55 protein-coding genes, 2 tRNA genes and 1 other RNA gene (2 of these 58 cut by a window edge) are annotated in these 54135 nt (G+C 67.3%); 28 read left to right on the forward strand and 30 right to left on the reverse strand.

All coding sequences use genetic code 11. The features are described from left to right. Both AC07PU_RS05650 and dnaX read right to left on the reverse strand, forming a co-directional pair. On the reverse strand, positions 1-305 hold the 5' portion of the coding sequence (locus tag AC07PU_RS05650) for a YbaB/EbfC family nucleoid-associated protein (protein ID WP_007836669.1). It extends 28 nt beyond the left edge of the window; the window shows 305 of its 333 coding nt (coding positions 1-305); it begins with the start codon at positions 303-305; the stop codon falls past the left edge of the window. 124 nt (positions 306-429) lie between these two features. After that, complete coding sequence (gene dnaX, locus AC07PU_RS05655) at positions 430-2295, reverse strand: DNA polymerase III subunit gamma/tau (protein WP_495315975.1); 1866 nt, start codon at positions 2293-2295, stop codon at positions 430-432. A 118-nt stretch (positions 2296-2413) separates the two neighbouring features. Between dnaX and ffs the strand changes: the two genes are divergently transcribed. Next, positions 2414-2510: signal recognition particle sRNA small type (gene ffs, locus AC07PU_RS05660), an RNA gene on the forward strand. 77 nt (positions 2511-2587) lie between these two features. On the opposite strand, the gene AC07PU_RS05665 is transcribed toward ffs, so the two are convergent. The 3 genes from AC07PU_RS05665 to AC07PU_RS05675 are packed head-to-tail and all read right to left on the reverse strand — an operon-like array spanning position 2588 to position 9671. Continuing rightward, a complete protein-coding gene (locus AC07PU_RS05665) occupies positions 2588-3829 on the reverse strand; it encodes a TIGR03862 family flavoprotein (RefSeq protein WP_495315977.1) in 1242 nt (413 codons plus the stop codon). Next, complete coding sequence (locus tag AC07PU_RS05670) at positions 3826-7089, reverse strand: UvrD-helicase domain-containing protein (protein ID WP_495315979.1); 3264 nt, start codon at positions 7087-7089, stop codon at positions 3826-3828. Before AC07PU_RS05670 ends, AC07PU_RS05665 begins: the two co-directional genes overlap by 4 nt. Then, entirely contained in the window at positions 7086-9671 is a 2586-nt protein-coding gene (locus tag AC07PU_RS05675) for a PD-(D/E)XK nuclease family protein (protein WP_495315981.1), read from the reverse strand. The genes AC07PU_RS05670 and AC07PU_RS05675 overlap by 4 nt, the downstream gene beginning before the upstream one ends. Positions 9672-9828: 157 nt before the next feature. Here AC07PU_RS05675 and trxA point away from each other — a divergent pair, with 157 nt between their 5' ends. Together trxA and rho are read left to right on the forward strand one after the other, a co-directional pair. Continuing rightward, complete coding sequence (trxA, locus tag AC07PU_RS05680; protein ID WP_057594218.1) at positions 9829-10161, forward strand: thioredoxin TrxA; 333 nt, start codon at positions 9829-9831, stop codon at positions 10159-10161. 188 nt (positions 10162-10349) lie between these two features. Then, a complete protein-coding gene (gene rho, locus AC07PU_RS05685; protein WP_057594219.1) occupies positions 10350-11615 on the forward strand; it encodes a transcription termination factor Rho in 1266 nt (421 codons plus the stop codon). Positions 11616-11682: 67 nt separating this feature from the next. Here the strand turns inward: rho and AC07PU_RS05690 are convergent, their stop codons facing one another. Then, positions 11683-12750 carry an oxidoreductase gene (locus AC07PU_RS05690; protein ID WP_495315984.1) on the reverse strand — a complete coding sequence of 356 codons (1068 nt, stop codon included), beginning with the start codon at positions 12748-12750 and terminating at the stop codon, positions 11683-11685. Positions 12751-12885: 135 nt separating this feature from the next. Here AC07PU_RS05690 and AC07PU_RS05695 point away from each other — a divergent pair, with 135 nt between their 5' ends. From AC07PU_RS05695 to AC07PU_RS05705, 3 genes are all read left to right on the forward strand, one after another. After that, entirely contained in the window at positions 12886-13158 is a 273-nt protein-coding gene (locus AC07PU_RS05695) for a type B 50S ribosomal protein L31 (RefSeq protein ID WP_093341315.1), read from the forward strand. A gap of 93 nt (positions 13159-13251) precedes the next feature. Continuing rightward, on the forward strand, positions 13252-15015 hold the full coding sequence (locus AC07PU_RS05700) for a hypothetical protein (protein WP_431512530.1): 1764 nt from the start codon (positions 13252-13254) through the stop codon (positions 15013-15015). Then, the gene (locus AC07PU_RS05705; RefSeq protein WP_398498959.1) at positions 15012-16358 is read left to right on the forward strand and encodes an MATE family efflux transporter; all 1347 of its coding nucleotides are present in this window, start codon (positions 15012-15014) and stop codon (positions 16356-16358) included. Before AC07PU_RS05700 ends, AC07PU_RS05705 begins: the two co-directional genes overlap by 4 nt. Before the next feature lie 22 nt (positions 16359-16380). Here AC07PU_RS05705 and phoR read toward each other — a convergent pair whose 3' ends face one another. From phoR to pstS, 7 genes are read right to left on the reverse strand one after another with little or no spacing between them, the layout of a single operon-like run. Next, entirely contained in the window at positions 16381-17727 is a 1347-nt protein-coding gene (gene phoR, locus AC07PU_RS05710; RefSeq protein ID WP_495315987.1) for a phosphate regulon sensor histidine kinase PhoR, read from the reverse strand. Between the two features lie 44 nt (positions 17728-17771). After that, the gene (gene phoB, locus AC07PU_RS05715) at positions 17772-18464 is read right to left on the reverse strand and encodes a phosphate regulon transcriptional regulator PhoB (RefSeq protein WP_057594225.1); all 693 of its coding nucleotides are present in this window, start codon (positions 18462-18464) and stop codon (positions 17772-17774) included. A 38-nt stretch (positions 18465-18502) separates the two neighbouring features. Continuing rightward, positions 18503-19204 carry a phosphate signaling complex protein PhoU gene (phoU, locus tag AC07PU_RS05720; protein WP_093341308.1) on the reverse strand — a complete coding sequence of 234 codons (702 nt, stop codon included), beginning with the start codon at positions 19202-19204 and terminating at the stop codon, positions 18503-18505. A 30-nt stretch (positions 19205-19234) separates the two neighbouring features. Further along, positions 19235-20023, reverse strand: coding sequence for a phosphate ABC transporter ATP-binding protein PstB (gene pstB / locus AC07PU_RS05725; RefSeq protein ID WP_093341306.1), 789 nt, complete (start codon positions 20021-20023; stop codon positions 19235-19237). A 52-nt stretch (positions 20024-20075) separates the two neighbouring features. Continuing rightward, the gene (pstA, locus tag AC07PU_RS05730; protein WP_093341305.1) at positions 20076-20960 is read right to left on the reverse strand and encodes a phosphate ABC transporter permease PstA; all 885 of its coding nucleotides are present in this window, start codon (positions 20958-20960) and stop codon (positions 20076-20078) included. Continuing rightward, positions 20957-22036 (reverse strand): phosphate ABC transporter permease subunit PstC, encoded by a 1080-nt coding sequence (pstC, locus tag AC07PU_RS05735; protein WP_093341303.1) that lies wholly within the window; start codon positions 22034-22036, stop codon positions 20957-20959. Before pstC ends, pstA begins: the two co-directional genes overlap by 4 nt. 45 nt (positions 22037-22081) lie before the next feature. Then, the gene (gene pstS / locus AC07PU_RS05740; RefSeq protein ID WP_490876975.1) at positions 22082-23116 is read right to left on the reverse strand and encodes a phosphate ABC transporter substrate-binding protein PstS; all 1035 of its coding nucleotides are present in this window, start codon (positions 23114-23116) and stop codon (positions 22082-22084) included. A 250-nt stretch (positions 23117-23366) separates the two neighbouring features. Between pstS and AC07PU_RS05745 the strand changes: the two genes are divergently transcribed. The 3 genes from AC07PU_RS05745 to AC07PU_RS05755 are packed head-to-tail and all read left to right on the forward strand — an operon-like array spanning position 23367 to position 25483. Next, positions 23367-24887 (forward strand): Ppx/GppA phosphatase family protein, encoded by a 1521-nt coding sequence (locus AC07PU_RS05745; RefSeq protein ID WP_296789170.1) that lies wholly within the window; start codon positions 23367-23369, stop codon positions 24885-24887. Between the two features lie 20 nt (positions 24888-24907). Beyond that, the gene (locus tag AC07PU_RS05750) at positions 24908-25042 is read left to right on the forward strand and encodes a hypothetical protein (protein ID WP_495315995.1); all 135 of its coding nucleotides are present in this window, start codon (positions 24908-24910) and stop codon (positions 25040-25042) included. 48 nt (positions 25043-25090) lie between these two features. Beyond that, positions 25091-25483, forward strand: coding sequence for a nuclear transport factor 2 family protein (locus AC07PU_RS05755; RefSeq protein WP_495315997.1), 393 nt, complete (start codon positions 25091-25093; stop codon positions 25481-25483). 21 nt (positions 25484-25504) lie between these two features. Here AC07PU_RS05755 and AC07PU_RS05760 read toward each other — a convergent pair whose 3' ends face one another. From AC07PU_RS05760 to AC07PU_RS05770, 3 genes are all read right to left on the reverse strand, one after another. Then, entirely contained in the window at positions 25505-25966 is a 462-nt protein-coding gene (locus AC07PU_RS05760) for a SixA phosphatase family protein (RefSeq protein ID WP_057594239.1), read from the reverse strand. 25 nt (positions 25967-25991) lie between these two features. Next, positions 25992-28133 (reverse strand): polyphosphate kinase 1, encoded by a 2142-nt coding sequence (gene ppk1, locus AC07PU_RS05765; protein WP_093341297.1) that lies wholly within the window; start codon positions 28131-28133, stop codon positions 25992-25994. Between the two features lie 185 nt (positions 28134-28318). Then, positions 28319-29215 carry a GNAT family N-acetyltransferase gene (locus tag AC07PU_RS05770; protein WP_093341295.1) on the reverse strand — a complete coding sequence of 299 codons (897 nt, stop codon included), beginning with the start codon at positions 29213-29215 and terminating at the stop codon, positions 28319-28321. Positions 29216-29397: 182 nt separating this feature from the next. On the opposite strand from AC07PU_RS05770, the gene AC07PU_RS05775 reads away from it, so the two are divergent. The 9 genes from AC07PU_RS05775 (at position 29398) to AC07PU_RS05815 (ending at position 33647) form a co-directional block, all read left to right on the forward strand. Then, entirely contained in the window at positions 29398-31095 is a 1698-nt protein-coding gene (locus AC07PU_RS05775) for an FAD-dependent oxidoreductase (protein ID WP_495316001.1), read from the forward strand. Positions 31096-31135: 40 nt separating this feature from the next. Continuing rightward, positions 31136-31399 carry a UBP-type zinc finger domain-containing protein gene (locus AC07PU_RS05780; RefSeq protein WP_495316003.1) on the forward strand — a complete coding sequence of 88 codons (264 nt, stop codon included), beginning with the start codon at positions 31136-31138 and terminating at the stop codon, positions 31397-31399. Between the two features lie 115 nt (positions 31400-31514). Next, positions 31515-32222 carry a glutathione binding-like protein gene (locus AC07PU_RS05785; protein ID WP_495316005.1) on the forward strand — a complete coding sequence of 236 codons (708 nt, stop codon included), beginning with the start codon at positions 31515-31517 and terminating at the stop codon, positions 32220-32222. A gap of 36 nt (positions 32223-32258) precedes the next feature. Further along, positions 32259-32335, forward strand: a tRNA-Pro gene (locus AC07PU_RS05790). 41 nt (positions 32336-32376) lie between these two features. Further along, positions 32377-32453 (forward strand) — tRNA-Arg (locus tag AC07PU_RS05795). Between the two features lie 131 nt (positions 32454-32584). After that, positions 32585-32758, forward strand: a complete 174-nt coding sequence (locus tag AC07PU_RS05800; RefSeq protein WP_495316007.1) for a hypothetical protein — start codon at positions 32585-32587, stop codon at positions 32756-32758. 11 nt (positions 32759-32769) lie between these two features. Further along, complete coding sequence (locus AC07PU_RS05805) at positions 32770-32892, forward strand: hypothetical protein (protein ID WP_495316009.1); 123 nt, start codon at positions 32770-32772, stop codon at positions 32890-32892. 72 nt (positions 32893-32964) lie between these two features. Then, positions 32965-33177, forward strand: a complete 213-nt coding sequence (locus tag AC07PU_RS05810; RefSeq protein WP_495316011.1) for a hypothetical protein — start codon at positions 32965-32967, stop codon at positions 33175-33177. Positions 33178-33197: 20 nt separating this feature from the next. Beyond that, positions 33198-33647 (forward strand): tyrosine-type recombinase/integrase, encoded by a 450-nt coding sequence (locus AC07PU_RS05815; protein WP_495316013.1) that lies wholly within the window; start codon positions 33198-33200, stop codon positions 33645-33647. A gap of 175 nt (positions 33648-33822) precedes the next feature. On the opposite strand, the gene AC07PU_RS05820 is transcribed toward AC07PU_RS05815, so the two are convergent. Then, positions 33823-35007, reverse strand: a complete 1185-nt coding sequence (locus AC07PU_RS05820; RefSeq protein ID WP_495316015.1) for a DUF1353 domain-containing protein — start codon at positions 35005-35007, stop codon at positions 33823-33825. Positions 35008-35317: 310 nt separating this feature from the next. Beyond that, positions 35318-35584: a hypothetical protein gene (locus AC07PU_RS05825; RefSeq protein ID WP_495316017.1), complete on the reverse strand. Its 267-nt coding sequence runs from the start codon at positions 35582-35584 to the stop codon at positions 35318-35320. A 489-nt stretch (positions 35585-36073) separates the two neighbouring features. On the opposite strand from AC07PU_RS05825, the gene AC07PU_RS05830 reads away from it, so the two are divergent. Further along, on the forward strand, positions 36074-36364 hold the full coding sequence (locus AC07PU_RS05830) for a hypothetical protein (RefSeq protein ID WP_495316019.1): 291 nt from the start codon (positions 36074-36076) through the stop codon (positions 36362-36364). Here the strand turns inward: AC07PU_RS05830 and AC07PU_RS05835 are convergent. Both AC07PU_RS05835 and AC07PU_RS05840 read right to left on the reverse strand, forming a co-directional pair. Beyond that, the gene (locus AC07PU_RS05835; RefSeq protein ID WP_495316020.1) at positions 36336-36878 is read right to left on the reverse strand and encodes a hypothetical protein; all 543 of its coding nucleotides are present in this window, start codon (positions 36876-36878) and stop codon (positions 36336-36338) included. The two genes, AC07PU_RS05830 and AC07PU_RS05835, sit on opposite strands and share 29 nt — an antisense overlap. Beyond that, on the reverse strand, positions 36871-37062 hold the full coding sequence (locus AC07PU_RS05840) for a hypothetical protein (RefSeq protein WP_495316022.1): 192 nt from the start codon (positions 37060-37062) through the stop codon (positions 36871-36873). Before AC07PU_RS05840 ends, AC07PU_RS05835 begins: the two co-directional genes overlap by 8 nt. 77 nt (positions 37063-37139) lie before the next feature. On the opposite strand from AC07PU_RS05840, the gene AC07PU_RS05845 reads away from it, so the two are divergent. Continuing rightward, positions 37140-37799, forward strand: coding sequence for a hypothetical protein (locus tag AC07PU_RS05845; protein ID WP_495316024.1), 660 nt, complete (start codon positions 37140-37142; stop codon positions 37797-37799). 455 nt (positions 37800-38254) lie between these two features. Here AC07PU_RS05845 and AC07PU_RS05850 read toward each other — a convergent pair whose 3' ends face one another. Beyond that, positions 38255-38419: a hypothetical protein gene (locus tag AC07PU_RS05850; RefSeq protein ID WP_495316026.1), complete on the reverse strand. Its 165-nt coding sequence runs from the start codon at positions 38417-38419 to the stop codon at positions 38255-38257. Between the two features lie 159 nt (positions 38420-38578). Between AC07PU_RS05850 and AC07PU_RS05855 the strand changes: the two genes are divergently transcribed. Together AC07PU_RS05855 and AC07PU_RS05860 are read left to right on the forward strand one after the other, a co-directional pair. Beyond that, positions 38579-38932, forward strand: coding sequence for a hypothetical protein (locus AC07PU_RS05855; protein WP_495316029.1), 354 nt, complete (start codon positions 38579-38581; stop codon positions 38930-38932). Positions 38933-38986: 54 nt separating this feature from the next. Continuing rightward, positions 38987-39532: a hypothetical protein gene (locus AC07PU_RS05860; RefSeq protein ID WP_495316031.1), complete on the forward strand. Its 546-nt coding sequence runs from the start codon at positions 38987-38989 to the stop codon at positions 39530-39532. A gap of 13 nt (positions 39533-39545) precedes the next feature. On the opposite strand, the gene AC07PU_RS05865 is transcribed toward AC07PU_RS05860, so the two are convergent. Further along, positions 39546-39686 (reverse strand): hypothetical protein, encoded by a 141-nt coding sequence (locus AC07PU_RS05865; protein WP_495316033.1) that lies wholly within the window; start codon positions 39684-39686, stop codon positions 39546-39548. On the opposite strand from AC07PU_RS05865, the gene AC07PU_RS05870 reads away from it, so the two are divergent. After that, positions 39673-39957, forward strand: a complete 285-nt coding sequence (locus AC07PU_RS05870) for a DUF2303 family protein (protein ID WP_495316035.1) — start codon at positions 39673-39675, stop codon at positions 39955-39957. The two genes, AC07PU_RS05865 and AC07PU_RS05870, sit on opposite strands and share 14 nt — an antisense overlap. Positions 39958-40082: 125 nt before the next feature. Here AC07PU_RS05870 and AC07PU_RS05875 read toward each other — a convergent pair whose 3' ends face one another. After that, entirely contained in the window at positions 40083-40721 is a 639-nt protein-coding gene (locus tag AC07PU_RS05875; RefSeq protein ID WP_495316037.1) for a hypothetical protein, read from the reverse strand. A gap of 95 nt (positions 40722-40816) precedes the next feature. On the opposite strand from AC07PU_RS05875, the gene AC07PU_RS05880 reads away from it, so the two are divergent. Then, on the forward strand, positions 40817-41263 hold the full coding sequence (locus tag AC07PU_RS05880) for a hypothetical protein (RefSeq protein ID WP_495316039.1): 447 nt from the start codon (positions 40817-40819) through the stop codon (positions 41261-41263). Between the two features lie 2 nt (positions 41264-41265). Here AC07PU_RS05880 and AC07PU_RS05885 read toward each other — a convergent pair whose 3' ends face one another. Continuing rightward, a complete protein-coding gene (locus AC07PU_RS05885) occupies positions 41266-41508 on the reverse strand; it encodes a hypothetical protein (RefSeq protein ID WP_495316041.1) in 243 nt (80 codons plus the stop codon). 111 nt (positions 41509-41619) lie between these two features. Between AC07PU_RS05885 and AC07PU_RS05890 the strand changes: the two genes are divergently transcribed. After that, a complete protein-coding gene (locus AC07PU_RS05890) occupies positions 41620-41886 on the forward strand; it encodes a hypothetical protein (RefSeq protein ID WP_495317238.1) in 267 nt (88 codons plus the stop codon). A gap of 280 nt (positions 41887-42166) precedes the next feature. Here AC07PU_RS05890 and AC07PU_RS05895 read toward each other — a convergent pair whose 3' ends face one another. After that, positions 42167-44365 carry an FG-GAP repeat domain-containing protein gene (locus tag AC07PU_RS05895; RefSeq protein ID WP_495316043.1) on the reverse strand — a complete coding sequence of 733 codons (2199 nt, stop codon included), beginning with the start codon at positions 44363-44365 and terminating at the stop codon, positions 42167-42169. 442 nt (positions 44366-44807) lie between these two features. Between AC07PU_RS05895 and AC07PU_RS05900 the strand changes: the two genes are divergently transcribed. The 3 genes from AC07PU_RS05900 to AC07PU_RS05910 all read left to right on the forward strand — a co-directional run bounded on the left by AC07PU_RS05900 (position 44808) and on the right by AC07PU_RS05910 (position 48119). Further along, positions 44808-45263: a hypothetical protein gene (locus tag AC07PU_RS05900; protein ID WP_495316045.1), complete on the forward strand. Its 456-nt coding sequence runs from the start codon at positions 44808-44810 to the stop codon at positions 45261-45263. 99 nt (positions 45264-45362) lie between these two features. Continuing rightward, entirely contained in the window at positions 45363-47450 is a 2088-nt protein-coding gene (locus AC07PU_RS05905; RefSeq protein ID WP_495316047.1) for a TonB-dependent receptor, read from the forward strand. A 111-nt stretch (positions 47451-47561) separates the two neighbouring features. Further along, the gene (locus AC07PU_RS05910; RefSeq protein WP_495316049.1) at positions 47562-48119 is read left to right on the forward strand and encodes a fasciclin domain-containing protein; all 558 of its coding nucleotides are present in this window, start codon (positions 47562-47564) and stop codon (positions 48117-48119) included. A gap of 114 nt (positions 48120-48233) precedes the next feature. Here the strand turns inward: AC07PU_RS05910 and AC07PU_RS05915 are convergent, their stop codons facing one another. From AC07PU_RS05915 to glgX, 5 genes are all read right to left on the reverse strand, one after another. Further along, positions 48234-49430 (reverse strand): HupE/UreJ family protein, encoded by a 1197-nt coding sequence (locus AC07PU_RS05915; RefSeq protein WP_495316051.1) that lies wholly within the window; start codon positions 49428-49430, stop codon positions 48234-48236. After that, positions 49417-50634 (reverse strand): tetratricopeptide repeat protein, encoded by a 1218-nt coding sequence (locus AC07PU_RS05920; protein ID WP_495316053.1) that lies wholly within the window; start codon positions 50632-50634, stop codon positions 49417-49419. The genes AC07PU_RS05915 and AC07PU_RS05920 overlap by 14 nt, the downstream gene beginning before the upstream one ends. Beyond that, positions 50631-50912, reverse strand: a complete 282-nt coding sequence (locus AC07PU_RS05925; protein ID WP_495316055.1) for a hypothetical protein — start codon at positions 50910-50912, stop codon at positions 50631-50633. The genes AC07PU_RS05920 and AC07PU_RS05925 overlap by 4 nt, the downstream gene beginning before the upstream one ends. 13 nt (positions 50913-50925) lie before the next feature. Beyond that, entirely contained in the window at positions 50926-52425 is a 1500-nt protein-coding gene (locus tag AC07PU_RS05930; protein WP_093342513.1) for a DUF4331 domain-containing protein, read from the reverse strand. Between the two features lie 208 nt (positions 52426-52633). Then, positions 52634-54135, reverse strand: partial view of a glycogen debranching protein GlgX gene (gene glgX / locus AC07PU_RS05935; protein ID WP_495316057.1) — the 3' portion only. 628 nt of this gene lie beyond the right edge of the window; the window shows 1502 of its 2130 coding nt (coding positions 629-2130); its start codon lies off the right edge, out of view; its stop codon occupies positions 52634-52636.

A 54135-nucleotide genomic window follows, 5' to 3' on the forward strand; every position in this document is an offset into this window, starting at 1 on the left:
AGGCCCGGCATGCCGGCGGTCAGCTTGCCCATCTTCTGCTCGCTGGTCTCCTCGGCCTTGCGCACGGCGGCATTGAAGGCGGCGGCCACGAGGTCCTCGAGCATGTCCTTGTCGTCGGCCAGCAGGCTCGGGTCGATGGTGATGCGCTTGACGTCGTGCTTGCAGGTCATCACGACCTTGACCAGGCCGGCGCCCGATTCGCCCTCGACCTCGATGTGGGCCAGTTCTTCCTGGGCCTTCTTGAGGTTGTCCTGCATTGCCTGCGCCTGCTTCATGAGGCCGGCCAGTTGTCCTTTGTTGAACATCGTTGGTCCTGTGGATCGGTTGGGTGGATGGGGAAGGATAAGAGATGGAAGCGCAGATGGCGGCGAAGCCTCGCCGCCGCAAGGGCCACGGCCGATTGTCGCCGCTGCGCGTGGCCCGCTGCGCTCAGGCCGGTTTGAGCGAGCCCGGGACGATCCTCGCGTCGAAGTCGCGCATCAGGGCCTGGATATCGGGATCGCTGCGGATCGCCTCCTCGGCGATGCGCTGGCGCTCGTCGGCGGCGGCCTTGTTGCGGCGTGCCGGGCTGTCGACCACGCCGCCGACCTCGATCGCGAGCTTGACCTCGTGGCCGATCGCGGCCAGCGCGGCGATCAGCTTCTCGCGGCTCGAAGGCTGGTTGAGCGACTCGCGCTCGATGCGCAGCAGCCACTGGTCGGTGTCGCGCGCCACCAGCTGCGACTGCAGCGCGAGTTCGCGCGTGAGCGCGGCGATGCTCTCGGCCGCGATCAGCTGCGTGACGGTGGCGAACCAGAAGTCGCCCTCCTCGCTCGGCGGGATCGGCGCGGCGGGGGCCTGGGCGCCATCGCGCGGCGTGTCGCGCGCGCCGGGCGGCGGCTGCACGCGCATCGGCACCGCGACCACCTTGGCGGGATCGGGCTCGGGGGCGTCCTCGGGTGGACGCGCCTCGGGCCGGCGCACGGGCTGGTCGACGACCGGCAGGCGGTGGCCCGCATGCGCGTGGGCCGGCGGCTGCGTGGGCGCGGCATCGGACACGGGCGCCGGACGCGGCGCCTCGGCCGACATGCTGCGCACCGGGATCGGCCGCGGCGGCTGCACGGGGGCGGCAACGGGTGCCGGCGCCGCCGCCGGGGCGTCATTCAGAGTTTTTTTTTCCGCGGAGGCCGAGCCGGCCGCGTTCTGCGCAGGCTTGAACGCCAGCAGCCGCAGCAGCACCATCGTGAGCGCGGCGTATTCGTCGGGCGCGAGGCCGAGCTCGCCGCGGCCGTGCAGGCACAGGCTGTAGAGCAGCTGGGTCTCGTCGGCCGGCATCAGCAGCGCGAGCCGCGCGGTGTCGGCCGCATCGGGATCGGTGGCGGACGTGGCGGCCTCGGCGCGCGAAGGCACGGCCTGCAGCACCGCCATGGCCTGCAGCACCGCGGTCATTTCCTCGAGCGTGGAGGCGGCCGACATGCCGTCGATGCGCAGCGCCTCGGAGGTCTCGACCACGGTCTTGCCGTCGCCCTGCGCGAGCGCCTCGATCAGGCGGAACACATGGCCGCGGTCGACGCTGCCGAGCATCTGGCGCACGCCGGCCTCGACCAGCTCGCCGTTGCCGAAGGCGATCGCCTGGTCGGTCAGCGAGAGCGCGTCGCGCATCGAGCCGCGCGCCGCGCGCGCGAGCAGGCGCAGTGCCTGCGGCTCGGCCGGCACCTGTTCGGTCTGCAGCACCGAGGTCAGGTGCTCGAGCACCGTCTCGGGCGCCATCGGGCGCAGGTTGAACTGCAGGCAGCGCGACAGCACCGTGACCGGCACCTTCTGCGGATCGGTGGTGGCCAGCACGAACTTGAGGTACTCGGGCGGCTCCTCGAGCGTCTTCAGCATCGCGTTGAACGCGGTGTTGGTCAGCATGTGCACTTCGTCGATCATGAAGACCTTGAAGCGGCCTTGCACCGGCTTGTAGACCGCCTGCTCGAGCAGCGACTGCACCTCGTCCACGCCGCGGTTCGAGGCCGCGTCGAGCTCGGTGTAGTCGACGAAGCGGCCGGCGTCGATGTCGCGGCAGGCCTGGCACACGCCGCAGGGCGTGGCGGTGATGCCGCCCTGCCCGTCCGGGCCCTGGCAGTTGAGCGACTTGGCCAGGATGCGCGAGACGGTGGTCTTGCCCACGCCGCGCGTGCCGGTGAACAGGTAGGCGTGATGCAGGCGCTGGGTGGTGAGCGCGTTCTCGAGCGCCTGCACCACGTGCCCCTGACCGACCATCTCAGCGAAGGTTTTCGGACGGAACTTGCGGGCGAGCACGATATAGGACATTGCGCCCATTCTAAAAGCCGCGAAGGGGGCCTTCGGCGTCCGCCTCTTCGATGTTTCTCATCGATCGATTCACCGCCCCGACGAAGGGGGCAACGCGAGCGAGGTTAGAATCGCCGCTGACGGGCCTCCCTGCATGGTGAAGTGGCCAACCGGGTCAGGTGGGGAACCAAGCAGCCCTAACTGCGTAGTCAGTGCCAGGGGTAAGGCTCGTCAACTTCTTCAGCGCTTTCGTTTCGGCTTGAAACGGGAGCCGCGCCAACCGCTCCTCGTTCCATCGATCACGGCCTGGGTCTCACGCAAGACCCAGCCGTGCGAGCGCGCCGCGCGCGGCCGCGACACCGCTGGCCATCGAGGCCGTGAGCAGGTAGCCGCCGGTCGGTGCCTCCCAATCGAGCATCTCCCCCGCCACGAACACACCGGGCAGCGCGCTCGTCATCAGCTGCGCATCGAGCGCCTCGAAGCGCACGCCGCCCGCGGTGCTGATCGCCTCGTCGACCGGGCGCGCGGCCAGCAGCCGCAGCGGCACGGCCTTGATCGCCTGCGCGAGCTGCAGCGGATCGTGCATCGCCTCGCGGCTCAGCACCTCGTAGAGCACGCCGGCCTTGATGCCCTCGAGGCCGAGCCGGCTCTTGAGGTGGCTGCCGAGTGAACGCGCGCCGCGCGGATGTTTGACCGCGGCCAGCACCTGCTCGGCGCTGCGGTCGGGCAGCAGGTCGAGCAGCAACGTGGCACTGCCGTGGGCCGCGATCTCGTCGCGCAGCAGGGCCGAGACGGCGTAAACGAGGCTGCCCTCGATGCCGCCCGCCGTGGCGACGAACTCGCCCTTGCGCGCGAACTGCCGGCCGCGGCTGTCGGTGAACGACACGGCCACCGACTTGAAGGGCTGGCCCGCGAAACGCTCCGAGAAATGCGCGCTCCAGCCGCTGCCGTCGAAGCCGCAGTTGGCGGGCTGCAGCTCCGCCACCGCCACGCCCTGCGCCTGCAGCCGCGGCGCCCAGGCACCATCGGAACCGAGCCGCGCCCAGCTCGCGCCGCCGAGCGCGAGCACCACCGCGTCGGCCGAGGCCTCGACCTCGCCCGTGGGCGTGTCGAAGCGCAGCACGCCGGGCGAGACCGCGGCATCGCCAATCCAGCGGTGCCGCATGTGGAACTGCACACCGGCCTCGCGCAGCCGGTGCAGCCAGGCGCGCAGCAGCGGCGCGGCCTTCATGTCGGTGGGAAACACGCGGCCCGAGCTGCCGACGAAGGTCTCGATGCCCAGGCCCGCGGCCCATTCGCGCAGTTGCGCGGGACCGAAGGCCGCGAGCATCGGCTCGAGTTCGGCGCGGCGTTCGCCGAAGCGGCCCACGAAGGCCTCGAAGGGCTCGGAGTGCGTGAGGTTGAGCCCGCCGCGCCCCGCGAGCAGGAACTTGCGCCCCACCGAGGGCATGGCGTCGTAGAGGTGCACGTTCGCACCGGCCGCGGAGAGGATTTCCGCCGCCATCAGGCCGGCGGGGCCGCCGCCGATCACGGCGGCGGTGGGAGGAGAAGTCATTCGAGGTTCACCAGTTCGCCCTGCCCGGTCAGGAACGCGGCGCGTACCGTGGCACCGGGATGGGCCTGCTGCACGGCCGCGCGGTAGCGCTGCATCTGTGCGATGAGCGCGGCATCGTGCTCGGGCCTTGCGGCCGATTTGTAGTCGAGGATCCACCAGATGCCGCTGGCGCGCTCGCGCACCAGCCGGTCGATGCGCAGCGTGTCGCCTTCGTGCACCAGCGTGACCTCGTTGCCGTGCCAGTCGATCCGCTCGAGGTCCCAGGCCCAGGCGCCCGCGCCGGCGCGGATGCGCGCGGCCAGCGCCGCGGCGCCGCGCGCCTGCTGCGCGTCGAGCAGGAACTCCTGCGCCGCCGCGCGCACATGGGCCGCGGCCAAGGGCTCGCCGGGCACCGACCATTCGAGCAAGCGATGCATCGCCTGGCCGAAGGCCGCGGCGCGCGCGTCGAGGGTGGCCGCCTTTTCCTTGCGCACAACGGGCACCGGCGGCGTCGCGGAAGCGAACACCGGCAGCTCCTGGATCGCGAAGACGGCCTGCGCCTGCGCTGCGACCGGCGCCACCAGTGGCTCGTCGGCATCGACGGTCTCGCAGGCCTCGGCCAGCCGCGCCCACCAGCTGCCTTCGTTGGCGCGCGCGGGACGCACCGACGACAGCACCAGCCGCGCGCGGGCGCGCGTGGTCGCGACATAGAGGCCGTTGAGTTCCTCGCGGTGGCGCGCGCGCTGCTCGTCGAGCAGCAGCGATGCGGCGCAGGCCGGCGGCGTCTTCTCGCTCGCGAGGAAAACGAAGCGCGTCGGCACGCGGTCGCCGCCCTTCCATTCGACCAGCACGCCCATGGTCTGGGCGCGCGGCGGCGGCGCGTCGCAATCGAGCATCAGCACGGTGTCGGCCTCGAGGCCCTTGGCGCCGTGCACCGTCAGCAACTGCACCGCCTCGGGCGCGGCCACCGATGGAGCGCGCACGCCGCCGGCACGCAGCGCGCGCACCAGCGCATAGGGCGTGACGAAGCGCGCGCCGTCGATGTCGAGCGACGCGGCCAGCAGGCCGCGCAGGTTGGCCAGCGCGCCCTGGCGCAGCGCGGCGGGCACGGCCGCGCCGAACTTCGCGAGCACGTCGCCGTCGTGGAAGATCGCGTCGAGCGCATCGTGCGGCGGCAGCGTGGCCAGCCAGCGCTGCCAGCGCTTGAGACGCGGCGCGGCCTCGGCCAGCGCGGCCGGCAGGTCCTCCCCGGTCTGCAGCAGCCGGAACCAGCTCCAGCCCGGCAGCGCGCGCTGGCGCAGCGCCAGCTGCACGAGATCCTCGTCGCCGATGCCGAACAGCGGCGACTTGAGCGCGCGCGCCAGCGAGAGATCGTGCGCGGGCGAGACCAGCGCGTCGATCAGCGCCACCATGTCCTGCACCTCGGGTGCATCGTGCAGTTCGTTCTTCTCGGGCTGCTGCACCGGGATATGGCGCTGGCGCAGCGCGTCCTGCATCGCGGCGAGCCGGCTGCGGCGGCGCGACAGCACCATGATCTGGCGCGGCGGCGTGCCGTCTGCGATCAACTGCGCGATCCAGCGCGCGGCCTGTTCGCACTCCTTCTGCAGCAGCTGTTCCTCGGGCAGCACGCGCGGCGTGACCAGGCTGTCGCGCCAGCGCAGCATGCCGTCGTCGGCCGGTGCCGCTTCGGCCGCTGCTTCGGCGGCATCGCGCTCGATGGCCGGCAGCTTCAGCAGCGCACCCTCGTCGCTGCGCTCGGTGGTGTGGGCACGGAAGCCGTCGAACTCGCCGGCCTCCTGCGCGGCCAGCATGGCCTGGTTGACCAGGCCCACGACGGCGCGCGCATTGCGGTGCGTGTGGTCGCAGTTGAGCAGCTCGCCGCCGAGGCCCTCGCGCACGAACTTCTTCGCGGCGATGAAGACCTGCGGCTCGGCGCGGCGGAAGCGGTAGATGCTCTGCTTCGGATCGCCCACGACGAACACGCGCGGCGCGCTGCCGCCCGCGCCCACGTAGGCGCTGAGCCAGCCGTAGAGCGCCTGCCACTGCAGCGGATTGGTGTCCTGGAACTCGTCGATCAAGAGGTGCGCGATGCGCGCATCGAGCCGCTCCTGCACCCAGCCCGAGAGCGCCGACTGGCCCAGCAGCAATTGCGCGGCCTGCTCGACGTCGTTCATGTCGACCCAGCCATGGGCGCGCTTGACGCCCGCGAAGGCATCGATCAGCAGGCGCGTGAGCCGCGTCATGCGCTGCTGGTAAAGCCAGGCCGCGTGCTGGGCTTGCGCGGCGCACAGCAGCTGCAGTTCGGCCTCGGCCTCCTGCGCGGCCGGGTACTTCTGCAGGTTCTTGTTGAGCCGGTCTTCCGTCGCGACGAAGAAGCTCTTGCGCAGCAGCGCGAGCGCCGCCGGCAGCGCGGACTCGGCCGGCTCGCCGGTGCCGAAGATGTCGATGACGGCCTCGGCCGCCTTCTGCGGCGTCTTGTTGGTCTCGCGGCCGAGCGCGGCGGCGCGGTCGAGCCAGCGCCGGCGCACGGCCTCGCCGCGCAGCGCGTCGGTCGGCGTGTCGAAGCCGGCCAGCGCCGGATGCAGGTCGGCGAAATGCCGCACCGCCTCGGCCGGCTCGGCGAGCGAGAACTCCACGCGCCGCGTGAGCGCCTCGCCGAGCGCCTTGGCGGTCTGCGAGCGGCCGTAGGTGGCGACCACCGCGTAGTAGTCGGCCAGCGCATCGGGGTCGGCGGTCACGGCCTCGAAGAAGGGGCGCCAGGTGCGCGAGCGCGCCTCGGCATCGTCCTCGAGCAGTTCGTAGTTCGACGGCAGGCCGAGCTCGCGCAGCACCGCCAGCGGCGCATTGCGCAGCAGGCCCGCGAACCAGGCGTGGAAGGTGCGGAACTGCACCGGCCGGCCGCCTTCGAGCAACTGCCGGTACAGGCCCTTCAGGCGCGGCGCGGCGGCCAGCGCCTCGGCCGGCGGCATGCCGCGCATCACCAGTTCCTTGACCAACTCTTCGGGCTCGCGCTCGGCGAAGGCCTCGAGCCACTGGTCGAGCCGCTCGCGCATCTCGCCGGCGGCCTTCTTGGTGAAGGTGATGGCGAGAATCTCGTGCGGCTGGCAGGCGTTGGCGCCGTCGTCGAGCAGCGCGCGCACGATGCGCGACACCAGCATCCAGGTCTTGCCCGCGCCCGCGCAGGCCTCGACCGCCACCGAGCGCCGCGGATCGCAGGCGACGGTGTAGAAGGCCTCGCGCGGCACGCGCTGGCCGTTGTGTTCGTAGGCGGCGCCATTCATGGCGTGCTCCCCTGCAGCACGGCGGCGCCGGCATCGTCGCTCCAGAAATCCTTGCGGCACAGGCCGCGCGCGGTGCAGTGCTCGCACACCGTGCCCTCGCCCAGCGGCGGCAGCGGCGTGCCTTCGGCGATGCGCCGGAAGTCGTCGAGGATGCCGGCCACCAGCGCATCGCGCGCCTGCACCACCACCGGCTGCTCCACCGTCTGCGTGCCCGAGGACTTCTCGCCCACGTTGACGTAGGCGGCGCGTAGCGTGTCGTCGGCCACCAGCGCGGCATAGAAGGCGAGCTGCGTGTCCTCGGTCGGTTCCTTCACGCGCTCCTTGGTCACGGCCGAGGACTCGGTCTTGTAGTCGATCACGAAGGGCTGGCCATCGGGCATGCGGTCGATGCGGTCGAGCCGGCCCACCAGCTGCAGCGCGCCCAGCGGCTGCTCCTTCCAGGGTTCGGACTCGACGAAGACCGCGCCCGCGGCCTCGTGGCCCGCGAGCCAGTCGAGGTAGCCGTCGCGCACCGCGGGCCAGGCCGCGGCAAAGGGCAGGAACTCGGCATCCGACAGGCCGTACTCGCGCGTGGCGCGCACGGCAGCGTCCTCGATGAAGCGCAGGCGCTCGCCGGCGTCGCGCGTGGGCGTCTCCCGCAGCGTCTCGTGGAAATGGCCGAGCACCGCATGCAGCCAGTTGCCGAAGTCGCGCTTGTCGACCTCGGCATCGAGCTCGTCGGCGCTGCGCAGGCCGAGCTGGCGCAGCGCGAAGAAGCGGTAGGGACAGCGGCGCAGGTCCTCGTAGACGCTGGTCGACACGTTGCGCAGCGGCAGCAGCGCGCCCGAGGGCATTGGATAGAGGGTGGGACGCACGGGCACTTCGCGCCGCGTGCGCGGATCGTCGGTGAATGCGAGCGCATGGTCGAGCTCGAGGCCTTGCACCAGCGGGCTGGGCCGCACGGGCTCGCCGCTGGCATCGGCGCTGCGCCACAGCAGTTCGCACCAGGGATTGCACAGGGCCGCGTTCCAGGCCGCGCGCTGCGCCGCCTCGAGCGCCTCGCGCGAAGGCAGGCCGAGCTCGAGCCGCTGCGCGGCGCTCCAGTTGCCGGGCGGCTCGGGCGATGCGGGCAGGCGGCGGTCGTCGCAGCCCGGGATCACGATCGCGCCGAAGGCCCGGCCCAGCAGCTGATGCAAGGGCAGCACGATCACCTGCGGTATCTCGCCATTGACGGGCGGCACGAAGCTCGCGTCCTCGAGCACGTCGCGCACCCAGGCCGTGAATTCGGACAGCGTGTGACGGCCACCAGGAAAAGCCTCGTCGTCGCCGTGCGCGCCGGCATCGAGCCACAGTGCCGAGATCACCTTGCCGCCCGCGAGATCGGCCTCGAGCGGCTCCCACTGGCCGGCCGCCTCGAGCAGGTCGCGTAATGCGACCAGCCATTCGGCGAGCGGGCGCGCGCGCGCCATCGGCGCGCGGCGGGCCTCGATCTCGTTCGTGAAGGGCATCAGCGCGACGTCCTGCGGCTTCTCGCTGTGCGCGGCCTGCGCGCACCAGGCCGACCAGTCGCGCACGCCCTCGCGCCGCAATCTCGACTCGAGTCCCTGCACCGCGAGCGCATCGCCGTCGTCGCCGCTCTTGAGCCAGTCGAGCACCTGGTCGCTGCCGGCGTCGTGCGCGCAGGCGCGCAGCGCGCTCATCAGCATGGCGGCCGCGCGCGTGGTCGAGAGCTTCCAGCCGGTCTCGTCCTGCGCCGTGACGCCCTGCCCCTTGAGCCGCGCGCCGATGCGGCGCGTGAGCGCGCGGTCGGTGGCAACCAGCGCGACCGGGCTGCGGCCCTCGGCCAGGTGGCGCAGCGCACAGGCCGCGGCGAGCTCGGCCTCGTCCTCGGGATCGATCGCGACATGGGCCGCGGACTGCCCGAGCGGCGCGATGGCCGGCACCAGCGACAGGCGAACGGCGCGCTCGCCCCACAGGCCGCACAGGGTCTGCGTCAAGGGGTCGGTCTGGAAGCCCTCGAGAACGATCAGCACGTCGATCTGCGCACGCGCGGGCTCGCGCAGCAGCACGTCGGTGGCATAGCTCGCATTCGCGGCCCAGGCGACCGCGATGCGGATCAGCGCGCTCTCGATGCGGAACCACTCCGATTCGCTGCCCGCATCGGCCACGCCCGCGGCGCGCTCGGCCCAGGCGCTGTCGCGCTCCTCGGGCGCGACCGCGGCCGCGAGCGGCGCGAGCTGGTAAGCCAGCTCGACCACGCGGCCCGCGAGCGCGAAGCGTTCGGCGCCGAAGCCGGTCTGCGAGAGCAGGCCCTGCGCGGTCACGAGATCACGCGCCATGTCGAAGGCGATGTCGTAGCCCGAAGGGACGAAGCCGCCCGCGCTGCGTGCCCAGTTGCGCGTGGTCTCGAAGCGCGGAACGAAGCCCGGCGAGCCGCAGCGCGCCCACATCGCCTGCGCCACGCCCATGAGCTGCGCATAGGGCACCAGCACCATCGTGCGCGCCGCATGCGCCTGGCGTTCGGCGAGCACGCGCACGATGCGCGCGACCACACCATCGGCAGGGTCGCACCACAGGGCCTGGACGGGATGGCCTTCGTTCATGTTCTGTCGCGGGGGATTCGGTAGCGGGGCCGGGTCGCGACGAGGGCTCTGGCTATCGGCGCCATAGCCTTCGTGCATGCCACGTCACCCCTTGGTTTCTGTCACAATGACCCGCACTGTAGCTGCACCGAAACTCCCCGCGCACAAGGACTCCATCATGGCCAGCGAGCTGATCAAACACATCTCCGATTCCTCCTTCGAAGCCGACGTGCTCAAGTCCAGCCAGCCCGTGCTGGTCGACTACTGGGCCGAATGGTGCGGCCCCTGCAAGATGATCGCCCCGATCCTCGACGAAGTGTCGAGCGCCTACGAAGGCAAGCTGCAGATCGCCAAGCTCAACGTCGACGAGAACCGCGACATCCCCGCCAAGTTCGGCATCCGTGGCATCCCCACGCTGATGCTGTTCAAGGACGGCCAGCTCGCCGCCACCAAGGTCGGTGCCATGAGCAAAGCCCAGCTCACCGCCTTCATCGACCAGCAACTCGCCTGAGTGCTTTCAAACCGGCCAGCGCGCAACGCGTTGGCCGGCGCGTTTTTCCTGTCATAATCACCAGCAGATCGCCGGCCCTTTCAGGTAGCCGGTTCGAGTTCCCCGGTCAGTGAGGCAGTTCTCGTCTCACATCGAACCACCCCCCTGTTCTCCGTTTCCCCTCGATTGCCCCCGCAAGGGGTCGTTCCATGCACTTAAACGAACTCAAGGCACTCCACGTGTCTGAAGTCCTCAAGCAGGCCGAAGCCCTTGAGATCGAAAACGTCGGCCGCATGCGCAAGCAGGAGCTGATGTTCGCGATCATCAAGAAGCGCGCGAAGGCCGGCGAACAGGTCTTCGCCGACGGTGTGCTCGAAATCCTGCCCGACGGCTTCGGCTTCCTGCGCAGCCCGGACACCAGCTTCACCGCCAGCACCGACGACATCTACATCAGCCCGAGCCAGGTGCGCCGCTTCAACCTGCACACCGGCGACATGATCGAGGGCGAGGTGCGCATTCCGAAGGACGGCGAACGCTACTTCGCGCTGACCAAGCTCGACGCCGTCAACGGCGGGCCGCCCGAGCAGAACAAGCACAAGGTGATGTTCGAGAACCTGACGCCGCTGTTCCCCAAGGAGCAGATGCGCCTCGAGCGCGACGGCATCAAGGGCGAAGAGAACATCACCGGCCGCGTGATCGACATCATCGCGCCCATCGGCAAGGGTCAGCGCGCCCTGCTCGTGGCACCGCCCAAGAGCGGCAAGACGGTGATGATGCAGCACATCGCGCACGCGATCAGCGCCAACTACCCCGAGGTCCACATGATGGTGCTGCTCGTCGACGAGCGCCCCGAAGAAGTGACCGAAATGCAGCGCACGGTGAAGGGCGAGGTCATCGCCTCCACCTTCGACGAGCCCGCCGCGCGCCACGTGCACGTGGCCGAGATGGTGATCGAGCGCGCCAAGCGCCTGGTCGAGCTCAAGAAGGACGTGGTGATCCTGCTCGACTCGATCACCCGCCTCGCACGCGCCTACAACAACGTCGTGCCCTCGTCGGGCAAGGTGCTGACCGGCGGTGTCGATGCCAACGCGCTGCAGCGTCCCAAGCGCTTCCTGGGCGCGGCGCGCAATGTCGAGGAAGGCGGCTCGCTGACCATCATCGGCACCGCGCTGATCGACACCGGCAGCCGCATGGACGAAGTGATCTTCGAAGAGTTCAAGGGCACCGGCAACTCCGAAATCCACCTCGACCGCCGCCTCTACGAGAAGCGCGTGTTCCCGTCGATCCAGCTCAACCGCAGCGGCACGCGCCGCGAAGAGCTGCTGCTCGCGCCCGAGATCCTGCAGAAGACCCGCATCCTGCGCCAGCTCATGTACAACATGGACGAGATCGAGTCGATGGAGCTGATGCTCAAGAACATGAAGGCGACGAAGACCAATGTCGAGTTCTTCGACATGATGCGTCGCGGGGGTTGAGCCGGTCTTCGACCGAAGCTCGCCTCCCCAAAAAGCGCGTTGCATCGCAAGATGCAGCGCGCTTTTTTCATGGGCGCGCGACGGGCAGCGCGCGGCCTTCCTCGGCGCTGCGCCGGCCGAGATCGAGCAGTTCCATCAGCGCCACCGCCTGCGCGGGCGGCACGGGATTCGGCCCCTGGCCGAGGATCGCGTCGCGCACGGCCGCGTAGTACGCGACATAGTCGCCCGCGCGCGTGGGCCAGGCGCGCTTCGCCACCGTGCCGTCGGCGGCGGGCAGCACGAGCTCGCCATAGAGCGGATCGGCGCCCCACCCCGCCATCGGCGGCCGCTGGCCGGCGCGCAGCGCGTCCTCCTGGGGATCGACGCCGTGCTTGACGTAGCTGCCGCGCGTGCCGTGCACGAGGTAGCGCGGCGCCGCATGGGCCGCGAGCGTGGTCGAGTGCAGCACCACGCGCAGCGGCGAATGCGGCCCCGACTCGTAGCGCAGCACCGCGTGGAAGTAGTCCTCGACCAGGGCCCCGTCGCGCAGCACGGCGGTGTCGAGCTGCAGGGTGTCGGGCATGCCGAACAGCTGCACCGCCTGGTCGACCAGGTGCGCGCCCAGGTCGACCCAGATGCCCGCGCCCGGCACCTTCTGCTCGCGCCAGCGCTCGCGCACCTCGGGCCGGTAGCGGTCGAAATGCGATTCGAAATAGACCGGGCGGCCCAGCTCTCCGCTGGCCAGCAGTTCCTTCAGGGTCAGGAAATCGGCGTCGAAACGGCGGTTCTGGTAGACCGCGAGCACCCGATCGTTGCGTTCGGACAACAGTTTGAGCTCGCGCGCCTCGCCAGCATCGAGCGTGAACGGCTTGTCGACCACCACGTGCTTGCCGGCCAGCAGCGCCGCCTTCGCGACCGGATGGTGCTGGGCATTCGGCGTGGCGACCACGACGAGATCGATGTCCTGCCGCGCGACCAGCGCCGCCGTGTCGGGCACCACGGCCACGCCGGGCCAGTCGGCATGCACCTTGTGCGGCTGGGAACTGGCCACGGCCGCCAGCTCGAGCCCGGGCACGGCCGACAGCACGGGGGCATGGAAGGTCTGGCCGGCAAAGCCGTAGCCGACGAGGCCGGCGCGCAGGGGTCTGGAGGTCATGGGAGGCCCGATTTGGCTGGGGACGGGCCGAAGTGGCCGCCATCGGCCCAGTATGCGATAATCGACGGCTTCGCGAAAAGTGCGGCCGGCGTCCTGCCCGCCAGTGGCTCTCGCATCGACCCCCAAGGAAAGACCATGGCAAAAGAAGGCATCCACCCGAATTACCGCGAAGTCCTGTTCGTCGACATGTCGAACGGCTTCAAGTTCGTGACCCGTTCCTGCGTGAACACGAAGGAAACCGCCAAGGCGGACGACGGCCGCGAGCTGCCCCTGTTCAAGCTGGACACGACCAGCGAATCGCACCCGTTCTACACCGGCACCCAGAAGTCGGTCGACAACATGGGCGGTCGCGTCGAGAAGTTCCGCAACCGCTTCGGCAAGACGACCGGCGCCGCTGCCTCCAAGTAAGGCACGCACCCAGGCTCAGGCCTGGCGTCGAGGGCAGCCCGGTTTACCGCGCTGCCCTTTTTGTTTCCCCCACCCGTTGCCGCCCATCGCCCTTTGAACCAGCCCACGCCCGCGATCGTTGCCCAGAATGCCGTGCGCCGGCTGCCGCGCATCGCGCTGCTGCTGCTGTGCGCCGCCTATCTGCTGCCGGGGCTGGTCGGCCGGGGACCCTGGAAGAGCGCCGACATCACGGCCTTCGGCTACATGGCCGAACTGGCGCGCAGCACCGAGGGCATCGCCCGTTGGTTCGATCCGCGCCTGCTGGGCATCGCGCCCGAAACGCCCGCGCTGGTGCCGTACTGGATCGGCGCGCTGGCGATCAAGATCGCGCCCGCCTGGCTGCATCCCGACTTCGCGGTGCGCATCGTGTTCGCGCTGCTGCTGTGGGGCACCTTCACCGCGACCTGGTACGCGGTCTATTACCTGGCGCGCACCGCGCGCGCACAGCCCGTGGCCTTCGCCTTCGGCGGCGAGGCGCGGCCGACCGACTACGCGCGCGCCATGGCCGACGGCGCCCTGCTCGCGCTCATCGCCTGCCTGGGCCTGGCACAGCTGGGCCATGAAACCACGCCCGCGCTGGCGCAGCTCTACTTCGCCTCGCACCTGTTCTACGGCGTGGCGGCCCTGCCCTACCGGCGCGCCGGGCCGGTCATCGCGCTGGTGGTCGGCACGCTGGGCATGACGCTCAGCGGCGGCCCGACCGTCGGCCTGGCCCTGGCCACGGGCAGCGTGCTGTTCATCGCCTACGAGCGTCGCCGCATGCGGCGCGCCGCCGAACCCGCGAGCACCGGCTGGTCGGGCGTGGGCGAGGACGAAGGCCCGGGCTACACGCGCGGCGCGCTGTTCACCATGGCCGGCGTGACGCTGCTGGCCGCGGCGCTCGCGATCGGCCTCGGCCTGCTGCAATGGAAGATCGACCTGCCCGGCGCCCATCCCGGTACCTCGATCGCGAGTGACATCCGCAGCCAGGCCCGGCTGCTGCTGTGGTTCACCTGGCCGGCCTGGCCGCTCGCGCTGTGGACGCTGTGGCGCTGGCGCCGCCAGCTCGCGGCGCGCCACGTGGCGCTGCCGTTCTGGTTCGCGCTGGTGCCGCTGGCCGCCACCTGGACCACCGACTACTCCGACCGCTCGCTGATGCTGGCGCTGCCCGCGATGGCCACGCTCGCGGCCTTCGCGCTGCCGACTTTCCGGCGCAGCGTGGCGGCGCTGGTCGACTGGTTCACCCTGCTCTTCTTCAGCGGCCTCGCGCTGCTCGGCTGGATCTACTGGATCGCGATGCAGACCGGCTACCCGCCCAAGCCCGCGGCCAGCGTGGCGCGGCTGGTGCCGGGCTTCGTGCCCGAGTTCTCGCCCATCGCCTTCGTGCTCGCGCTCGCCGCCACCATCGCCTGGTGCTGGCTGGTGCGCTGGCGCACCGGCCGCCACCGCGCGGCACTCTGGAAGACGCTGGTGCTGCCGGCCGGCGGCACCGCGCTGTGCTGGATGCTGCTGATGACGCTGTGGCTGCCGCCGATCGACTATGCGCGCAGCTACGCGCCGCAGGTGCGCGCGGTGAGCGAGCGCGTGGGCCATCCCAAGTGCGTGGCCGAGCTCGCGCTGAGCCGCGCCCACATCGCGGCGCTGCAATACCACGGCCACTTCGAGCTGCAGCCGCTGCTGCTGGGCACCGACTGCCCGTGGCTGCTGGTGGCCCCCGAGACCATCGAGCGGCTGCACACCATCATCTCGCTCGACCAATGGCGCTTCGCGGGGACCCTGCGCCGCCCCAGCAGTCCCTCCGACGACCTGCTGCTGTACGAAAAGATCGCACCGCGGTGAGGGGCGAACGCGGACTGATCGCCCGCCACGCGGGCACGGTGCTGGTCGGCCAGCTCGCCGTGATGGCCTTCGGCGTGACCGACACCATCGTGGCGGGCCGCTATTCCGAGGACGCGCTGGCCGCCCTGTCGGTCGGCGCCGCCATCTTCGTCAGCGTCTACGTCTCGCTGATGGGCGTGCTGCAGGCCTTGCTGCCGGTGTGGGCCGAGCTGCACGGCGGCGGCCGCGGCGCCGAGGTGGGCCGCTCGGTGCGGCAGTCGCTCTACCTCGCGGGACTGGCGATCGTGGTGGGCATGGCGCTGCTGCTGCTGCCGGGCCCGGCCCTGCAATGGACGCAAGTGCCGCCCGCCATGCGCAGCGAGGTCGAGGCCTACCTGATGGTGCTGGCCTTCGCGCTCGCGCCCGCGCTGCTGTTCCGCCTGTTCAGCACCCTGAGCCAGAGCCTGGGCAAGCCGCAGCTCGTGACCTGGCTGCAACTCGCCTCGCTGGCGATCAAGCTGCCGCTGTCGGTCTGGTTCACCTTCGGCGGCGCGGGCCTGCCGGCCATGGGCCTGGTCGGCTGCGGCTGGGCCACGCTGGTCGTCAACTGGGCGATGCTCGGCTGCGCCGTGTGGCTGCTGCGCGCCAGCCCGTTCTACCGCGGCTACCGGCTCTGGCAACCGATCGAGAAGCCCGACTGGGCGCAGATCGCCCAGTTCGCGCGCCTGGGCGTGCCGGCCGGACTCGCGGTGCTGGTCGAGGTCACCTCGTTCACGCTGATGGCGCTGTTCATCGCGCGCCTGGGCACGACCGCAGCCGCGGCGCACCAGATCGCCGCCAACCTGCTGGCCGTGGCCTACATGGTGCCGCTGTCGCTCGCGATCGCGACCAGCGCGCGCGTGAGCTTCTGGCTCGGTGCCGGCGATCCGGCGCTGGCGCGGCGCGCCTGCCGCACCGGCTTCGAGCTGACCGTGCTGTGCGCGCTGCTGTTCGCGCTCGCCATGTGGGGGCTGCGCTTCCAGCTCGCGGCCGTGTATTCGGACAAGCCGGCCGTGATCGCGCTCGCGGGCGCGCTGCTGCTCGTGGTGGCGCTCTACCACTTCGCCGACGCGCTGCAGACCCTGTGCGTGTTCGTGCTGCGCTGCTACCGCGTCACGCTCGCGCCGCTGGCGATCTACTGCACGCTGCTGTGGGTGGTGGGCCTGGGCGGCAGCTACCTGCTGGCCTACCGCGGGCTCGGACCCTGGCCGGCCATGCAGTCGCCGCTGGCGTTCTGGATCATGGGTGCCGCCGCGCTGGCCGTCACGGCGCTGCTGTTCGGCGCGCTGCTGCGCTGGACCATGGCGCACCGCGTGCGCGGCTGAGCGGTGGCAGCGGCGCGGCCGTTCAGGCCTGCAGCCGCGCCAGCACCCGCGCCTCGCGCACGCGCGTGGCCGGGAACAGCAGCGTGAAGCGCGAACCCTTGCCCACCGTGCTCTCGATGCGCAGCTCCGCGCCATGGCGCTGGGCGATGTGCTTGACGATCGCCAGCCCGAGCCCGGTGCCGCCGGTTTCGCGCGAGCGGCTGCGGTCGATGCGGTAGAAGCGCTCGGTCAGCCGCGGGATGTGCTCGGCCGCGATGCCCGGACCGGTGTCCTTCACCGCGTACTCGCCGCGACCGTCGGGCAACACGCGCCAGCTCACCGCCACCTCGCCGCCGCCGGGCGTGTAGCGGATCGCGTTGCTCAGCAGGTTCGACATCGCGCTCTGCAGCTCGGTGGCGGCGCCGGACATCTCCGAATCGGCATCGATGGTGAACGACAGCTTGTGGCCCAGCTGCGGCGAGAGCCGGCCCGAGAGGCCGCGGCCCTCGTCCTCGCACTGCGCGAGCAAGGCGCGGATGCGGGTCCACTGGGTGCCGCCGGGGGCAGCGCTGCCCTCGAGGCGCGACAGGGTCAGCAGGTCGTTGACCAGCGTCTCCATTCGGTGCGACTGCTGCCCCATCAGCCCGAGGTAGCGCGCGCGCTCGTCGGCATCGAGCGGCAGGTTCTGCAGCGTCTCGACGAAGCCCGCGAGCACCGTAAGCGGCGTGCGGATCTCGTGCGAGACGTTGGCCACGAAGTCGCGCCGCATCGCCTCGGCCTGTTCGAGCGCGGTGATGTCGCGCGTGAGCAGCATGCGGCGGTTGCCCGCGTAGGGATGCACCTGCACCGACAGCCGCACCGTGTGGCTGCGCTGTTGCGAGCCCGGGCCGTGGCCGTCGATGACGACGTCGCGGCTGTAGTTCCACGACGCGAGGTAGGCGACGAAGGCCGGATCGCGCACGAGGTTGGCCAGGTGCTGCAGCAGGTCGCGCTCGGCGTCGATGCCGAACTGCGCCGCCGCGGTCTGGTTGCACCACTCGATGCGGCCCTGCTCGTCGAGCAGCACCACGCCGTTGGGCGAGGCCTGGATCGCGGCCAGGAATTCCTGCAGCCGGTCCTCGGCCTGGCGGGTCTGCTGTTCACGGTCGCGCAGCAGCTTGCGGATGCGCTCGGCCAGCTCGCCCCACATGCCGACGCCGCGGCTGGGCAGTCCCACCGCATCGTTGCGCAGAATCTGCAGCAGTCGCTTGGCGCGCCAGCCGTCGAAGGCCAGCCAGACCACCGCCCCGCCCCAGGCGCCGATCCAGCCGAGCTTCCAGCCGAAAAAGGCTGTAACGCCCGCTCCACCAAGGAGAGACGCTATTAAAAAAGTAGCAATGCGAAACGGCATGGCGGGCGATTATCCGCGCCCGCGGGCGGAGACGCTCACGGCGGTCAAACGGTGGCTTGGGCCGTCAGGCGGTAGCCGGCGCCGCGCACCGTCTCGACCATCGGGGACGCCGCACCCAGCGATTCGCGCAGGCGCTTGACGTGCACGTCGACCGTGCGCTCCTCGATGTAGACGTGGTCGCCCCACACCTTGTCGAGCAGCTGGGCCCGGCTGTGGACGCGCTCGGCGTGCTGCATCAGGTAGGCCAGCAGCTTGAACTCGGTCGGGCCGACCTTCAGCGCATTGCCCTGCCAGGTCACGCGGTGAGTGGCGGTGTCGAGCGCGAGCTCGCCGATCTCGACGCGCTCGGTCACCACCTCGGGCGCGCGGCGGCGCAGCACGGCGCGGATGCGCGCGAGCATTTCCTGGGTGGAGAAGGGCTTGGTGATGTAGTCGTCGGCGCCGGCGTCGAGGCCGGCCACCTTGTCGGGCTCGTCGCCGCGCGCGGTCAGCATCAGGATCGGGACGGCCTTGGTACGGGGGTCCTTGCGCCACTGGCGCGCGAGCTGCAGGCCGCTCTGGCCCGGCAGCATCCAGTCGAGCAGGATCAGGTCCGGCAGGAAGGCATCGATCTCGCGTTGGGCCGCCGCGCCATCCTCCGACCAGATCGGCTCGAAGCCGTTGTGGCGGAGGTTGACGGCGATCAGCTCGGCGATCGAGGACTCGTCTTCGACGATCAGGACTCGGGGTTTTTTCATGCTTTCTTGGGAGTCTTGCCGCAGTCGTACTGGTGTCGTTACTGCAGCGCCGACTCGATTTCCTGCATCGAAGTGTGCCGCACATCGGCACCCTTGACGATGTAGATGATGAACTCGGCGATGTTCTTGGCGTGGTCGCCGATGCGCTCGATGGCCTTGGCCAGGAACAGCAGGTCGAGGCTCGCGGAGATGGTGCGCGGGTCTTCCATCATGTAGGTGACCAGCTTGCGCACGAAGCCGTCGAACTCCTTGTCGATCAGGTCGTCGTCCTTGAGGATCGACAGCGCCGCGGCGGTGTCGAGGCGCGCGAACGCGTCGAGCGCGGTGCGCAGCAGGTTCGACGCCAGGTCGGCCGCGATGCGCAGCTCGGTGGTCGGCAGCACGCGCGAAGCACCGCTCTCGATGATCGACTTGACCATGCGCGCGATCTTGTTGGACTCGTCGCCCACGCGCTCGAGGTTGGCCGTGGTCTTGGAGATCGCGATCAAGAGGCGCAGGTCGCGCGCGGTCGGCTGGCGGCGCGCGATGATCGACGACAGCTCGCGGTCGATCTCGATTTCCATCGCGTTCACGCGGTGCTCGGTTTCCATCACGCGGTCGGCCGCGTCCGAATCGAACTGCAGCAGCGCGTAGATCGCCTGGTGGATCTGCGACTCGACCATGCCGCCGAGTTCCATCACGCGCGACGAGACGCCGTTGAGTTCGCTGTCGAACTGGCTGGAGAGGTGTTTTTCAGTCATGGTGTCGTCCTCTTTGCATCCGTTGTTGCATCAGCCGAAGCGGCCGGTGATGTAGTCCTCGGTCTCCTTGCGCTGCGGCTTGAAGAACATCTGCTCGGTGGCACCGAACTCGATCAGGTCGCCCAGGTACATGTAGGCGGTGTAGTCGCTGCAGCGGGCCGCCTGCTGCATGTTGTGGGTCACGATGACCACCGTGTATTCGTTCTTCAGCTCGGCGATCAGTTCCTCGATCTTGGCGGTCGAGATCGGGTCCAGGGCCGAGCAGGGTTCGTCGAGCAGCAGCACTTCGGGCTTGATCGCGATGCCGCGCGCGATGCACAGGCGCTGTTGCTGGCCGCCCGAGAGGCCCGAGCCGCTTTGCTGCAGCTTGTCGCGCACTTCGGTCCACAGGGCCGCCTTCTTCAGCGCCCATTCGACGCGGTCGTCCATGTCGCTGGCCGAGAGATTCTCGAACAGCTTCACGCCGAAGGCGATGTTGTCGTAGATCGACATCGGGAACGGCGTCGGCTTCTGGAACACCATGCCGACCTTGGCGCGGATCAGCGCCACGTCCTGCTTGCTGGTCAGCAGGTTCTCGCCGTCGAGCTCGATGGCGCCTTCGGCGCGCTGCTCGGGATAGAGCTCGAACATGCGGTTGAAGGTGCGCAGCAAGGTCGACTTGCCGCAGCCCGAGGGGCCGATGAAGGCCGTGACCTTGTTCTCGGGGATCTCGAGGTTGATGCCCTTGAGCGCGTGGAACTTGCCGTAGTAGAAGTTCAGGTTCTTGACCGAGATCTTCGCGGGCGCTGCGGCGGCGGTGGGAGCGGTGATGGGTGCCATGTTGCGTTTCTCTTGTTCGTTCTGTGCGGGTTGCGTGGAAGCCGCTTCGGGTTCAGTGCTTGGAGCGCGTGAGGACCCGCGCCAGGATGTTGAGGACGAGCACCGCGACGGTGATCAGGAACACGCCGGCCCAGGCGAGCTGTTGCCAGTTCTCGTAGGGGCTCATGGCGAACTTGAAGATCGTCACCGGCAGGCTGGCCATCGGCTGCGTCACGTCGGCGGTCCAGAACTGGTTGTTCAGGGCCGTGAACAGCAGCGGCGCGGTCTCGCCGGCGATGCGGGCCACGGCCAGCAGGATGCCGGTCACGACACCGGCGCGCGCGGCGCGCAGCGTGATGCTCAGGATCACCTTCCACTTCGGCGTGCCGAGGGCGTAGGCGGCTTCGCGCAGGCCCGGGGGCACCAGCTGCAGCATGTTCTCGGTGGTGCGGATCACGACCGGGATCACGATCAGCGCGAGCGACAGCGCACCGGCCAGGCCCGAGAAGTTCTTGAAGTAGGCCACGACCACCGCGTAGACGAACAGGCCGATCACGATCGACGGTGCCGACAGCAGGATGTCGTTGACGAAGCGCGTGACCGAGGACAGCATGCCCTTGGGGTTGTACTCGGCCAGGTAGATGCCGGCCATGATGCCGATCGGCGTGCCGACGAAGGTCGCCAGCAGCACCATCACGAAGGAGCCGAAGATGGCGTTCAGGATGCCGCCCGGCTCGTTCGGCGGCGGGGTCATCTCGGTGAAGGCCATGATCGACAGGCCGCCGATACCCAGGCGCAGGGTTTCCCAGAGGATCCAGACGAGCCAGAACACGCCGAACACCATCGCGGCGAGCGACAGCGTGAGGGCGATCTTGTTGACGCGGTTGCGCGAGGCGAACCGGGCCTGGCGGGTTTCCGCCAGGGTCTTGGCGTTGATGAGGGATTGGCTTGTGCTCACGACTTCTTTCCTTCGCTCTTCTTCATCTGCGCCAGCAGCACCTTCGACAGCGACAGCACGACGAAGGTGATGAAGAACAGCACGAGGCCCAGGTACATCAGCGCGGCCTGGTGCAGGCCGGCGCCGGCTTCGGCGAACTCGTTGGCGAGCGCCGAGGTGATGCTGTTGGCCGCCTCGAACACCGAGAGCGAGTTCAGCTGGTTCATGTTGCCGATCACGAAGGTGACGGCCATGGTCTCGCCGAGCGCGCGGCCCAGGCCGAGCATGATGCCGCCGATGACGCCGGCCTTGGTGTAGGGCAGCACGACCTTGGAGACGACCTCCCAGGTGGTGGAGCCGAGGCCGTAGGCCGATTCCTTGAGCAGCGGGGGCGTGACCTCGAACACGTCGCGCATCACCGAGGCGATGAACGGGATGATCATGATCGCGAGGATGATGCCGGCCGAGAGAATGCCGATGCCCACCGGGGGACCGGACACCAGCGCGCCGAGGTACGGCACGCCGGCCAGCAGCTTCTGCAGCGGCTGCTGGACCCAGCTCGAGAGGATGGGGCCGAACACCAGCAGGCCCCACATGCCGTAGACGATCGACGGCACGGCAGCCAGCAGTTCGATGGCGGTACCCAGCGGGCGCTTGAGCCAGCCGGGCGAAAGTTCGGTGAGGAAGAGCGCGATGCCGAAGCTCACGGGCACCGCGATCACCAGGGCGATGGCCGAGGTGGCCAGCGTGCCGTAGATCATCACGAGGCCGCCGTATTCGTTCTGGACCGGGTCCCACACGCTGCTCGTGAGGAAGCCGAGGCCGTACTTGGTGATGGCGGGCCAGGCGCCGACGATCAGCGACAGCAGGATGCCGATCAGCATCGCCAGCGTCAGCAGTGCGGCACCCTTGGCGGCCAGGCCGAACAGGCGATCGACCATGGGACCGGAGCGCGATGCCTTCATCGGCGGCGGTGCGGTGGTGCGGCCCTGCTCGGCGGAAAGATCGAGCGCGGTGGCGGCGGCGGGGAAAGTGGATGACACGTGTCGCTCCGGCAAGGACGAAAGCGGCGCGCCATCGAGCGGATTGCTGCTCATTGGCGCGCCGTGTTTTCTTTTTCTGATCAGGGAGAAGAAGGAGGCTTACTTGAACGCGACGGGCTTGCCCGAAGCGTCCTTGACCTCACCCCAGGCCTTGGCGATCGTGGCCTTCACGGCGTCGGGCATCGGCACGTAGTCCAGTTCGTCGGCCGTCTTGTCGCCGCTCTTGTAGGCCCAGTCGAAGAACTTCAGCACGGTGGTGGCATTGGCCGGCTTGTCTTGCGTCTTGTGCAGCAGGATGAAGGTGGCGCCGGTGATCGGCCATGCACCCTTGTCGGCCTGGTTCGTCAGCACCTGGTAGAAGCTCTTGTTCCAGTCGGCACCGGCGGCGGCGGCCTTGAAGGCGGTGTCGTCGGGCGAGACGAAGTTGCCGGCGGCGTTCTGCATCTGGGCGTACGTCATCTTGTTCTGCTTGACGTAGGCGTATTCCACGTAGCCGATCGAGTTCGGCAGGCGGCCCACGAAGGCGGCGACGCCTTCATTGCCCTTGCCGCCCGCGCCGGTGGGCCAGTTCACGGCCGTGCCTTCGCCGACCTTGCTCTTCCACTCGGCGTTGACCTTCGACAGGTAGTTGGTGAACAGGAAGCTGGTGCCCGAACCGTCGGCGCGGCGAACCGGGGCGATGGCAGCGTCGGGCAGGTTCAGCGAACCGTTCAGGGCCTTGATCGCGGGGTCGTTCCACTTCGTGATCTTGCCGAGGTAGATGTCGCCCAGCACCTGGCCGCTGAGCTTGAGTTCGCCGGGCTTGATGCCCTGGATGTTCACGACCGGGATCACGCCGCCGATGACGGTGGGGAACTGCATCAGGCCCTTGGCCTGGAGTTCGTCGTCCTTCAGGGGAGCGTCCGACGCGCCGAAGTCGACGGTCTTGGCTTCGATCTGCTTCAGGCCGGCGCCCGAACCAACCGATTGGTAATTGATCTTGACGCCGGTGGCCTTGTTGAAGTCCGAAGCCCACTTGGCATACAGGGGTGCGGGGAAGCTGGCGCCGGCACCGGTCACGTCCTGGGCGAACGCGGGAAGAGCGAAAACCGCGGCGACGAGGCCGGCGGTTGCAAATTTGAACGTCGTTTTCATGAAGCTTCCTTTAGAAGTAAGAAGTAGTCCCCTTTCGGGCTTGCGACGGACTCTAAAAAGCTTGTGTGACATCGATGTGACACCCCTCTGTCGAGGGAAAATGGGGCCGCGGAGCCCTCCGGCTCTGTGACGCTGTCACACAACCGTCATGCGCCCGAACTAGCCTCTCGAACCTCGCTGCGGTGGGGTTCGGGGCGGTGGGGAAACCGTCAACGACATACGAATCAGGCTCCGCCTTCTTTACTACAACATGCAAAACGGCACCCGCCTCGCAGCGGTCGATCTCGGTTCCAACAGCTTCCGGCTCGAAATCGGCCAGGTCGATCACGGCCAGATCCACCGCACCGAATACCTGAAGGAGACCGTGCGCCAGGGCAACGGCCTGGACAGCGCACGCAATCTCACGCCCGAAGCCATGCAGCGCGGCTGGGACGCCCTCGCCCGCTTCGGCGAGCGGCTGGCCGGCTTCAAGCGCTCGCAGGTGCGGGCCGTCGCCACCCAGACGCTGCGCGAGGCGCGCAACCGCGAGGAATTCCTGCTGCGCGCGCGCACCATCCTGGGCTTCGGCATCGACGTGATCCCGGGGCGCGAGGAAGCCCGCCTGATCTATCAGGGCGTGGCGCACATGCTGCCGCACAACGACGCCTCGGACCGCGAACGCCGGCTGGTGATCGACATCGGCGGGCGCTCCACCGAAATGATCATCGGCCGCGCCCTCGAGGCCGAGCTGATGGAGTCGTACCGCGTCGGCAGCGTCGCCTGGTCGATGAAGCACTTCCCCGAGGGCCAGTTCACTGCCGCCGCCTTCCGGGCCGCAGAGGTCGCGGCCAAGGCGGTGCTCGACGACGCGCTCGGCAGCTACACGCGCGACCAGTGGGACGTGGCCTATGGCGCCTCGGGCACGATCGGCGCGGTCGGCGACGTGCTGGCCGCGGCCGGCGGCGAGCCCGGCGTGGTCAGGCGCGAGGGCCTCGACTGGCTGCTCGACCGGCTGCTCAAGGCCGGCGGCGCCGACAAGCTGCGCATCGAGGGCATGCGCGAGGACCGCAAGGCGGTCATCGGCGGCGGCCTCAGCGTGCTGCGCGCGGTGTTCGACCTGCTGGGCATCGAGGAGATGAAGGTGGCCCAGGGCGCGCTGCGCCACGGCGTGCTCTACGAACTGCTGGAACGCGACGAGAGCGTGGCCGACATGCGCACCACCACGGTCGCGCGCCTCGCCACCCGTTTCGCGGTCGACCCGGTCCAGGCCCGCCGCGTGGGCGACACGGCCGCCGCCCTGTTCGTGCAGCTGGCGCCGGCCGCGCGCGGCGGCAGCACCACCAGCCGCGCCGGCCGCGCGCTGCGCAAGCTCGGCTGGGCCGCGCAGCTGCACGAGATCGGCGCGCTGGTCTCGCACAGCGACTACCACAAGCACGGCGCCTACATCCTCGACAACACCGACGCCCCCGGCTTCGCGGTCAACGAGCTGCACACCCTCGCCCAGCTGGTGCTGGGCCAGCGCGGCAAGCTTCGCAAGCTCGAGGGTTCGCTCGACGACGAGACCTTCGTGATGCAGCTGCTGGCGCTGCGGCTCGCGGTGATCCTGTGCCACGCGCGGCGCGACCCCGCGCCCGACGCGCTGCACCTGTCGCCGCTCGGCACCCGCACCTTCTCGATCGCCTGCGCGCCCGACTGGGCCGAGGCCTTCCCGCAGTCGGCCCACCTGCTGCGCGAGGAGGTGCTGGCCTGGCAGAAGATCAGTACCTGGCGCGTGGACCTGGCGGGCTGCTGAGCCGCTCTAGCAGGAAGTCGATGAACACCCGGACCCGCCGCGGCATGTGGCGGTGCGCCGGATGGATCAGCGAGAACGGGCGCCAGGTCTTCCTCGACGATGAAGCGCCAGATCTGCAGCAGGCCCGCGCCCGCGCGCAGCAGATGCATCGATAGCATCGTGACCGTTGTCATCCACGTCACACGAAGAGAGAGGAAGCTGTCATGAAGGCCGATCAAGCCCCCGCCCCCTACGACGCCGTCGTCGACCTGCTCGCCCGCTACTTCGAGGGACTGCACCACAGCGACACCGCCATCCTGCGCGAGGTCTTCCACCCGGCGGCGCTCTACGCCACCGCGACCGAGGGCCCGCTCTACACGCTGGACATGGCGAGCTACTTCCCGATCGTCGACAAGCGGCCCTCGCCCGCCAGCAAGGGCGAGCCGCGCACGGACCGCATCGTGTCTATCGAGTTCGCGGGACCGGTGACGGCCTTCGCGCGCGTCGAATGCTCGATCGCGCCGAAGCGCTTCACCGACCTGCTGACTTTGGTGCAGGTGGACGGGCGCTGGCAGATCCTCTCGAAGGTCTTCCACTTCGAACTGCAGCCGGCCTGAGCGGCGCGGCTTCGAACAGGCTCAGAGAAGTTCGGGCGACTGCACCGTCACCACGACGGTCTGCACGTCGCCATCGCGCTCGCGCGTGCGGATCCACCACAGCGCGCCCTTGCGCACCGGGCAGCTGTCCTGCTTCAAGCCCAGCAGCAGCGAGATCGCCTGCCCCAGCGAAGGCTGGTGGCCGATCATCAGCACCACCGACTTGCCGTTGGGCCAGCCGGCCGAGGCCAGCAGCGCGTCGGCGGTGGTGTCGGGAGCGAGTTCGCTGCGCAGCTTGTACTTGCGCCCGAGCGCCAGCGCGGTCTGTTCGCAGCGCCGCGCGGGGCTGCTGATGATGCGCGTGCCGTCGGGCAGCTGGCGGTCGAGCCAGCTGGCCATGCGCTTGGCCTGCTTCTCGCCGCGCGCGGTGAGCGAGCGCTGCATGTCGTCGCAGCCCTCGGTCCAGTCATCGGCTTCCGCATGGCGCCAGAAGATCAGGTCCATGGTCATCGTCTTTCGAACTTCGGCTTCATTCGCCGGATGCGACGTCACGGGGCCCTCGCGCTGCGTAGCGGTTCATCAGGGCGGCCTGCGCGCCGTGCGCCTCGATCGCACGCGACGCACCGGCTTCGCCCGGGTGCGTGTCGTGGTCGATGCGGGTGTAGACGCCATCGGCGCCGAGGTCCCAGGCATCGCGGCCGTCGTGCAGGTAGGCGACCAGGCACTCGTCGATGAGGCGCTGGCGCAGCACCGGGTCGGTCACGGGCCAGGCGAGTTCGATGCGCCGCATCATGTTGCGGTTCATCCAGTCGGCGCTCGAGAGATAGAGCGACTCGTCCTCGCCATGGCGGAAATAGAACACCCGCGAATGCTCGAGGAAGCGGCCGATCACCGAGCGCACGCGGATGTTGTCGGTCAGCCCCGGCACCTGGGCCGGCAGCGTGCAGGCACCGCGCACGATCAGGTCGATCTTCACGCCCTTCTGCCCCGCATGCACCAGCGCCGCGACCAGTTCCTCGTCGGTCAGCGCATTCATCTTGGCGACGATGCGCGTGGGCTCGCCGCGCTCGGCGGCCGCGGCCAGCGTGGCGATCTGCGCGCGGATGTTGCTGTGCAGGTCGAAGGGCGCGAGCCACACGCGGTTGAGCTTGGGCAGCTTGCTCTGGCTCGCGAGGTGCACGAACACCGCTTCCATGTCGGCGGTCAGCAGCGGGTCGGCCGTGAGGTGGCTGATGTCGGTGTACAGGCGCGCGGTGCGCGGGTTGTAGTTGCCGGTCGACAGGTGGCCGTAGCGGCGCATCTGCTTGCCCTCGCGGCGCGTCACCAGGAGCATCTTGGCGTGGGTCTTCAGGCCCACCACGCCGTACACCACCTGGGCGCCGATCGACTCGAGCATCTCGGCCCAGTTGATGTTGGCCTCTTCGTCGAAGCGCGCCTTGAGCTCCACCACCACGGTGACTTCCTTGCCGCGGCGCACCGCCTCGCGCAGCAGCTCCATCAGCTCGGAGTCGGCGCCGGTGCGGTAGATGGTCTGCTTGATCGCCAGCACCTGCGGGTCGTGCACCGCCTCGCGCAGGAAGGCCAGCACGCCCTCGAAGCTCTCGAAGGGCTGGTGGATCAGCACGTCGCCGCGCTGCAGCCGCTCGAAGAAGGACTGCGCGGGCGACAGCGTGATCGGGTAGGAGGCCTGGTAGGGCTTGAAGCGCAGCTTCGGCTCGTCGAGCAGGTCGGCCAACTGGGTGAAGCGCGCGAGATTGACCGGGCCGTGCACGCGGTACAGCGCCTCGGGCGGGAGGTTGAACTGCTCGAGCAGGAAGCTCGCAAGCGACTCGGCGCAGCTGGCCGACACCTCCAGGCGCACCGCCTGGCCGAAGTGCCGGTGCTGCAGGCCCTGGCGCAGCGCGGTGCGCAGGTTCTTCACGTCCTCCTCGTCCACCGCGAGGTCGGAATGGCGCGTGACGCGGAACTGCGAGAAGTCGCCGACCTCGCGCCCCGTGAACATCGAGGACAGGTGCGCGCGCACCACGCTCGACAGCGCCACGAACAGCGTCTTGCCGTCCGACACCTTGGCCGGCATCTTGATCAGCCGCGGCAGCACGCGCGGCACCTTGACGATCTGGATCGGGTTCTCGCGCCCGAAGGCGTCCTTGCCGCCCAGGCGCACGATGAAGTTCAGCGACTTGTTCGCGACCTGCGGGAACGGATGCGAGGGGTCGAGCCCCACGGGCAGCAGCAGCGGGCGCACCTCGCGCTCGAAATACTCGGCCACCCACTTGCGCTGCGCGGGGTTGCGCTCGCCGTGCGAAATGATGTGGATGCCGTGCGTGCCGAAGGTCGGCATCAGCTCGTCGTTGTAGAGCGCGTACTGGCGCGCCACCAGCGTGTGGACCGCCTCGGCCAGCCGGCGGAAGGACTCGACCGTGTAGGTGCCCTTGTGGTCGTCGGCGCTGCCCGCGATCAGGTGCGGCGCGGCGCGGACCTCGAAGAACTCGTCGAGGTTCGACGAGACGATGCACAGGTAGCGCAGGCGCTCGATCAGCGGCACCTCGGGGCGGTGCGCCCAGTCGAGCACCCGCTCGTTGAACGACAGGATGCTGTGGTCGCGGTCAAGCAAGGTGAATTTCGGCGTCTCGGCCACGGAAGGCAGCGAATCGGCCGGATCGGAAGGCATGGACACGGATTCTGGAACAAGCGGCACCATGGCCGTGCTCGATAAAGGGAATGTGACAGTGTCATGCGGGTTTGTGACATTTGCATGACTTTCCCGTGACGCCGTCGACATGCCTACTTTCGACTGCTCTTCCCCGTCCGGCGGCAGGACGGACGACCCGTTCGCGGGTCGGACGACCGCTGGTTTCATGCGCCCAGGAAATGCTTGCGGTAGCGCGCCGGCAGGTCGTCGATGCGCATCAGCATCGGCAGGTCGGCGGTGTTGAAGTCCGGATCCCAGGCCGGCGCGCCGAGCACCTTGGCGCCCAGGCGCAGGTAGCCCTTGATCAGCGCGGGCGGTTCCACGTCGAGGCTGCCGTCGAGGCGCTCGACCGGCAGCGCGAGCCGCGGCTGCACCTGGTACTGGATCGGCGCCATGTGGCTGGCCGAGAGCTGGCGCCAGATGCTGGCCGCCGCGTCGCCGCAGGTCACGCCGTTGTGCGACATCGGGATGCTGGCGCAGCCGATCATGGTGTCGAGCTTGTTGCGGTGCATGAAACCGGCCAGCGCGCCCCACAGGGCCAGGATCACCCCGCCCTGGCGGTGCTCGGGGTGCACGCAGCTGCGGCCCAGCTCGACCATGCGCTCGCGCAGGTCGCGCAGGCGGGTCAGGTCGAATTCGGTGTCGCTGTAGGTGCTGCCCACGCGGCGCGCCTGGGCCGGCGTCAGCACGCGGTAGGTGCCGATCACCTGCTGCGTCAGTTCGTCGCGCACCAGCAGGTGTTCGCAGAAGTCGTCGAACAGGTCCACGTCGTGGCCGGGCAGCGAAGTGGAGATGCGGGCACCCATCTCGCCGACGAACACTTCATAGCGCAGGCGCTGGGCCGCGCGAACATCGTCCTGGTGACGGGCCCAACCGACGGTGATGCCCTGCTTGGCCTCGATGACGGGGGCCGGCACGACGACCGCGGGGCTGACGGCAGCGGGGACCTTGGGCGTCGCGGTGACGGCGGCGGCGGTGCCGGCGACAACGGGCGCGGGCCAGAGGGCTGCGCGGAGCCCGATCTGCGACAGCGGAAATGTCGGGTTGGGCAGTTCTTTCATGTGGAAACCCTTTCTGCTGGGCGAGTCTCGGCACCCGTGGTGAAAAGCGCGTGTCATGGCCGTGGCAATTGCATGACGATGTGACGAGCCGCCGGCCTTCCTTTCGGGGTGCTCCGCGGCCGCTTCTTTGACGTCTAATGGCTTTCATCGCCGAACCCGCACCGACCTGGAGTCCTCGCCCGATGGCCCTCACCGACGCTTCCACCGCCGCACCGGCTCCCGCCGGCGGTAACCGACAGTTGCAGACCTTTCCGGTGCTCAACGACAGCGAGATCGCGCGCATCGCGCGTTTCGGCAGCGTGCAGCACTTCGCGCGCGGCAGCCGGCTGTTCACCGCCGGCGAGGTCGGCGCCGGCATGTTCGTGCTCCTCAAGGGCGTGGTCTCGGTCACCCAGCGCGACGGCCTGGGCCACGTGGTGCCGATCGTGCGGCAGGGGCCGGGCGAATTCCTGGCCGAGGTCGGCCAGCTCAGCGGCCGCCCCGCCCTGGTCGACGGCCATGCCGAGGAGGACGTCGAGGCACTGGTGCTGCCGCCCGCGCAACTGCGCGCCCTGCTGGTGGCCGAGGCCGACCTCGGCGAGCGCATCACCCGCGCGCTGATCCTGCGGCGCGTGGCGCTGATCGAATCGGGCGCCGCCGGCCCGGTGCTGATCGGCCAGCCGCAGTCGCCCGACATGGCGCGGCTCGAGAACTTCCTGCGCCGCAACGGCCATCCCTATCACCTGGTCGACGCCGACCAGGACCCCGACGCCGCCGCGCTGCTGGCGCAGTACGGTGGCCACCAGCTGCTGGCCGTGTGCCCCAACGGCTCGGTGCTGGTGAACCCGGCCGAGGACGCGCTGGCGCTGTGCCTGGGCATGGTCGATGCCGCGGCGCACGACGAGCTCTACGACGTGGCCGTGGTCGGCGCCGGCCCGGCCGGCCTCGCGACCGCCGTCTATGCCGCCTCCGAGGGGCTGCGCGTGATCGTGCTCGACTGCCGCGCCTTCGGTGGCCAGGCCGGCGCCAGCGCGCGCATCGAGAACTACCTGGGCTTTCCCACCGGCATCTCGGGCCAGGCGCTGGCCGGCCGGGCCTTCGTGCAGGCGCAGAAGTTCGGCGTCGAGATGCTGATCCCGGCCAAGGTGGCCTCGCTCGACTGCGCGCGCACCAACGCCGACGGCAGCCTCGCCATCGCGCTGGCCGACGGGCGCCGCATTTCGGCACGCACTGTCGTCGCCGCCAGTGGCGCGCGCTATCGCCGGCCCGGCGTGCCCAGGCTGCACGAATTCGAGGGCCGCGGCATCTGGTACTGGGCCTCGGCCATCGAGGCCAAGCTCTGCGCGCAGCAGGAGGTCGCGCTGGTCGGCGGCGGCAACTCGGCCGGCCAGGCCGCCGTGTTCCTCTCGCACCATGCGGCCAAGGTCAACGTGCTGGTGCGCGGCCCCTCGCTCGCGGCCAGCATGTCGCGCTATTTGATCGACCGCATCGAGGCCACGCCCAACATCTCGCTGCAGCCCCATACCGAACTCGTGCGGCTGCACGGCGATCCCGACGACGGCCTCACCGGTGCCACCTGGCGTTGCCACAGCACGGGCGCCGAGCACGACTGCCCCGCGCGCAACATCTTCCTGTTCGTCGGCGCAGAGCCCGAGACCGACTGGCTCGCGGGCTGCGGCGTCGCGGTCGACAAGCACGGCTTCGTGCAGACCGGTCCCGACGCCAGCGCGGGCTTTCCCGCGCGCCCGGCCACCGCGCTCGAGACCAGCGTGCCCGGCGTCTTCGCGGTCGGCGACGTGCGCTCGGGCTCGGTCAAGCGCGTGGGCGGCGCGATCGGCGAAGGTGCGGCGGTGGTCGCACTGATCCACCAGCACCTGGCCTCGAACTCGGCGGTGGCCTGAGTCCCCGATCCCTCCACCCTTCATCCAGGAGAACCCGCGCATGCGCATCAAGCCCTGCGAACACGTCCCCGCGGAGATCGCCGCGCCCCACACCCTGCGCGGTTGCGAGGAATGCCTCGAGACCGGCGACAGCTGGGTGCATCTTCGCCTGTGCGTGCACTGCGGCCACGTCGGCTGCTGCGATTCGTCGAAGAACCGGCATGCCACGCGCCATTCGCAGGCCGAGGGCCATGCCGTGATCCAGTCGCTCGAACCCGGCGAGGACTGGATGTGGTGCAACGCGCACGAGCGGCAGGTGGGCTGAGGCGCGCGCCGGTCATTGGCCGTGCCGCGCACGTCCGCGCGGCCGCCTGTATATGCTGGCTGCCGCGTCGAGGAGCCCCTCTTCGCCGCCCCATCCAGACCGGAGACTCGACAACATGCCCGAACCGAAGACCATCGAGGTCTATTCCTGGCCCACGCCCAACGGCCACAAGATCCACATCATGCTCGAGGAGTGCGGCCTGCCCTACCGCGCGCACCCCATCGACATCGGCAAGGGCGACCAGTTCGCGCCCGACTTCCTGCAGATCAGCCCCAACAACAAGATCCCCGCCATCACCGACCCCGACGGTCCGGACGGCGCGCCCATCTCGCTGTTCGAATCGGGCGCCATCCTCGTCTACCTGGCCGGCAAGACCGGCCAATTCTTGCCCCAGGGCGACCGCGCGCGCTACGACGTGCTGCAGTGGCTGATGTTCCAGATGGGCGGCGTCGGCCCCATGCTCGGCCAGGCGCATCACTTCCGCCTCTACGCGCCCGAGAAGATCGCCTATGCCATCGACCGCTACACCAACGAGGCCAAGCGCCTCTACGGCGTGATCGACAAGCAGCTGTCGAAGCACCGCTTCATCGCAGGCCCCGACTACAGCATCGCCGACATCGCCATCTTCCCGTGGCTGCGCAGCTGGCAGAACCAGGGCATCACCCTCGAGGACTACCCGCGCCTGAAGGACTGGTTCGACGGCATCGCCGAGCGCCCCGCCGTGCAGCGTGGCGTGAAGGTGCTGGCCGACCTGCGCAAGCCCATCACCGACGACAAGGCGCGCGAAGTGCTTTTCGGCAAGACCCAGTACGAGAAGCGCTGAGAGCGCCTCATATTCGGGCTAGAATAGAGGGCTTGTCGGGGTGTAGCGCAGCCTGGTAGCGCATCTGGTTTGGGACCAGAGGGTCGAAGGTTCGAATCCTTTCGCCCCGACCAAGAATCTTCTTTCCTGCTTTGCTTTCTGTTCCGCCTGGAATCTGCCCGTAGCTCAGTTGGATAGAGCACCTGCCTTCTAAGCAGGTTGTCGGGGGTTCGATCCCCTCCGGGCAGGCCAACTCCGTTGTTGATTTCCCTGGGTTTTTCCGACACACCGCGAAAAGCCGAACCTCCCAAAGCGACTCAGAACGACCCTCCGCTACCCCGAAAGGTAGCGGCACTACTCGCCCGTTCTCGTACGCATCTGCCATGGCGCAGAACATCCAAGCAGGCCACGGGCGCTACCGACTTCGCATCGAGCACAAGCGGCTTGATCGCCACAACTTCTCCACCTTTGAGACCGAGGCCGAAGGAGTCGAACATCGCGACACGCTCAAGTCCTATTTGAGGAGCGCGGCATTCAACCCGATGCGCCAATCGTGAGAGATCCTCTCGTGGTGGAGGTCATCCAGTCGTACGAAAAGCTTGGGCCCATCATGCCTTTCGACACCGAGATGCTGAGCGCAACGATGGGCGATTTCCTCGGCGTGCACGTATCGAACATCACCGCCGAGTGAGTCGACGTCTTCATCAAGAACCTGAAGACGCGGTCGAGCAATTCGCCTGGCACCATTCGCAAAAAAATGGGTGTGTACGGCCGCATCCTTGACTGGTACTTTCGCCGCACCACCGTGCACGGCGAGCAGCAGCCGGCGAACCCCTTCCGCCATCTGCCGCGCGGATACAGCACCTACACCACCGAGGGGGCCGCCGCGCTGCGCAAGGGAGGATCGAGCACGAAGTCAGGCAAGCCGAAAAACTCGCGAAGCGCGATCAGACCCGCCACCGCCGCTTCGTCCTAGGCGAGGGAGATCGCATCGACATGGCGCTGCGCGGAGAGCGCCTGCCGCGCGCGAAGTGGGTGCGACCAGCCAACCCCGACCTCCAAATGCTCTATGAGCTGATCGTCGATTCGGGCCTGCGGCTGCGCGAGGCCTACACCTTGCAAGCCGAGTATTTGCAACTTGATCGCGGTTTCACGAAAGTGGATGGAACGAAGGGCCGCGGTGGCCACATCAAGCCGCGCATCGTGCCCTTGAAACCGGCCCTCGTCGCGAAGCTGCGCCCATACGCCGAGGGCAAGGTCGGCAACCTGTTCCCCTTCTGGGACGGTACCCAAGAAGGAAAGAAAAAGACGACCCGCGCGCTGGTGCAGGCGTTCCGACAGCTTTTCGCGCACGCCGGCGTGCCGGACTTCAAGGAGCACGACCTTCGGCACGAGGCCTGCCGCAGGTGGTTCGAGCTGCGCGGGAAGGACGGCCGCTGGCTCTAAAGCGACGTCGAGATCTGCAAGATCATGGGTTGGTCCGACTACTCAATGGTCCTTCGCTACGCATCAATCCGCGGCGAGGACTTGGCAGCAAGAATGGCCGCATGAGTTGAATTGACCCTGGGTACTTGGCGACCTGACACGCGCTTCCCCGCCGGTGATCACAGTAGCATGCGTACTAGTTGGGGGTTGAGAGAACGGTGATGGGCTGAAGTTTTGGTGCATCGATCTTTGGTGATGCGATGCCGCCCGGAACATCAAATGAGTCACCGTAATTGCAGTACGTGGCTATCGGAGCAATTGGATCGCTAACGCCACTCTTAAAAAGTTCGTCGCGATAGTCCGGCCATGTTTTGTTCGGTGGAAACTTTCGAAGCGCCTCTGGAATGATCCGCGGCAACCCATTTTTTCGGTCAGTTGTGTTTTGTTGCCACGCCGGACCGCCTGCAACGTCTAGCACAGCGTACATCGACATCGCAAGGACCGTCGACACTCCGCTTTCTTTCATTGCGAGCACCATGAGTCGATCCGACTGTGCAGGAGAACAACCTTGCGACCAGTAAAGCCAATCGTGATTGATCGCGGCACGGCTGTATAGCCCATGTGGCGAGAGACCAAATGAGTGAAGAGCTTGTGGGATTGAGGCAAAGTCGTGAACAAAACCCGCTGGGACAGTGATGCGAGCATTCGTATCACCAATCACGTACTCCATTGGCTCCAACAGCATCCAGAACTGATTTTTAGCGTCGGGCCTAGTTGCAGGTGATTCTGGCGGCAACCCTACAGGCGCGTCCGCGCTAAATGCCGTTAACCTGCATGTGACCTGCGTTCGCTGCTCGGATCCACATTTGATCAGCACGTGATACGAACCTGGTTTGCGTGGAAGGTTAAGAAGCCGGAAGGCAGTCGCGGAACCCTTGTATGTATCTTGAATTTCCTCTTCGGAATAAACAAGCTCGTCGTTTACCCAAACTTCCAAGCCCTGGTGTACCTTGCCATCTGGACCGGTCGACCTGCTTAGCGCTTCAAATCTCCGGGCTTCATTTAGATTATTGACAATAGTTAGCTCCTGCCAATCCAGCCCCTGCTGACCTGATCTTGTAATCTTTAAGCGATCGGGATTTTCTTGAAGTCCTTGTGCACTAAGTGGGATGCTGAATGCGGCAACGAAGGAAATCAAAATTATTCTGATCATGTCGGTGACATTACGTTGAAAAGGAGCAGAATCGAGACCGCAAGGTTGAAGCTGATTCTGCCTTAACCATCCGTTTTTTGGGCTGGCTACGCTGGTCGATGGAAATCGAAGGAGCGCGCTGTTGGCGCTCCCCACTGAAGTCGGCCCAGGCTTGTCCTGTAGTCTCATTTTTGCTCGAATTCGTGTACTGGCAGGTTCGAACCCGAACCCGGCTTGATGCAAATGCGCCGCGAACGTCGACTTCCAAGCGAATTGGGCTAACTCAGTGAATGTCTGCTTATGGCCAAATCGTCGCACAAAGCAATGCCGCTCGCAAATAGTGCCGGCGACATGGGCCGCGCCAGCGAAGCGCCCCAGCTCGACAAGAGCCGCTCCACTCCCGCCGAGCAGGTCGGCAAGCAGATCGAGGGCAGGCCTCCGGCGGCAGCCCCGGGCGCTTCGGCCGCGTGGATGGCGGAGGAATTTGGACAGAGATCGCCTAGAGATTGTTTTGCAGCCAGTCTTGGCATTCCTTAGTGAAACTCGGTGTCCACGCGGCGGGCCCGCTGAGGGTTGCGACAATCAACTTGTCGTCACTATCGACGTGCTTCATCAGTTCGCCCGCCACCTCATAGGCCGATTTATCGGTCTTGATGATCCAGGTCGAGCCGAGGCAATGCCAGTAACCAAAAGCCTCCAGCGCCTCGATCAACTCCGGGTAGTTTTTTCGCTTGATGAGGTCATAACTGACCATGTGTGAGTGCATGAATTCACCTCCACGCGGGATTGCGCCGACGCATCCTGCATGGGGCGAAAGACTGGTGCGAGCGGGCATACCCTCTCGCCCGGTTGGGGGAGGCCGGGCGAACAAAACGAAGGGAAACGCGGAGGACGACCAACAGAATCCCCGCTATGGCCGAAGCCCAGAATGGGGCCACCTGCGCACTACACTCCTGGCGGGGGGACAGCCGATGTATCCCTCCCTCCTCACCCCCGGCTGTCATTTCAACCCGCTTCGGCGGGCTTTTTTTGCTCCATGCCATCGTCGGGCAGCCATCATGCTTTCGATTGCGCTCCGATGCGCTCGCCCCCTGCTTCTCGTACCGTCGGTGAGCTGGTCCGCGCCGCCATGCGGAGGATTGAGTCATGGATGCCTCCCAGGGTTGAGCGGCATTCTTGCGAGCCCGCGCGCGGAGTCGAACCTAACTGGTGATCGCGTAGCATTCCTTCACTTCAATATCTCACCGGAGGTGTAATGGATCAAGTCGGCGGCGGTGGCGGATTACAAAAGCTGCTTGGCAGCAATGCGCTCGAGCGCGTCTGCTCACTTGCGGCGATCGGCTTCCTGATCGCGATTGCGCTGTGGCTGACAAACGGCAGCAACACTGTCGGAGAACTCTTTTCGTCTCTGATCCCATGGTCTGCCGACGGCAAATACAACGACGTCCGATGGCTCACCCGAGGCCTTGTCGCAGCGATCTTCGCCCGGCTCTACCTGGGTGCTTTTCTTGACTGGCTCACCTCGAGGAAACGTTCTCAGCGGTAGCGAAGCCAGGCAAGCTAGCTCGGCATGACGCATAGGCTGCGCTCATCGTCTCGATCTCAGTCAGGGCGTCTGCAAGGCGTCCAGCACCAGCTTCCGATAGAAACCCACTGGCCGCGCCGGCGTCTGCTGCACCAGCGTCGGAACCGGCGGGAGCTGCACCTGCGGTGCCTCCACTACCGCTCCCGGCATCGCAGGTGCAGTCGCGCACCCGGACAACAACAGGAGCGCTGCGCTGGCGGCGATCGTCGGCAGCGATTTGTGTGACAGCAGTTGCATCGGTCTTCTCCTGCGCCAGGTGGCGCCTGTCGAGTTCGGCTTGCTTGGCGTCGCATTCCTTCGTCCGCCGCTCAAGCAGTTGGGCGGCGGCGCGGTTCGTCGCGACCACCACCGCGTTCTGAACCTGGAGCGCCCGGCCCGACGTCTTGGCCTGTCCGCGGTAGTGCCAGGTCGACAAGCCCAGCACGCCGGCCAGCGCCACCAGTGCGAGCAGCAGGTAGTTGCGGATGTCAGGCATTGCGGCCTCCCAGCGCCCCGGCCGCGGCCATGTCCGTCAGCAGGTCCTTGAAGCTCTTGCTGGTCTCCTGCTGGTTGGGCACCTCGAGGTCGAGGATCACAACACCGAGCGAAGCGATGCACACCTGCGCATTGAGCGTCTCGCTGATGTCGAAGATGTAGCCGGCTGCCAGCACTGCGCGCACAGCTCAAGCGCTGCGGGTTCGCTACTGCCGTCACCAGGACCTGGCGGGCCAGCAGCGGCGCGCGCAGCGTGTTGACGTTGAGCAGCGACGTGATCGCGACCCAGATGTTCGACAGCCAGCCAATCAGGCCTGCGCCGCCCGCTGGCAGCGCCGTCGCCGCGTTGGTCTTCGTGCCGATCTGTGCGTCGTCGCTCGCCAGCACCACCGGCAGCGCAGCCGCGCTGGCCGCCGCGCCGAAGCCCGGGATCTTGCCGACCAGGCGCTTCATGAACGCCATGTGCGTCGCAATGGCGGTGTCACTCAAGGCCGGCGCGTCGGCGCGCGCGCCGAGTGTGGAACTGACGCCGTCTGCGATAGTGACCGCACCGCCGCCCCCACCGCCACCGCTCGATGCGGTCGAGAGGTTGAACTCGGCGCCGGCGGGGACGGCTTGCACCGCGCCGCCACGGCGCTGGACGCGGAAGGAAGCAGGCCCGCGGACGTCCGCGCTCAGCCGCTCCGGCGCGCGCAGGATGTGGTCGTCGATCCAGGCGCCGCCGGCGCGCTGCAACTGCAGGTGCACCTCGGTGCCCTCCGGGACTGCCGTGCCGGTCGTCGAGGTAAGGAAGACCGTTGCGATTTGGCCATCGTTGAGCGCGGTTACATCGGACGTGCTGGCGATGGTGTCGGGAGCGAGGAGTTGGGTGGCCATGTTCAGTCCTTTCGGCGGCTCCTGCGCGGTGACGCAGGCGCTGTGACGCGCCTGCTGGCGCAGCCAGACGCCCTTGCAGCCCTTCGGGCCCCAGTTCTTCGGGAGCGCGCAATCTCGGCCCGCCTGGGAGCGGTAGCGCAGGAGCGCTTCGCACGCGGCACCGGGCCGGCCGGCCAGCAGCTCGCGGCGCATGGGTCATCTGCACGCCGGGCAGCGAGGCGACGAAGCGCCGTTCCTCGGCGCGGTTCAGGTTGCGTACCAGCTCTTCGGCGCGCCGGCGCGTGATCGGTGGATCTGCCAGCGTCACGCGCCGACCGTCTTCATAGCGGGTCGAGCCGTTACCAATCGTGGGGACGTCGCCCTGCGTGGGAACGTAGGGCTTAAGCACCTCAACGCCATCCGGCCGCACCGTGACCGGCTCGGTGCCCTCGTTCATGACCCAGGCGGCGAAGCCAGCCGCCGAGAGGGTCAGCGTGGCAACTGCGACGCGGAGCCCTTTCATCAGCCCTCCTCCCCGAGCTCGCCTAGGTCGGTGTCGGAGCGCATGCCGCGGCGCAGCCGCGCCACGCGCAGCTCGTGCTCGACCGCCTGGCGCCGGTTGGCCTCGCCGGTGGCGGTCGCTTTGCCGCCCACTGCGGCCAGGGTGTCGATGGTTTCGTTTCGCATGCCCCCGATGATTTCCGCGCACGGCGGCGCAGTCGAACCCTAGAGGGGGCCAGGGTCAGACCCGCAGATAGCGCCTCCTCCATGTGGCCGATTGCGTCTTTACCAAATTAGCGGCACGATCCTCGCCGATCGGCCGAACATCACCGGAGGAAAATCGCAATGGACTCCTTGGAAGCAGCAAACGCCCGCATCCTCGAACTGGAATCTGAGTTGCGTCGGATTCAGAGAACCGAACTCGAGGCCAACGCACGGCTCCGGCGCGAAGGGCTGACTAACGGCTCACTCGGCGTAAAGGCGTCGTTTTATTTGGTCTGCTTCATCTTCGTCGTCAGCGTTGGCTATGAGGTCTACATGAAGAAGCCTCTCGAAGCCGCCCCAGACCTCATCGCACTTGGGATTGTGCTTTGCGTCGCCCTCGTTGCTTACTTCGGGTTCATCTTCAAATACACACTAGCGGCGGAAGTTTCGAAGGAAAAATTTCTTTTGCAAACGCACGACGGTAAGAATTCATAGGCGCCTGCCCGGTCATTTCGATCATTTTTGGTTGCCGAATAGTTGGAAGAAAAGATGACTTGGCTCACGCTCGATACGGCGGCAAAAATAGTCATTCCACTGCTCACGTTTGGGCTGGGTCTTGTAGTTGCATTCGTCACTCGTCGTCTCGAACGAGAGCGGTCGGAGCGAACGGAGCATCTCAAAGGGTCTCTCAAGCTCGCCAATGACTGGTACAACCATCTTTGCCAACTCAGCGTTGATGCCAGGCTCAAGCCCGATGATCTAGAGACTCAACACGGAGTTGCTCTTTATCTGCAAAACAGGCTGTTTCTCCCTGAGTTGCTCTTGCACGTTGAGTACTTGCGAAGCAGAGGCAAGTATCAACCGCACGTGAACGCTCTCGAAGAATTCCTCAAACTAGTTACTACGTCCAGCTCTATAGCTCCAGACGTGCGAATCAGCCAGAGAGAGCAAATGATGAGCTGCATTCCTATTTCTCCAACGTCACCAACAAGCGACTCGAAGTCTCACATAGCCCAGCTTAACGAGCTACTTCACAAACTGGATGGCAGTCTCCAAACACTCACCAAGCTGACAGGAAAAGCACTTGCTGCGTGAGCTAGCTTCATGCTCAAGGGCTTGTTGCTAGTCGCGTGCTTTCGTCCCGCATCTGCGCGCGCATGGCGCGCGGCGCCGTGTCTGCGATGCGCTGATCCTTCGACTTCGTCATTTCGCGCACACGGCGCATGACCTCAGGGATGCGGATCAGCATCGGCTGGTCGGGGTTCTTCGCGTTCCAGTCTGCGATCGCCTCGCGAGCCGCCCGCACCTTCGAATCATCCTTCTCGAAGATGCCAGCCGCCCATTGCGCGCGGTGGAAGCTGGAAGCCCAGTTGCGCTACCGCATCGCCGACGGCGGCAAGCTGACTATCTGGTACGAGCTGATCCGCCCGCACAAGGTCATCGAGGCCGCGGTCGACGACCTGCGCACCACGATCGCCGAGAAAACCGAGCTGCCCATCCTGGTAGGCGCGCCGAGCTGATCGGCCCATGCGCCCTTCGGGGCGCTCACCTCCGCTCGCGCCGTGGCGGCGCCAGCCCTTCATCAGTGAATAGCGCTGGAGTGCGTATGTGCCCAAACTCCGGGACTGAGATCCCGGCCACCAACTTAGAGAGATTCCGCCCGCTTCAGCGCTGCGGCGTATTTCTCCAACAGCAAACGCAGGCCTTGAATGTTGGGGCCCAACGGAAAAAGGACACGCGACCAGTCACCCTCGCCGTCCAAGATGTGGTCTCGCAGCTTCACAGCAGAGTCGCGATTGGTCCGAATAGCGTTCTGGAGATCAATGAGGAGTCGAACGGTCTCTGCATCCGGGAGCTCGTGGAGCGGGATGCTTTGGGCTGCCTGCTCAGCAGTAAGGAACAGCGCGCGCGCATCCAGTCTCTCCATGTAGTCCACGGTGGCGAGATGGTTTTCGCGGTCCACCATGGCGTTGAACGACTCCAGTTCGCCCAGGTGAGCACGAGTCAGCGCACCGATGGCCTCGACCATCACCATGGCCCGCTGACGCGACGTGTCCCGCTGGAGGTTTCGGTTGGCGATGAGTTGCCACCAAGCAATGGCACCAGAGGCCAAGATCGCAGCCACCGACCCAACGGCTTGCACCCATGCAGGTGCATCACTTTGCGACGCCCACGCACCGATCTTGTCCCACCCCGGGTAGATCGCAAGGGCCAGGCCGCCGAAGAGCATTACCAGAGCGAAGGCGCCAACAACAGCCCCTGGTGTTCCAAGTTCTTTCCGCATCTACTCCCTCCATCGTTGGGAGCCGCGAGTATGAACGAGCAAGCGGTCAGCTTCGTCGGCGCCGCGGCGCGCGTCGGGCAGAAGGTCGATTCCCGATGAACTACGAGCTGCACGCTAAGCTCACGGACTACCAACTCGGCAGGATCACCTGGTCCGAACTGGGCGATTGGCTCGATGCGCGAATCGCATTCGTGCCACGCTGCCCGCCCGACGTGACGGTCTTCAACCCTCACGACCCGGCCATCCAGCTCCTCCCCGAGGGCACGCGCATTGCCGTCTACCGACAGGTGCCCGAAGCCGTCGAGCGTGGCGAAGACCCCGAACTGCGCCTGCCGCCGCGCGTGCCGAACGGCGAGCTACCCACAACCGTTGCGCAGCGCTACCTGAATCGCAACCATGAGCGGCCGCCCGTGGCCTGGGTGCACTGGAACGACCCCGAGCGCTGCATCAGCGTCGCCGTCAAGAGCATGGGCCAGCGCGCCGGCGGCATGTCGGCCGTCTGGGTCGGCGCGTACACCCTTCCCATGGTGAGGAGCGAATGACGTCAGTCCTCCTCGATGTCGAACTGCCCCTGCAGGGTCCGAATGATCTGCGCAATGTCGGCACGGTGCGTGCCGCGGTCGGTGACCACGCGCACCGTCCAATTCGGACCGCCCTCCTCGGCCGGCACGCCGATCACCCCTCCGCGGTGCACATCGGTCTGCTGGCCGCGAAGGCCTGGCAGGGCTTCAATTCGCTGAATCAGCATCTGCTGCAGTTGCTTTGCGGTGCGGGTCGGCTTTCCCATCGAATCAGTATGACACCATGAACACGCAAGCATCCCCGCCCCCCCGAATTCGTCACGCGGCTGCTCACGGCCGAGCAGGTCGCTGCGCTCTTGCAATGCAGCACCCAGACCGTGGAAGTCGCTGCGCGAGAACGCCGGCTTCCAGCGATCCAGTACGGCAGAGCCTGGCTCTTTCCCGAAGACGCGCTGGCCGAAGCGCTGTTCCTCGAGGCCCTCGCGAACCTGAAGCCCGGCCAGCCAAAGCCGAGCCCAGTACCATCCCCGGCTCCGCAACAACCCGAGCCCGCCTACAGCTTTACCGCGCCGCCGAGCAGGCGGAAGGCCGCGAACAACCGCCGCACCAGGCCCCGCCCCTATTTGCCGCCCCTACCCGGGTAGCGAGAAGGGGTCGCAAAGCCCTAAGTCGTTGTCACTGTTGTTTTTTTGCTGCCTTCTAAGCAGGTGTCGGGGGTTCGATCCCCTCCGGGCAGGCCAATCTCAAGCCTGCTTTCTTCTTGCAGGATTCCTTCCCCGTCTCTGTCTGATACAGAAACTCGCCCTTGTTGTGGAGCGAAGGGGGCAAGCGCCCTCGCGCGGCGAGCTGAAAGTGCTCAAGATTTCCACGCCATCGCGTCGTACCTGCGACGGCGGCGCACTTGATCAAGACCTGCCCCCAAGATCATTTTCTCGGTCCGGCGTCCGATACCGCCGCACCTGCACCGGCGCCCTCCGCGGTGCCGTACGCAATCATTCCCAAATTGCCGTTGTTGTCCCAGAACTGCAAGATCTCGTCACCCTTGTTTGCGTTGAAACTTCCCGAAAGCCAGCCCAAGCTTCCCTTCATGGCCGTGGAGCCCTGATACAGATCGTCATTGGTCGAAAGCTTTTTCAAAGAGTTGTTCTCGCCACCTCCGAAGATTACGGCGGCAAGCCGTCCATCCTTGTCCCGAAGTTGAACGATCTCATCGCGGCCGTCGCCGTCGAGATCGGCCACCTGCCAAGTGATGGCCTTCGCCTTGACCTCGAGGCTACCTCTCCATGAGCGCGTGAGGCCATCGTTGTGATCCGTCACATACACCGTAGCCCAGGCATTTCCGTCACTGGCCTCCCAGATCTGGATCACCTCGTCTCGCCCATCACCGTTGATATCGGCCACGCACCAGGCGACAGCGCCGAACTTCTCGCCGATGTCGTCTTGGTGGCTGAGCCTCGTGAAGAGTTGACCGTAGCCGGCACCGTAGACGACGGAGCCAAGCTGGTCCTTCTTCTCCTTGGTCTTGTTGCGCCACAGCTGGATGACCTGTTGCTTGCCATCCCCGCGCAGGTCGGCGACCAACCAAGCCAGCGCGTCCGGTCCCTCGTCGAAATTGCGAGTGTCCAGTGACTTGATCCAGTCGTCGCCTTTGGCACCCCACACGACCGTCGATATCTTCCCGTCGTGATCCCAGAACTGCACGACCAAATCCGTGCCGTCTCCGCGCAAATCTGCGACCGAAAAGTTTACGAAACTCGAACGCCCCGTATTGGCGGTTTGCTGCAAGACGGTCAAGTCCTGCCCACCGTCCGAGCCGTAGACGATGATGCCAAGATGGTTGTCCGGCGCCTTGTACAGCTGCAGCGCTTGCTCCTTGCCATCCTTACGCAAACCTGCAACGAGCCAGGCAATCGCACCATAGCCCTCTTCTTTTGCGTTGGGCGCCATCCTGCCGGTCCGCTTGAATCCCGACTCTCCGTCGGGGCTGAGGATCCAGGCCTGGACCTTGTCACCACTGCGCCAGAGATCCAGAACCACATCTACCCCCGTGCCGGTAAGGTCGAGTGCGAGCCGCGACAAAGCGCTGCTTGCGATCCCCAGATCGTCATTTGCCCAAACGGCCAGCAGCCCGCTGTAAGCGATCCGGCCCCACGCCGGGCGGATCCAGTCACGCGCCCCGGGGCCCCTGGGACCCTCTCCCTTTGTCAAATCCCCCAAGAGTCCCGAAACGATCTTCGCCGTCGAAAGGAGCGTCCATTGATCCCAGGACAAATTTTCGCCGTTCCAGTGGGTTCCCGCGACGAGGGCGTTTCTCTGCGTCTGGCCGAGATAGCCGGCGTATTTAGCCCAGAGCTGATCGTTGACAGGTTCACCGTCCCAATCGAGCCCGATCTGAATGAATGGCGATTGATCGCTGGTGGGATTCCACTCAAATGCACCGGGTAGTTCCGGAGAAGCGAGAACGCTCGTCACCAGAAAGATTTCGGCATTTTCGTCGTTGACGAAGGGACATTTCGCCTGATATCCCGTCACCTGCTTCTGGATGTTGACCGGAGAATGGCCAAGGAGCGCCGGGTAAACGAGGATCCGTCCATTGCGCATGGGGATCTGCCCGAGAGGGAACCATCCCTCGTGGCCGTGGCGTTCATAGCAGACCTGCAAGATGCGATACCCACCGCCCTGCGCCGGCACGAGCCGGACGGCGACTCGTTCCATGTCACCCTGGTGTGCGCCGTAGTTCCACGTCACGCAATCGAACGGCTTCACGGGGAAGGTCTGCATCCAGAAAGTCTGACCCCCTTGCCGCGCATAGAGAAACAAGTAGTTGATCTCAATGCCGTCATCGAACTCTCGCACTGCGTAGTAAAGCGGCGTTCCGCGTGGATTGCTTTTCAGAGTCCCTGCGTATTGGCTTTCATCGATGATGACTTGGTTTTTGTCTTGTGGGTTGTTGTACAAGTCCCGTTGCGTAGGATTGCTAATGATGGGTCCATCTCCACCCACCTGCAGTTTGGAATTTTTACCGCCGAGAAGGTAATCTATGCTGCACGGAAAAAATTTCTCGTACTGGCTGAAAATAAGGATTGGGGCGAATTGCTTGACGACATCAATTGAAACTGTCATTTGGGCTCTCCAATTTTATTTACGATTTCAACCAAGATTGATCAACTACTTCTTGACATTGCTCGAGCGATGCGACTGCTTTCCGTGGCTTTCACCATGCCGCCGTTGAGTTGCATTTCAAATGCCAAGCCTGATGGACATTGTGAGAGGTCCTTCGAATGAGTTGACCCCGACGGGGAACAGCAGTGTCGAGTGCGACTATCCGATTTGCACCTTACTTTTTCTTGCAATGGGCCAGCGTGCCAATGCACGTGCAATCCCTTTAAGTAAATTGTTTAGCTACGGATTTCGGTGTGCATAGACTGCAAGAAGTCTGCAATTGCGTATGAGCATGACGGCTGCATCCATCGAGTGAGAGCTCAATGCCAACGTACGATGGCCCATGCCTATCCTTCGTAGAACACGACACATCGCCGCCCTGCTCTGTGCCACCGCCCTCGCGATGGCCTGCAGCACCCCCGCCGATCACAAGCCTGAGCCACCTGCGCCCACAACGAAACCCCAAACCACCACCCTCTCCCCCGCCCAAGCCCTGACCCCTCAAGCCCAAGGCAAACGCATCCACTGGAGCGGCGGCATCAACGCCATCGAAGCACAGGAAGGCGCTCGCCAGTGCTTCACGCTGCTGCACGCCACCTTCGATGCGCAAGGCGTGCTGCAGTGGCCCCGCGACGAGCAGCAGTTCATCGCTTGCGGCGCGGGGGACTACGACCGGGACCTCGTGGCCCTGTACACGCTGGTGAGCTTCGACGGCCGCGTGGCCGGGCAGCGAATGTTCCTGGGCAAGCCGGTGCCTGTGATCGAGATCGAGGCCTTGTACAGGCACTCCGACTGCGTGCAGGGCGACGAAAAGATTCCCGCGTGCTACTCGGGCTTGCTGCAGCCTCGAAAGCCCTGACGGCGCGCCGAATCCGAAACGGGCTTGCGCGCGTATCAGTGGCGCGTCATGGCAACGAGCATTCCCGCTCCGCGCGGACATCGAAGACGCGGGAGACCCATGAAAGCTTCGATCCGCCTCGCGCGCCAACCCTGGATGTTCGGCGCCCTGCTCGGCAGCGCCGCAGCCTGTGCCCAACCCGTCCATCTGCCCCTGATCGAAGTCAGCGGCCCGCGCGATGCAGCCATCGGCACGGCCGACAGCGCCAGCGAAGGCGCGGTGGAGAAAGCCTCGTTCCAGGCCCGCCCCAAGCTGCGCCCCGGCGACATCGTCGAGGCCGTGCCCGGCGTGGTCGCCACCCAGCACTCGGGCGACGGCAAGGCCAACCAGTACTTCCTGCGCGGCTTCAATCTCGACCATGGCACCGACTTCGCGGTCACGGTCGACGGCATGCCCGTCAACATGCCCTCGCACGGCCATGGCCAGGGCTTCGCGGACCTCAACTTCCTGATCCCCGACCTGGTCTCGGGCGTGCGTTACCGCAAGGGGCCCTACTTCGCCGATGGCGGCGACTTCGCGCTCGCGGGCACGGCATCGCTCGACTACGTGAGTGCGCTCGATGCGCCCTTTGCCGAAGTCACGCTGGGCGCTAACAACTTCCGCCGCCTGCTCGCGGCCGGCTCGCGCACCGTGCAGGACCAGACCTGGCTCGGTGCCATCGAGCTCGAGGGCAACAACGGGCCCTGGGACACGCCCGAGCGCCTACGCAAGGCCAATGCCGTGCTGCGCTATTCGCAGGGCTCGCCGGTGCGCGGCCTCAGCATCACCGCCATGGCCTACCAGAGCCGCTGGAACTCCACCGACCAGATCCCCGAGCGGCTGGTCGACAGCGGCGAGCTCTCGCGCTTCGGCTCGCTCAACACCACCGATGGGGGCAAGACGCGGCGCCTCAGCCTGTCGGGCAAGTGGTTCGACAACAGCCCCGAGGGGCAGACGCAACTCAGCGGCTATGTCATCGACTACCGCTTCGATCTGTTCTCGGACTTCACCTACTTCCTCAACAACCCCGAGCAGGGCGACCAGTTCGAGCAGACCGACCGCCGCCGGGTCTTCGGGCTGCAGGGCACGCACAGCCGCCCGAACTCGATCGGGGGACTGGACGGCGTCCTGAGCTTCGGAGGCAGTTGGCGCGGTGACCGCATCGGCGAGGTGGGCCTGTACAACACGGTGGCGCGCGAGAGGATTTCGACGGTGCGCAACGACAAGGTGCAGCAGGACCTGTTCTCCATGCACGCCCAACAACTCGTGAACTTCAGCGAGCGCTGGCGCGGCTACGTGGGCCTGCGCGGCGACCTGCTGCGCTACGACGTACAAGGGCGCGAGCCGCTCTATGGCCCGATCAACAGCGGACGCGGCCACGATTCGCTCGTGAGCCCGAAGGCCGGCCTGGCCTTCACCGTGACGCCGGCCCACGAGCTCTACCTCAACGTCGGCACGGGCTTCCACAGCAACGACGTGCGCGGCGCGACGATCAACGTCGATCCGACGAGCGGCCTGCCCGCGGACCGCGTGCCCGCGCTCGTGAAGGGGCGCGGCGCCGAGATCGGCTGGCGCTTCCAGCCCAGCGAGGACTTCAGCCTCACCACGGCGCTGTGGCAGCTGCGGCTCGACTCGGAGCTGGTCTATGTCGGCGACGCCGGCACCACCGAGCCCGGCCGCGCCAGCAGCCGTCGCGGGATCGAGGCCACGCTGCGCTGGAAGCTCGGTTCGCGCTGGCGCTTCGAGGCCGATGCGGCGATCTCGCGCGCGCGTTTCCGGGGCCTGGCGCCCGAGGGCGAAGGCAACTACATCGACAACGCGGTGGAGCGCGTGTTCGCCGCGGGCGTCATCTATACCGAAGGACCTCTGACGGCCTCGCTTCGCCTGCGCTACATGGGCCCGCGCGCACTCGACACCTTGAACACGGTGCGTTCGCGCGCCACCACGCTGCTGAACTTCGGCGCACGATACGCAGTGAACAAGCAGCTCACCTTGGGCCTCGACGTGTTCAACCTCGCGGGCCGCAAGGGCAACGACATCGAATACTTCTATGCCTCGTGCAGCGCGGGCGAAGTAGCGCGCGGTGCCTGCGGCGATGGCATCGACGGACGCCACATCCATCCGATGGAGCCGCGCAGCGCGCGGGTCAGCGCACGCTGGACTTTCTGAACGAAAGAAAGCGCGCGCGTTGCCTCGAGATTGAATCTGCATCGTGGCCCGGCCCGTAGTTGCAGCAGTCGATGCGCAATTCGCGCCGGCATCCTCACCAGGAGTACTCGCATGAAGAACAGATTCAATCGCATGGCCACGGTCGCCTTGGCCGTCACGCTGAGCTTGGGCTCGTTCGCCGCGCTCGCGCAGGTCACCGTCGGCGGTGCGCCGATGTATGCCACCAAGGACATCATCGACAACGCGGTGAATTCGAAGGACCACACCACGCTCGTCGCCGCCGTCAAGGCAGCGGGTCTGGTCGAGACCTTGAAGGGTCCGGGCCCGTTCACCGTGTTCGCGCCGACGAACGCAGCCTTCGCCGCCCTGCCCGCCGGCACCGTCGATACGCTGCTGAAGCCCGAGAACAAGACGATGCTGACGGGCATCCTGACCTACCACGTCGTGCCCGGGAAGATCGATGCGGCCGCGCTGACCAAGATGATCATGGACGGCAAGGGCTCGGCAACGCTCAAGACCGTGGCCGGCGGCAACCTCACGGCCAAGTCCAGCGGCGGCAAGGTCATGATCACCGACGAGAAGGGTGGCTCCGCGACCGTGACCATCGCCGACGTGTACCAGTCGAACGGCGTGATCCATGTCGTCGACAAGGTGCTGCTGCCCAAGTAATCCATCGCGCACCCGCCCGCGCAAGCTGCGCGGACGGTTCGAAACGCTCCGGAGCCCCGACATCGATCGGGGCTTTTTTCTTTCACGCGGTGCGGCCGCGCCGCGGCCTCCGGCTCAAGCGAACGGCAAGATCTTCACGTCGAACACGCGCTCGCAGAACCAGATGGCCGCCACCGCCACGGCCACGACGGAGCCGCCGCGCAGCACCACCGGCGCATAGCCGCGCCAGCCGCGCAACGACAGCAGCACGACCAGTGCCACGGCCACCACCATGAGCTGGCCCGCTTCCACGCCGAGGTTGAACTGCAGCAGCGCGAGCACGAAGCCGCGCAGCGGCAGGTCGAGTTCGCCGAGCGCGCCCGCGAAGCCGAAGCCGTGGATCAGGCCGAACAGGAAGCTGAAGAGCTTGCGCCTGCCGCGCAGCAACGGCCGCAGGTTGTCGACGGCCGCGAGGATGATCGTGATCGCGATGCCCGGCTCGACGATGCGCGGCGAGAGGCTCACGATCTTCAGCCCGGCCAGCGCCAGCGTGATCGAGTGCGCGATGGTGAACATGGTGACGATGCCGAGCATCGGCCAGATCGCGTCGCGCCAATGCCTCACCGGTGTCCAGCCGCCATCGGCGCGCCGCAGCAGCACCGCGGGCAGCAGCAGGCACAGCAGGAACAGGATGTGGTCGTAGCCGATCAGGATGTGATGGATGCCGTCGCGGAAGAAGCCGGGGCTTTCGCTCTCGGCGTTCGCTGCGGGCGTGGAAGATCCCGCCACCGCGCTCGGCCATGGCAGCGTCACGCTGCCGGCCGCGGGATCGAGCGAGTGGACTGCCGGCGAAGCACCACCGTCCGAAGCGAGCCGCAGCAAACCGCGATGCGTCGGATCGATCTCGCGAAACAGCCGGTAGTCGATCTCGAGCGTGGACCCCGTATCACATCGCGCGTGCAGTTGCAGCACGAGATAGGCGCCATCGACGCGGTCCTCGACCGCCGGCGGCCGGATCTCGGCCAGCGCGCAGCGACCCTGCTGCAACTGGAGCCGCGCGAGTGCATAGGCGCGGATGTCGTCGAGCCGCGAGCGCACCTCGCCCCAGCGCAGGCGGCGGTCGCCATCGCGGTCGAGTTCGAGCGTCGCATCCAGATCGCGCAGCGCGATGTCCCAGCGCAGGTCCAGGCCCTCGGCATCGCGCTGGATCTGCAGGTAGGCATCGCTGGCCTTGTGGGCGTGCGCGGCGCCCGGTGCGAGCGCCAGGAGCAGCGCCAGCGCGAACACCAGGACGGCGGCGAGCCCGATGCGGCGACGTTCAGGGAATGGCATCGACACGTGCGTCCTTCAGTCCGATCTCGCGCATCAGCGCCTTCGCTTCATCGCGCGCGGCCGCATCGCCGGCGGCCGAAGCCGCGCGCGCGAACACCAGCAGGTCGATCGGTTCGCGCTGCAGGCGCACATTGAGGCGGGCCAGCTCGACGGCGCGCTTGGCATCGCCTTGCACATCGAGCGCGAACATCGCCTCTTCGCGCGCATGCTGCGCGGTGGTACCGGGCCGCAGCGCGGCGGCCTCGAAACGCTCGCGCAGTTCCTCTGCCTCGGGAACCACGGCGCGCGATGCCTGCGGCTTGCCCGCCGGCGTGTGCGCGATGGCCAGGCGCAGCAGCACAGCGTCGCTGCGCGCTTCCTTCGCGAGCAACGAAGGGATCTCGCGGGACCGACCCGCACGCTGCAGGAAGTCGCTGTACGCCAGCAACAGATAGCCCGAACGCTCGGCCGCGAGCGCCTTGCGGTACGCGGCATCCGCCTCGGCGGGCCGGCCGGCGAGCTCCTCGATCTCGGCAATCGAGGTCCACAGCCACTGCCGCGTTCCGGCCTGTGGCGCACCGGCCAGCACGGGATCGGCCAGCAGGCCTCGCAGCGCATCGCGCGCGGCGGCATGGTTGCCGCGCAGGCCCGCGTTCTCCGCCAGACAGGCCACGCCATAGAGCGCCGGTCCCACACGGCCCAGCGCACGGCAGGCGGCATCGGATTCGTCGTAGCGCCCGCGCACGCGCAGCACGGTCGCGAGCGTGATCCAGCCCTGGGGATCGGCGGGCCGGCGCGCCAGCGCCGCCTTCAACAGGGTTTCGGCGCCATCGAAATCGTGCAGGAACTGGGCCACGGTGGCGCGCATCACCAGCACCGCGGGCGGGGTCTGGGCGATGGGCGTGGCGTCCCAGGCCTGCAGCGCGGCCGCGGCCTGGCCGGCATAGCGCGCATCGCCCTGCGAGCGCGCGAGGTCGAGGTAGGTGGTTGCGGCCTCGATCGCGGTGGCCTCGTCGCCGGGCCGCTGCGCGAGTTCGCGGCGCAGCTTGCGCTGCGCATCGAGCCAGCCGGCGATCACGGGCAGTTTCTCGACCACCTCGTCGTCGCTGGCCGGCACCCGTGGCGCTGCGAGCGCCGCCCCGGCCGTACCCAGCAACAACAACAGCGCCGCCGCGCGGGCCAGCCGGTTCGCGGCCCGCCGCGCGGCACGCTGCGCCTGCTTCATTGCGTGGCGACGGGGTCCTTGGTCTCCGACGTCGGCGCCGGATCGAAGGCGGCCACGTTGGCCGGCTCCGCCGTGTCGAGCACCGAGGCGACCAGCGACTGCACGTAGGCAATGAAGCTGTCGTAGGCGTCGGCTTGCGGCGGCGGGTTCTCCGGCGGGTTGCCGCTCACCGGCGGGAACGGATAGAACACGGCGCCACCGCCGCCGCCCCCGCCGCAGCCGGCGAGGAAGGCGGTCACCAGCAGCAGGCCGGCGATGCGAGAGATGTTGCGGTTCATGCCGGCATCCTCCTCAGCGCGCGGCCGAGGCCGAGGTCGAACCCGGCAGCGGCGTGTTGAGGTACGGGAAGGCATCGGGGAACTGCGTGGGGCTCTGCGCGGCACCATCGGTCAGCGCGGCGCTGCCCGCGGGCGCGTCGGCCGGCTTGCAGCCGACCTTGAGCGTGTCGCTGGCACCAGTGGCCACGCACAGCACGCCCATGGCCACGCGCAGCTCGGCATCGACCACGTCGTCGCCCGGGCGGCGTCCGTTCGGGAAGCCCGCGTTGTCGCCGCCGAGCACGCCGAGGTTGCTCTGGTTCGCCTTCACCGTCGGCGCGATGGACGTGTTCAGCCGCAGCATTTCCGACGCCTTGACGTTGGCCGGCTTGTTCACGCCCTCCACGCCCGTGAGGAAGGCCGCGACCAGGTCGGTGCGCGGGAAGTTGGTGGGCGCGGGCGCCGAGAACAGCGTCTGCACCAGCGCCGGCAAGGTCGGGTTGGTCACGTAGTCGGCGAACTGCGCGTCGTCCTGCGGCTTGGAGCTGTTGAAGCGGTCCTTGTCCTTCAGTCCGATCACCACCTCGTTGACCAGCGGCATGCCCAGTCGCGAGACCTGGGCCCAGGCACCGCCGTTGATCGCGGTGGTGCCATGGCCGCTCTTGGGCGGGCTGGCGATCAGGCGGCCCTGGCGCACGCTGGCCGTGGTCCAGCCGCCCACGATCGGATGGCCGGCGGTGGTGATGCACGAGATCGGCACCTCGAGCGCCATCGTCGTCACGTTCTTGTCGGCCAGCGCGTCGGGGTTGGCCGAGCTCGAGCCCAGCGGATTGAGGTTGATCAGGTCGAACACCTGGCCCAGGGCCACGGTGAACGGATCCTTGCGCTGGCCGACGAACACGCGGCCCTGCGTGGCGCAGCCCGGAATGTTGACCGTGTAGAGATGCTGGTTCGCATAGGTGGCATAGCCGGTCGGGCCGCCGAAGGTCTTGTCGCCGATGTTGTCGGTGGGCTTGTCGAACTCGGTGCCGCCGCCCGCCTTGGACACGGCCTCGACCTTGCCCTTGCGGCGATCGCCGCGCACGATGTTCAGCGTGTAGGTCTCGCGCAGGTTGCTGGTGGCCTGGTTCGGCCCGCTGATGCCGCCGGCCTGCACCAGCGGGATCGACACCTGCTTGCCCGCGATCGGCAGCTGGATGTCGCGCAGCGTGTTCTTGAACCTGAACTGGAAGGTGATGTCCTCGACCGCGTTGCCGTCGGTGTCGAGGTGGATCTCGTACAGGCCGTTCGGGTCCATGGTGAAGTAGTTGGGACCGCCGTACGGGCTCTGATCGGGCTGGTAGTTGGCGATCAGCGTCACGAAGTCCTGGCGGCCGGCTTCGTAGCTGCGGAACATGTAGAAGTCGGTGGCATCGAGCTTGGGCATGCCCGCGATCGACGGCGCCTCTCGGTGGCTGGATGCGATGGCACCCACGGCGGTCACGGCACTGAGCACGAAGACACAGGCCCTTGCGGGGGGTAGGGAGAATCTCATCGGCGTCACCTCGGTGTAAATGGTGGATGTGCGGGCACGACTCGTCCGACGAAAACGTCGGCTCTGGATGAGTACGAACCGAAGGTTCAACCGGATGTGCTTTTTTTACCGAGGGTTTTCACCGCGCAGCGCAGCCGTGGAAGTGCTAAGCGCGCGTTCCCGCGAGGGCGCGCGCGGTCCTTCCTTCCGTCACCGAAACGTCACGAACTCAGCGGCTCGTGAACACAAGCACCGAGCGCCCCGTCGCCAGATAGTCGCCACGCGCCGCGTCATCGCCCACGCCCAGTGCCGGGTCGGCGCTGTCGAGCACCAGCGTCCACGCGCCGGCGGGCGCGGCCGGCAAGGTGAAGGGCACGGCCTCGTGCCAGGCGTTGAACACCAGCAGCACGCTCGCGTCGTGCGCCGCCACCGGAATCGCCGACACCGGCGCGCGGCCGTCGAGCAGCAGCGCGAAGGAGCGTGTCTGCGGGTCGTCCCAGTGCGAAGGCTGCATCTCCTCGCCGGCCGGCGTGAACCAGGTCGAGTCCTTGGCGCCGATGTCCTCGAACCAGGCGCCGGCCAGGAAGCGGTTGCGTCGCAGCACCGGGAATTCCTTTCGCAGCGCGAGCAGGCGGGCCGAGAAGTCGCTCAATGCGCGCCCCGCTTCGCCGCCGGCCGCGGCCCAATCCACCCACGAGATTTCGTTGTCCTGGCAGTAGGCATTGTTGTTGCCCTGCTGGGTGCGGCCGAACTCGTCGCCGGCCAGCAGCATCGGCGTGCCCTGCGACAGCAGCAGCGTGGCCAGCAGGTTGCGCTGCTGGCGCGCGCGCAGCGCGAGCACGGCCTCGTCGTCGGTGGGACCTTCGACGCCGCAGTTCCACGAGCGGTTGTCCGAGTGGCCGTCGCGGTTGTCCTCGCCGTTGGCCTCGTTGTGCTTGTCGTTGTAGCTCACGGTATCGGCCAGCGTGAAGCCGTCGTGCGCGCTGATGAAGTTGACGCTGGCCCAGGGCCGGCGCCCGCGGTGGTTGAAGCGTTCGCCGCTCGCGGTGAGGCATTGCGCGAGCTTGCCCGCGGTGCCCTCCTCGCCCTTCCACCAGGCGCGCACGGTGTCGCGGAACTGGTCGTTCCATTCGGCCCAGCCGGGCGGAAAGCCGCCGACCTGGTAGCCGCCGGGGCCGATGTCCCAGGGCTCGGCGATCAGCTTCACGCTCGAGAGCACCGGGTCCTGCCGGCAGCTCTTGAGGAAGCCGCCGCCCTCGTCGAAGCCATGCGGCTCGCGCGCGAGGATGGTCGCGAGGTCGAAGCGGAAACCGTCCACGCGCATCTCGGTCACCCAGTAGCGCAGGCTGTCGGTCACCATCTGCAGCACGCGCGGATGGCTGAGGTTCACCGTGTTGCCGGTGCCGGTGTCGTTGATGTAGTAGCGCGGCGTGTCGGGCAGCAGCCGGTAGTAGCTCGCGTTGTCGATGCCCTTGAACGAGATCGTCGGGCCGAGCTCGTTGCCCTCGGGCGTGTGGTTGTAGACCACGTCGAGGATCACCTCGAGGCCGTGCGCATGGAAGCGGTCGACCATGTGCTTGAACTCGTCGATCTGCGGCCCGTCCATGTAGCGCGGATCGAGCGCGAAGAAGCCGATGGTGTCGTAGCCCCAGAAGTTGGTCAGGCCCTTCTCGAGCAGCGAGGACTGGTTCAGGAACATCTGCACCGGCAGCAGTTCCACGCTGGTCACGC

This window comes from Variovorax sp. GW821-FHT10D07 (assembly GCF_059415325.1).

What these genes read in the sequence shown, in the direction of transcription:
- dnaX (WP_495315975.1), bottom strand. Translation starts at nt 2,295, where the DNA reads ATGTCCTATATCGTGCTCGCCCGCAAGTTCCGTCCGAAAACCTTCGCT.
- AC07PU_RS05665 (WP_495315977.1), bottom strand. Translation starts at nt 3,829, where the DNA reads ATGACTTCTCCTCCCACCGCCGCCGTGATCGGCGGCGGCCCCGCCGGC.
- AC07PU_RS05670 (WP_495315979.1), bottom strand. Translation starts at nt 7,089, where the DNA reads ATGAATGGCGCCGCCTACGAACACAACGGCCAGCGCGTGCCGCGCGAG.
- AC07PU_RS05675 (WP_495315981.1), bottom strand. Translation starts at nt 9,671, where the DNA reads ATGAACGAAGGCCATCCCGTCCAGGCCCTGTGGTGCGACCCTGCCGAT.
- trxA (WP_057594218.1), top strand. Translation starts at nt 9,829, where the DNA reads ATGGCCAGCGAGCTGATCAAACACATCTCCGATTCCTCCTTCGAAGCC.
- rho (WP_057594219.1), top strand. Translation starts at nt 10,350, where the DNA reads ATGCACTTAAACGAACTCAAGGCACTCCACGTGTCTGAAGTCCTCAAG.
- AC07PU_RS05690 (WP_495315984.1), bottom strand. Translation starts at nt 12,750, where the DNA reads ATGACCTCCAGACCCCTGCGCGCCGGCCTCGTCGGCTACGGCTTTGCC.
- AC07PU_RS05695 (WP_093341315.1), top strand. Translation starts at nt 12,886, where the DNA reads ATGGCAAAAGAAGGCATCCACCCGAATTACCGCGAAGTCCTGTTCGTC.
- phoR (WP_495315987.1), bottom strand. Translation starts at nt 17,727, where the DNA reads ATGCCGTTTCGCATTGCTACTTTTTTAATAGCGTCTCTCCTTGGTGGA.
- phoB (WP_057594225.1), bottom strand. Translation starts at nt 18,464, where the DNA reads ATGAAAAAACCCCGAGTCCTGATCGTCGAAGACGAGTCCTCGATCGCC.
- phoU (WP_093341308.1), bottom strand. Translation starts at nt 19,204, where the DNA reads ATGACTGAAAAACACCTCTCCAGCCAGTTCGACAGCGAACTCAACGGC.
- pstB (WP_093341306.1), bottom strand. Translation starts at nt 20,023, where the DNA reads ATGGCACCCATCACCGCTCCCACCGCCGCCGCAGCGCCCGCGAAGATC.
- pstC (WP_093341303.1), bottom strand. Translation starts at nt 22,036, where the DNA reads ATGAGCAGCAATCCGCTCGATGGCGCGCCGCTTTCGTCCTTGCCGGAG.
- pstS (WP_490876975.1), bottom strand. Translation starts at nt 23,116, where the DNA reads ATGAAAACGACGTTCAAATTTGCAACCGCCGGCCTCGTCGCCGCGGTT.
- AC07PU_RS05745 (WP_296789170.1), top strand. Translation starts at nt 23,367, where the DNA reads ATGCAAAACGGCACCCGCCTCGCAGCGGTCGATCTCGGTTCCAACAGC.
- AC07PU_RS05750 (WP_495315995.1), top strand. Translation starts at nt 24,908, where the DNA reads ATGAACACCCGGACCCGCCGCGGCATGTGGCGGTGCGCCGGATGGATC.
- AC07PU_RS05755 (WP_495315997.1), top strand. Translation starts at nt 25,091, where the DNA reads ATGAAGGCCGATCAAGCCCCCGCCCCCTACGACGCCGTCGTCGACCTG.
- AC07PU_RS05760 (WP_057594239.1), bottom strand. Translation starts at nt 25,966, where the DNA reads ATGGACCTGATCTTCTGGCGCCATGCGGAAGCCGATGACTGGACCGAG.
- ppk1 (WP_093341297.1), bottom strand. Translation starts at nt 28,133, where the DNA reads ATGCCTTCCGATCCGGCCGATTCGCTGCCTTCCGTGGCCGAGACGCCG.
- AC07PU_RS05770 (WP_093341295.1), bottom strand. Translation starts at nt 29,215, where the DNA reads ATGAAAGAACTGCCCAACCCGACATTTCCGCTGTCGCAGATCGGGCTC.
- AC07PU_RS05775 (WP_495316001.1), top strand. Translation starts at nt 29,398, where the DNA reads ATGGCCCTCACCGACGCTTCCACCGCCGCACCGGCTCCCGCCGGCGGT.
- AC07PU_RS05780 (WP_495316003.1), top strand. Translation starts at nt 31,136, where the DNA reads ATGCGCATCAAGCCCTGCGAACACGTCCCCGCGGAGATCGCCGCGCCC.
- AC07PU_RS05785 (WP_495316005.1), top strand. Translation starts at nt 31,515, where the DNA reads ATGCCCGAACCGAAGACCATCGAGGTCTATTCCTGGCCCACGCCCAAC.
- AC07PU_RS05800 (WP_495316007.1), top strand. Translation starts at nt 32,585, where the DNA reads ATGGCGCAGAACATCCAAGCAGGCCACGGGCGCTACCGACTTCGCATC.
- AC07PU_RS05815 (WP_495316013.1), top strand. Translation starts at nt 33,198, where the DNA reads ATGGCGCTGCGCGGAGAGCGCCTGCCGCGCGCGAAGTGGGTGCGACCA.
- AC07PU_RS05820 (WP_495316015.1), bottom strand. Translation starts at nt 35,007, where the DNA reads ATGAGACTACAGGACAAGCCTGGGCCGACTTCAGTGGGGAGCGCCAAC.
- AC07PU_RS05825 (WP_495316017.1), bottom strand. Translation starts at nt 35,584, where the DNA reads ATGCACTCACACATGGTCAGTTATGACCTCATCAAGCGAAAAAACTAC.
- AC07PU_RS05830 (WP_495316019.1), top strand. Translation starts at nt 36,074, where the DNA reads ATGGATCAAGTCGGCGGCGGTGGCGGATTACAAAAGCTGCTTGGCAGC.
- AC07PU_RS05835 (WP_495316020.1), bottom strand. Translation starts at nt 36,878, where the DNA reads ATGCCTGACATCCGCAACTACCTGCTGCTCGCACTGGTGGCGCTGGCC.
- AC07PU_RS05850 (WP_495316026.1), bottom strand. Translation starts at nt 38,419, where the DNA reads ATGCGAAACGAAACCATCGACACCCTGGCCGCAGTGGGCGGCAAAGCG.
- AC07PU_RS05855 (WP_495316029.1), top strand. Translation starts at nt 38,579, where the DNA reads ATGGACTCCTTGGAAGCAGCAAACGCCCGCATCCTCGAACTGGAATCT.
- AC07PU_RS05860 (WP_495316031.1), top strand. Translation starts at nt 38,987, where the DNA reads ATGACTTGGCTCACGCTCGATACGGCGGCAAAAATAGTCATTCCACTG.
- AC07PU_RS05870 (WP_495316035.1), top strand. Translation starts at nt 39,673, where the DNA reads ATGCGGATCAGCATCGGCTGGTCGGGGTTCTTCGCGTTCCAGTCTGCG.
- AC07PU_RS05865 (WP_495316033.1), bottom strand. Translation starts at nt 39,686, where the DNA reads ATGCTGATCCGCATCCCTGAGGTCATGCGCCGTGTGCGCGAAATGACG.
- AC07PU_RS05875 (WP_495316037.1), bottom strand. Translation starts at nt 40,721, where the DNA reads ATGCGGAAAGAACTTGGAACACCAGGGGCTGTTGTTGGCGCCTTCGCT.
- AC07PU_RS05880 (WP_495316039.1), top strand. Translation starts at nt 40,817, where the DNA reads ATGAACTACGAGCTGCACGCTAAGCTCACGGACTACCAACTCGGCAGG.
- AC07PU_RS05885 (WP_495316041.1), bottom strand. Translation starts at nt 41,508, where the DNA reads ATGGGAAAGCCGACCCGCACCGCAAAGCAACTGCAGCAGATGCTGATT.
- AC07PU_RS05895 (WP_495316043.1), bottom strand. Translation starts at nt 44,365, where the DNA reads ATGACAGTTTCAATTGATGTCGTCAAGCAATTCGCCCCAATCCTTATT.
- AC07PU_RS05900 (WP_495316045.1), top strand. Translation starts at nt 44,808, where the DNA reads ATGGCCTGCAGCACCCCCGCCGATCACAAGCCTGAGCCACCTGCGCCC.
- AC07PU_RS05905 (WP_495316047.1), top strand. Translation starts at nt 45,363, where the DNA reads ATGAAAGCTTCGATCCGCCTCGCGCGCCAACCCTGGATGTTCGGCGCC.
- AC07PU_RS05910 (WP_495316049.1), top strand. Translation starts at nt 47,562, where the DNA reads ATGAAGAACAGATTCAATCGCATGGCCACGGTCGCCTTGGCCGTCACG.
- AC07PU_RS05915 (WP_495316051.1), bottom strand. Translation starts at nt 49,430, where the DNA reads ATGCCATTCCCTGAACGTCGCCGCATCGGGCTCGCCGCCGTCCTGGTG.
- AC07PU_RS05920 (WP_495316053.1), bottom strand. Translation starts at nt 50,634, where the DNA reads ATGAAGCAGGCGCAGCGTGCCGCGCGGCGGGCCGCGAACCGGCTGGCC.
- AC07PU_RS05925 (WP_495316055.1), bottom strand. Translation starts at nt 50,912, where the DNA reads ATGAACCGCAACATCTCTCGCATCGCCGGCCTGCTGCTGGTGACCGCC.
- AC07PU_RS05930 (WP_093342513.1), bottom strand. Translation starts at nt 52,425, where the DNA reads ATGAGATTCTCCCTACCCCCCGCAAGGGCCTGTGTCTTCGTGCTCAGT.